Here is a 49,637-nt window from a genome sequence, read left to right on the forward strand (position 1 = left end):
GTCTGAAAATCACCCGTCACGCCCCTCTCCGCGGCCACCCCCTCCGCCACCCCCTCCCGCAGCGCACCCTCTCGCTGGGGTGGGTTCGGGGGAGGGGGGTGGTTGAGGTGGCTGGGAGGGGAGGGGAGGGGAGGTGTCCTGTGTTAAACGATCTTGATCGCATCAAAACGGTTAGCCGTGATCACGAGGTTCGGCGTCGCTGGAGCAGGTGGGGCTGACGCTCTGCTCGCCGGCCAAGGCGGCAGACTGCTGGCCCGAGATGCTCCAGCAGGCTGTGCTGGTCATGGAGATGCATGCCGACGTCATCGTCGATCGCCTGGCGGTCGGAGGGTGCGGTGCGGGGCGCGGCTGTCAGCCGAGGTAGATCGGGTCGGTGCCGAAGGTCCAGGAGCTTCCGGCCCTCGCGTAGACCTCTGCGGATTCGGGTCGGAAGCCGTGTCTGTCCGAGGGTGACGCGTGATCAACCGGTGCAAGGGCGTGGGACAGCGGAAACAGGGCCTACTGGCAGTTCCAGGTCTCGACGAAGACCCGAGCTCCACCAGAGGCCCTGTCTTACGGCTCCTTACGCCAGCTGCCAGCGGCGCGAGAGGTCGTTGTCGCACTTGTACTGGACGAGGGTGACGTTGTTGTCGGCGGAGACCCCTCCGGCGACGGTCGCGCACTTGCCCGTCTTCACGTTGACGAACTGGTAGGAGCTGCCGTTCCCGTTGCTGAGGCGCCAGCGGCGCGAGGAGTCGTTGTCGCAGTTGTACTGGACGAGGGGGACGTTGTTGTCGGCGGAGACCCCTCCGGCGACGGTCGCGCACTTGCCCGTCTTCACGTTGACGAGCTGGAAGGTGTTGTTGCTCCAGTTGCTGAGATACCAGTGCCGCGAGGAGTCGTTGTCGCAGTTGTACTGGACGAGGGGGACGTTGTTGTCGGCGGAGACCCCTCCGGCGACGGTCGCGCACTTGCCTGTCGCCATGTTGACGACGTGGAAGCCCGTCTGTGCAACCGCAGGGTCGGGGAGCAGCATCGCGCCCCCGGCCACAAGAGCCGATGCCGTCAGGAGACGTGCCAGAGTGTTCTTGATCATAAGAGTGCTCCTCTCGGATTCCGGGAGGGGGGAGACGGTCTCACGGGCAGCCTGTACTGCCGGTGTTGACCACGAAGGGTTGCCGGCGCAAGGCAGCAACGGACACTGCCGCGATCGGAGGGGATCCGCCGGCCGTCTTCGCCGGCTCGGTGGCGGGGCGACGTGGCTCCTTGTCAGGGGCCCTGTCCATTGTCGCCAGACCGGAACAACCAACGGCACGGGGCCGGCTGGTGGCTTGGCCCACACTCCGGCGAGCGCCATGCGGCCACCGTGTCCACTATCAATTGCCGCAACCGGGCCCGCAACCGGAACCATGACAGGGACCGGTCCTCGGGCTCCGGCCGCGGGGTGTCGACCGTGGGACAACGACTCCGTCCCGCCACAGCGGGGCGAAAACGTCTTGGTTGGAGAGCCTACGGCCGGCACACGCACCCGAGCGCCGGACTGCCCTGCCGCACGTCGTCCTCGATGGCGTCCTGGTTGGCGGCCCGAGGCGGTCGGCAATATGACCGCGACGGTGTGCACGCGCCGAGGGGGCCGGTCTTCACGGCTCGGCCGAGTCCCGTTCCCCGGGCAACGGCCCTTCGCGGCCGACGTCGTCGCGGACTTCGGCGATGCCGGGGATGACACCGCGTCAAAGTCCCGCTCTGCGCGCCGCGGGTGCCGGGCAGCAGGTTGCTGCGCTCGATGTCGATGCCGGCGTGGACGAACGTGGCGGGGACGCGCTCGGAGAAGTACAGGGAGATGTTGTGCAGTTCGTCGACCAGGACCAGGCCGGTGCGGGTGTCGGTGCAGACGCCGACGACGGCCTCGGTGATGTTCGCGCTCCGCGTGATCGGCAGGCCGAGGAAGCGGGCGAACTCGGCGGCGAGCATGCGGGGCGTCGCGGCGGGCGGGACGGTGATGTAGACGACCGGGATACGCTCGCCGCGGCCGGGGTGGCGGGCGCGGTCCCAGGCGAGTTCGCCGAAGGGGACCGGGGCCCGGTGCAGGTGCTTCCAGGTCGCTTCGATCCAGGGCCGGCCTTCGACGCGGTGGTCGCGTACCCGGATCACGACCACGGGCTCGCGGTCCAGCAGGATCGGCCGGTCCCGCTCCAGCCACGATTCGTAACCCGCGTGGTCGCCCACGGTGGCGGAGAAATACGAGCCCGCGAAGCCCTGTCCGCCCTTGGCCCATCGGAACTCACGCACCGGATCGACCGACTCGAACCGCCGGTTCCAGACCTGCCCGAGCGCCGGCCGGCAGCGCTCGCCGCCCTCGACGAAGTCCAGCTCGAACGCGGACAGCGCCGGGTCGGCGTACGCAAACGAGGCAACTGCCATCCGGACCCCCGCCACCGATCAAGATCGAATGAGGGGGAGGGGGTGGATTGGGTGGGTGCGTCGGTGCGGGGCGTGGGTCGGGTGGGTGATGGTTCGGTGGGGCACCGATAGGGTGGGGGTGTGCTTCCTGAGGTGACGGCGGTCCGGTATGTGACGCCACTGCGAGAAGGCGGTTCGATGCCGGGCCTGGTCGAGGCCGACGACCGGCGGCTGTACGCGCTGAAGTGGGTCGGTGCCGCGCAGGGGCGCAAGGCGCTGGTCGCGGAGGTGCTGGCCGGCGAGCTCGGGCGGCGGCTGGGGCTGCCGGTGCCGGAGCTGGTGACCGTCGACCTGGATCCGGTGCTCGCGCGCAGCGAGCCGGACCCGCAGGTCCAGGAGCAGATGCGGGCCAGCGGCGGGACCAACCTCGGCATGGCGTTCGTCAGCGGGGCGCTCAACTTCGACCCGCTGTGCTTCGAGGTCGACGCGGGCCTGGCCGGGCGGGTGCTCTGGTTCGACGCGCTCATCGGCAACGTCGACCGGTCGTGGCGGAATCCGAATCTGTTGGTCGCCACCGGCGGGCTGCGGCTGATCGACCACGGCGCGAGCCTGATCTTCCACCACAACTGGGCGGGTGCCGCCGCGTGGATCCGCCGTCCGTACGACGCCTCCGACCACGCGCTGCTGCGCTCCGGGCCGGACCTCGCCGCCGCGGACAAGGACCTCGCGCCGCTCGCCGAGGCGGCGGTCGAGCAGGCCGTGGCACGGATCCCGGACGTCTGGCTGGCGGACGAGCCGGGCTTCGACTCGCCGGACGCGGTGCGTGCCGCGTACCGCGCCCAGTTGACCGCTCGACTGGCCGGTCCGCGCGACTGGCTGCCGGAGGTGCCCGCATGACCGTCGAACTGCACGACTACGAGTACGCCGTGATCCGCGCGGTGCCGCGGGTCGAGCGCGGCGAGTGCGTCAACGTCGGCGTGCTGCTGTACTGCCGGCAGAACGCGCACCTGGCCGCGCGCACCCACCTGGACCAGGCCCGGCTGCTGGCGCTGGACCCGGTCGCCGACGTGCACGGGGTGCGGCGGGCGCTGTACGGGATCGAGGCGGTGTGCGCGGGCGGTTCGCAGGCCGGTCCGGCGGCGTCGGACAGTCCGGGGCAGCGGTTCCGCTGGCTGACGGCGCCGCGCAGCGCGGTCGTCCAGCCGGGTCCGGTGCACACCGGGCTGACCGCGGACCCGGAGGCGGAGCTGCGGCGGCTGTTCGACCAACTGGTGCTCTGAGGGCGTCTGGCGGGATCGGTGCAAGGGCGGCCGATGCGCCGAGCGGTTGATTCAGCGACGGTTGCCGTGGTCAAAGCTTGAGTTGCTGAAGCACTCGGCCGTACGCTGGTCCCATGGGTTCGACAGCGACGACGACCGTACCGACCAACGCCGAGCTGATGGAGGTGCTGGCCGCCGTCGGTGCCGCCTACTTCCAGGACTTCGCGGCGGCCGCGGCCCGGCACGGCCTCTCCTCCTCGCAGGCCAAGGCGCTCGGCGCGGTGCAGGAGCCGGTGCCGATGCGCGCGCTGGCCGGGCGGCTGGGCTGCGACGCCTCGAACGTCACCGGGATCGTCGACCGGCTGGAGTCGCTCGGGCTCGCCCATCGGGAGGCGGCGGCGGGCGACCGGCGGGTGAAGATCGTCGTGATCACCGGGCAAGGCCGGGACATCCTGACCCGCATCCGCGGCGAGATGGCGCGCACCCACCAGGCCTTCGAGGCGATGACGGACGAGCAGCGCGTCGCGCTGCACTCGATCTGCTCGCAGGTGCTGCCGGTGCTGTCCGGCCGGACGGGCGGCGCGCAGTAGCACCGCCGGTGGCGCGCGCCCGCGCCGGCGGGCGGGCGCCGACGTTCGGCGTGACCTCGGCTGTTAGGCTTGCGAAGCGTGAGCGCGAAGCCCCAGATCCCCAATGTCCTGGCCTCCCGGTACGCCTCGGCGACCCTGGCCCAGCTCTGGTCCCCCGAGCACAAGGTGGTCCTCGAGCGCCACCTGTGGCTCGCCGTCCTGAAGGCCCAGCAGGACCTCGGCGTCGAGGTGCCGGCGAACGCCGTCGCCGACTACGAGCGGGTGATCGACCAGGTCGACCTCGGCTCGATCGCCGCCCGTGAGAGGATCACCCGCCACGACGTGAAGGCCCGCATCGAGGAGTTCAGCGAGCTCGCCGGGCACGAGCAGATCCACAAGGGCATGACCTCGCGGGACCTGACCGAGAACGTCGAGCAGCTGCAGGTCCGCCAGTCGCTGGAGCACGTGCGCGACCGCACGGTGGCCGTGCTGGTGCGCCTGGCGAGTCTGGCCGCGCAGCACTCCGAGCTGGTCATGGCCGGCCGCTCGCACAACGTCGCCGCGCAGGCGACCACCCTGGGCAAGCGCTTCGCGTCGATCGCCGACGAGCTCCTGGTGGCCTTCCGCCGCCTGGAGGAGCTGATCGCCCGCTACCCGCTGCGCGGGATCAAGGGCCCGGTCGGCACGGCTCAGGACATGCTGGACCTGCTGGGCGGGGACACCGAGAAGCTGGCCGAGCTGGAGCGCCGGGTCGCCGGGCACCTCGGCTTCGAGAACGTGCTGACCAGCGTCGGCCAGGTCTACCCGCGCTCGCTGGACTTCGAGGTGCTCACCGCCCTCGTCCAGCTCGCCGCCGCGCCGTCCAGCCTGGCCAAGACCATCCGCCTGATGGCCGGCCACGAGCTCGTCACCGAGGGCTTCAAGGAGGGCCAGGTCGGCTCCTCCGCGATGCCGCACAAGATGAACACCCGCTCGTGCGAGCGCGTCAACGGCCTGGCCGTCATCCTGCGCGGCTACGCGTCGATGACCGGCGAGCTGGCCGGCGACCAGTGGAACGAGGGCGACGTCTCCTGCTCGGTGGTGCGCCGGGTCGCGCTGCCGGACGCGTTCTTCGCCTTCGACGGCCTGCTGGAGACCTTCCTGACCGTCCTCGACGAGTTCGGCGCCTTCCCGGCCGTCGTCGAGGCCGAGCTGGACCGCTACCTGCCGTTCCTCGCCACCACCAAGGTGCTGATGGGCGCGGTGCGCGCGGGCGTCGGCCGGGAGACCGGGCACGAGGTCATCAAGGAGCACGCCGTCGCCTCCGCGCTCGCGATGCGCGCCGGCGCCCGCGAGAACGAGCTGCTGGACCGGCTGGCCGCCGACGAGCGGATCCCGCTGGACCGGGCCGCGCTGGACGCCCTGCTGGCCGACCGGCTGTCGTTCACCGGCGCGGCCGGTGCGCAGGTGGCCGAGGTCGTCCGCCAGGTCGAGGCTGTCGCCGCGGCCTACCCGGAGGCGGCCAAGTACGCCCCGGCCGACATTCTCTGACGGAGAGTCAGTCTCCTCAGGCTTTCGAGGGCCCTGCCGCCGGACCGGTGGCAGGGCCCTCGTGCGTGTGGACGTGGCCGGGGTCGAGGGGCGGGGTCGTGCCGCAGCACCACTCGGTGTCCGGCTCCGCGACCGGGTGGTCCTCGGAGGCCAGCACGTTGCCGCGGATGGTCGCGAAGGCGGTGATCGCGCCGGCCGTCAGGAGCCCGGCACAGATCAGCATCGCGGTGTGGAAGGCGTCGTCGACCGCGGCCGGCACCCGGTAGGCGTCTCCGCTCAGGCCGGCCAGGGCCGGGAGGGCCGCGACCGCGAGCAGGCCGGCCGCGCGGGCGGCGGCGTTGTTGACCCCGCTCGCGATCCCCGCGTGCCGCACCTCGACGGCCGCGAGGACGGTCGCCGTCAGCGGTGCGACCAGCAGAGTCATGCCGCAGCCCATCACCGTGACGGCGGGCAGGACGTCCGTCCAGTAGGAGGAGCCGGCCCCGACGCGCAGCATCAGCAGCACCCCGGCGGCGCACAGCAGCGGGCCGACGGTGAGCGGGATCCGCGGGCCGATCCGCTTGCCGAGCCGCGCGGCGCGCGAGGACAGCGCGAGCATCAGCACGGTGATCGGGACCAGGGCCAGGCCGGACACCAGCGGCGAGAAGCCGGCGACGATCTGCAGCTGGACGACCAGCAGGAAGAAGACGCCGCTGAACGCCGCGTACACGCAGAGGGTGACGAGGTTCACGGCGGTGAACAGCCGTGAGGAGAACAGGCCGAGCGGCAGCATCGGTTCGGGGGCGCGGCGTTCGACGGCGATGAAGGCCGCGCCGAGGACGAGCCCGAGCACGCCGGTGAGCCAGACGGCGGGGGAGAGGCCCTCGCCGGCCGCCGTCAGCGCGTACGTGAAGGTGCCGAGCGCGAGGGCGGCGAGCGCCGAGCCGAGCACGTCGAAGCGGCCGGTGGCGCTCTCGTCCCGGCTCTCGGGGACGTAGCGGGTGGCGACCGCGATGACGGCGGCGGCGAGCGGCAGGTTGAGCAGGAAGATCCAGCGCCAGCCGGGGCCGTCCACCAGCCAGCCGCCGACGAACGGGCCGACGGCCGCCGACACCCCGCCGAGGCCGGACCACAGGCCGACCGCGGCCGAGCGGTCGTCCGGGTGGAAGACGGCCTGGAGCATGGCGAGCGAACCGGGCGTCAGCAGCGCCCCGCCGATGCCCTGGACGGCGCGTGCGGCGATCAGCACCTGGATGTTCGGCGCGGCGGCGCAGGCCGCGGAGGCGACGGCGAACCAGACCACGCCGAGCAGGAAGACCCGGCGCCGGCCGTAGCGGTCGCCGAGCGCGCCGCCGAGCAGGATGAGCCCGGCGAGCGTCAGCAGATAGGCGTTCAGCGTCCACTGCAGGGACGCGAGGGAGGCGCCGAGGTTGGTGCCGATGCGGGGCAGGGCGACGTTCACCACGGTGCCGTCGAGCAGCGCCATGCTGGAGCCGAGCACCGTTGCCAGGAGGACCCAGCGTCCCTGCGCGGTGCCCAGGCGCAGGGTGCCGGCGTTGGTTGTGGTCACGGCCCGATCCTCTGCCCGGTGGGGTGCACGTGACAAGGGTCACCGGCGGTGCGTCCGGGGGTGACGATGGGTGATCGATCGGCTGCGGAGAGGTCGGTTCGTCGGCGGAGGGTCGTCGATCCGCTGCGGGCGGTGAATGGATTGTGCACGCACCGTATTCCGGATCATTCGGAGCGTCATCGTGACGGGTGGGGTTGTTGCGGGTTCAAGAGATCGACATTGCTTCACCCGGACGGATGAGTTTTAGTTCAGCGACCGACCGGCCAGCCCGGACGGATCCACCGGGTGGAACGCCGAGTCCTGCCGCTGCCCGGTGGCTCGAACTGAACTCTGTACGGCAGGAGCGGGGGACCCACAGGTAAGTCGCCGGACCGGAATTCGCGCTGTTGGCGCGGAAGTCCAGGACCGGCTCGGGGTGAAGCCGCGCATGCGGCCGGGCAACTCCAGCCCGAACCCGACAGCTCACCTCGCAGGCGTCGGAGAGGAAACTTCCATGCCTGCTCAGGCTCGTCGTATCACCCTGCCCCGCGCCGCCCGCATCGGCATCGCGACCGCCGTCACCGGTGTCTCCTTCGCCCTCCCGCTCGTCACCGCGATGAGCGCCCAGGCCCACACCGCCCCCGCCGCTCCGGTCGCTCCGGTCGCCGCCGCCTCGGCTCCGGCCGCTCCGGCCGCTCCGGCCGCCGCCCAGGGCGACGCCTCCTACCGGGTCGTCAGCGGTGACACCCTTTCGAAGATCGCCGACGCCAAGCACGTCGAGGGCGGCTGGCAGGCGCTGTACGCGCACAACCGTTCCGTGGTCGGCGCCAACCCGAACCTGATCTTCCCGGGTCAGTCGCTCGCGATCGCGGCCCAGGCCGCCCCGGCCGCTCCCGTTCAGAAGCCCGCCGCCCCGGCCGCCAAGCCGCAGGCCGCGCCGGCTCCTCGGCAGCAGCTGCAGGTCCGGACCGAGGCCACCACCCCGGGTGCCCAGGTGCAGGTCCAGGCCGCCGTGGCCCAGCCCGCCCAGGCCCCGGCCGCGGCTCCGGTCGCCGCCGCCTCCGGCTACGTCGCCCCGCTCGCCAACCCGGTGCTCGGCGAGGCCTACGGCGTCGCCGGCACGATGTGGGCCTCCGGCCACCACACCGGCCAGGACTTCGTCGCCTCCACCGGCACCCCGGTGCGCGCCGTCGCCAACGGCGTCGTGGTGAAGGCCGACAACGGCGGCGCCTACGGCAACGAGGTCGAGATCCGGCTCGCCGACGGCAAGTACGCGCAGTACGCGCACCTGTCCTCGATCGGCGTGACGGTCGGCCAGTCCGTGACCGTCGGCCAGCAGCTCGGACTGTCCGGTGCGACCGGCAACGTGACCGGCCCGCACCTGCACTTCGAGATCCGCACCGGGCCGGAGTACGGCTCGGACATCGACCCGGTCGCCTACCTCCGGGCGCACGGCGTCGCGCTCTGAGTTCCCCCCTCCGGGGATGACGGACCACCGTAGGTGCGGGGCGAAACGATCGACCGGGATGGTCATGTCGGGTGACCGCTCGACCGGGTGATCGCCGCATCGGCGGACATGGGCGCGGGACACGCCCAGACCGGCCCGGCCCACGAGGACTCCTCGTGGGCCGGGCCGGTCGCTGTTCGTCCGGCCTTCCGTTGTTGTTGCCCGGCTCAGCTCCGGTCGGCGCCGGGCGGCGGGGGAGTCTCCGGCGGCGGCGTGGCCGCGCCCGGCAGCCGGACGGTCGCGACGGTGCCGCCGTCCGGGCCGGCCGGTGCGAGCGTGACCTCGCCGCCGGCCGCGCGGACCGTGCGGGCGACGATCGCCAGCCCCAGGCCGGATCCCGGCAGTTGGCGGGCGGACGGGGAGCGCCAGAAGCGGTCGAAGACGTGCGGGAGGTCCTCGGCGGCGATGCCGGGGCCCTCGTCGCGGACGGCGAGTTCGCCGGCCGCCAGCGAGACGTCGATCCGTCCGCCGGGCGGGCTGAACTTCACCGCGTTGTCCAGCAGGTTGATCACGGCGCGCTCCAGCGCGTGCGGATCGGCGCGGACATACCAGGGCGTCAGGTCGGCGCCGAGCACCAGGCCGGGGCCGCGCAGTTCGGCCCGTTCGACGGCCCGGGTGGCGATGTCGTGCAGGGCGACGACGGGCAGCGGCTTCGCGCCGCGGGCGTCGGCGGGTCGGGACAGTTCGAGCAGGTCGCCGATGAGGGTGGAGAGTTCCGCCATCTGCGCCTTCATGTTGCCGAGGATCCGGGTGAGCGTCGCCTCGGGCAGCGGCCGGCCGGACTCCTGGCTGCGGATGAGCAGGTCGACGTTGGTGCGCATGGAGGCCAGCGGGGTGCGCAGTTCGTGGCCGGCGTCGGCGATCAGCCGGGCCTGGCTGTCCAACGAGCCGGCGAGGGCGGTGCTCATCGCGTTGAAGGCCTCGCCGAACCGGGCGATCTCGTCGTGGCCGGTGACCTCGATCGTCACCACGCCCGGCTCCTGGGTGCGGGCGATGTGCTGGGCCGCGCGGGTGAGGCGGTCGATCGGGCGAAGGGCGGTGCGGGCGATCCACAGGGCGCCCGCGGCGGCGAGCGCGATGACGACGGCAGCGGCGCCGGCGGTGATCAGGGCGAGCTCGGTGAGCGCGTCCTGCACCGGTTCGAGCGGCTGGGCGAGTGCCACGGCGGCGGTGGAGGCGGCGTTGTCGAACATCACCGGACCGAAGCTGACCACGTAGACCCGCACCGGGGTGCCGTCCACGGTGCGGCCGTCGCGGAACAGCGAGGTGGCGTGCGGGCCGGTGCTCCCGCTCGCCGCGACGGGCAGGTCGTCCGGGATGACGACCACGGCGCGGGGGTCCTTCCGCGGGCAGGAGGTGCCGTCGGCGACGAGCACCGTGGGGACGGTGTCCCCCTTGGGCATCCAGGGCTGCCCGACCGCGCCGTTGCACCAGTCGTTCAGTGCCTTGATCTGCGCGCTGCTCGGCGGCCGGTTGCCCGGCATCCACGCGCGGGACAGCGTCTGGTCGACCTGGTTGACCATCTCGTCGCGCGCGACGAACCAGCCGGCCACCACGCAGGCCACGACCGACAGCGAGACCGCGGCCGCGGTGAACAGCGCGAGCCGGCCGCGGAGCGTCATCCGGCCGAACCAGCGGGCCGTGCCCGCTCTTTCCGTGCCCGGTCTTACCTTGCCCTCTGCCGTCATGGCTCCGATTCCCCCCGGGTGTTCGTCCATCGTCGGGCCACGATCCACCGCGACCGTGAGACGGCGATGAGAACCAGCTGACGTGAAGATCAAGAGAAGGCCCGGTGGATCGGTCGGAACGGTCGTTCGTTGACGGGGTGTTCGGTGGGCCGGCCTTCGGCGTACTGCGATCGCGCCGGTCGGGTGTGGCGGTCGGTGCGGCGGACGGGTGTCGGAGGATGCGGCGGAACGTGATCGGCGATCCGGCAGGTGTGCTTTCGGGCCGGGCTGTTCTCAGCTGCGGTGGACGGGCAGCGCGTGCTGGGCGGCGGCCAGCAGGTCGTGCATGCGGTGGCCGAAGTCCTCGGTGTCGGTGGCCGGTTCGGGGAAGACCAGGCGGACGTCGCGGTGGCCGTGCGGGTGGTCCAGGCGCAGCACCAGGCCGTAGCGGTCGAGGGCGAGCGGGCGCACGGCGGGGTGACCGGTGAGGAGCGCGGGGTCGAGCAGCCGGGTGAGGACGGCGAGCGCGTCGGCGTGGTCGTCGGCGAGGTGGGTCAGCAGGCCGGCCTCGGTGCGGGCGAGCGGGTCAGGGGTGACGAGGGCGAGTTCGGCGGCGGTGACGGCGCCGGTGCCGTAGGGGGTGGACAGGACGGCGTGGGCGGCGTCGACGAGCAGGTGGACGCCGAGGCCGTCGTCGGCGAGGTGGGCCGGGCGCAGCCGGCCGGCGAGCGAGAGGCGGCCGCGGACCCGGTCGCGGACGGCGACGGGGGAGACGTCGGTGACGTCGAGGACGACGGCGAGGCCGTCGGGGGCGTCGACGGCGGCGAGGGTCAGCGGGGCATCGATGGGGGCGCGCAGACGGAGGCGGGAGCCGTGGAGGGCGACCGGGGTGGCGAGGTCGTGGTGCTCGCCGAGGGCGCGGACGGTGAGCGACGCGGTTGCGGTGAGCAGGCTGTGCACCCGCTCGGCGGTGGTGGGCTCGGCGACCTCGTCGGCGGGGTGCTGGCGCGCGGTGGCCATGCGGACCTCCTGTTGGTTAGGTGAGCCTAACCTAAGGGAGGCGGGCGCCGGTGGCAAGCGGCGGGCCCGGACGGCGTGAGGCGTCCGGGCCCTGGCCGTTGGTGACCACGACCGTGGGGTGTCAGGAGACGACGGCCTGGGCGTCGATCTCGACCAGCATCGGCTCCTGCGGCAGCTCGACGAAGATCGTGGTGCGGCAGGGCTTCACGCCGCCCGGCTTGATGTTCTCCTCGATGAACTCCCCGTAGACCTCGTTCATCGGCGCGAAGTCGGCGCGCTTGGTGAGGTAGACGCGGAACATCACGACGTCCTCGATGCTCGCCCCGCCGGCCTCCACGATCGCCTTGACGTTCTCCAGCGTCCGCCGGGTCTGCGCCTTCACGTCCCCGTGGTGCAGGTACTCGCCGGTGGCCGGGTCCTGCGGGCCCTGGCCGGAGACCTGGAGGATCGGGCCCTTGCGCACGCCCTGGGAGAACAGCCAGGCCGGGGCGGGGGCGCCGTCGGTGCGGACCTCGGTCTTGTCGCTCATGCTCATCCTTTGACTGGGTGTCAGGTATGTTCCGGCCGACCGCAGTCGGCCGAGATCGTGCGGGTGGTGGCGAGCAACTTCGGTAGCAGTTCCAGCACTTGCTCGTACGGGAGGAGGACGTCCGGCACCGAGATCGACGCGGCGGCGACGACCCGGCCGCTCGCGTCCCGGATCGGCGCGGCCACGCAGTTGATGAAGGCTTCGTGCTCCGCGTGGTCCTGCGCCCAGCCCTGTGCGGCCACCCGCTCCAGCTCGGCGAGCAGCGCCTCGGGGGAGGTGAGGGTGTTGGCCGTGTGCGGGGTGAAGTCGATGCCCGCCACGACCCGGCGCCGCTCGGGCAGCGGCAGGTCGGCGAGCAGCACCTTGGAGACGGCGGCGCTGTGCAGCGCGGCGCGCAGGCCGATCCGGGAGTACATCCTGACCGGGTGGCGGGAGTCGAACTTGTCGATGTAGACGACCTCGCCGCCCTCGTACGCGGCCAGGTGCACGGTCTGGCCGGTGACGGCGTTCAGCTCGGCCAGGTGCGGGGCGGCGATGCGGCGGATGCCGCGCTGCTCCAGGGCGAGGCCGGACAGGGCGAACAGGCCGGCGCCCAGGTGGTAGCGGTAGCCGGCGTCGCGGTAGACGAACCGTTCCTCTTCGAGGCTCTGGAGCAGGCGCAGCACGGTCGTCTTGTGCACGCCGAGCACCTCGGCCAGCTGGTCGAGGGAGCGCTCGCCCTCGCCGAGCTCGGCGAGGATGCGCAGGGCGCGGCTGACGGTCTGGCTCATCGGGCTCCGCTCGGGGTCGTCCGGCTCGCCCGGGAGCCGAGCGCGGGGCTGGTGATGGCGGTAGCCGTGACGCGCGTGGCGGCCCAGGCGGCGGGGGCGGCGTCGAGCAGGGCGGCGACGACGGCCTCGGGCGGCAGTTCGGCCTGGTCGCCGTGGGCGGTGAGCGCGCAGGCCGCGCTCAGGTGGCCGAGACGCAGCCGGCGGCGCTGGTCCAGGCCGCGGAGCGCGCCGGCGAGGTAGCCGGCCGCGAAGGCGTCGCCCGCGCCCGTGGCCTCGACGACCTCGACGGCGAGGGCGGGTTCGGTGACGGCGGAGCCGTCCCGGTCGAGCGCGGTGACGGACCGGGCGGCGTCCTTGACGACGACGGTGGCGGGTGACGGGAAGCGGCGGCGCAGGTCGGCCGGGTCGCCGGTGCCGAACGCGGCCGCTGCCTCGTCGGCGCCGAGCAGCAGGACGTCGGCGGCGTCCAGCAGGGGTGGCAGGACGGCCGGGTCGCGGTCGCGCCAGAGCGCGGGGCGCCAGTTGAGGTCGAAGCTCACCAGGCGGTGGGGGCTCTTCGGGCTGTCCGGACCGTCCGGGTGGCTCGGGCGCGGGCCGGCGAGCAGGGCGTGCAGGAGGGCGAGGCAGTCGTCGGAGAGCGCGGCGGTGATGCCGGACAGGTGCAGCAGCCGGGCGCCGGCCAGCAGGCGGGCGGCCGTCGGATCGTCCAGCAGGGCGGGGGAGAGCGCGGCGGCGGCCGAGCCGCGGCGGTGGTAGTGCAGACGGCTGCGGCCGGGGCCGAGGTCGTGGTGGTGGCCGGTGGATCCGCCGACCTCTTTGAGGTAGAGGCCCGTCGGCCGGTGCGGGTCCACCGCGACGGCCGAGACGTCGACCCCGCGGGCGGCCACCTCGGCGAGCAGGCGGCGGCCGAAGCCGTCGTCGCCGACCCGGCTGATCCACGCGGTGGGCACGCCGAGCGCGGCGAGGGCCCCGGCGACGTTGGACTCCGCGCCGCCGACCGACAGCCGGAAGGTGTCCACCGCCTCCAGCGGGCCCGGGCGGTCCGGCAGCAGGACGGCCATCGACTCGCCCACGCAGACGGCGGCCGGCGGGCCGGGGCGTGCCGGGCCCGGGGTGTCCTGTGGCGACATCTGCTGGGCTCCTCGTCTGCGGCTGTGCCCGGGGCGGCGGCATCGGACCGGCTCCGACGGCCGAGGCCGGTTCCGTTGACCGTGGTCCGGCGCCGATGCTAGAACCGTGATGCCAGCATGTGCAACCCTCGTTGCGCATGTTGCAACCTGGCTGATGGAGGAAGACAGTGGGGCAGACCTTCGCACGCGGCGCATTCGCCTGTGCCGGCAGCGGTCCCGGCATCGACGCCGCCGCCGTCGCGGCGCTCGCCGACGAGGTGCTGGACTGGCGGTTCAAGGCCGTCCCGGCCGACGGGCACGGTCGCACCGTCCGGGACTGGCTGGCCGCCGGGCCCACCCTGAGCGGGCTCGGCACCCCGCTGCTCACCCTCGACGCCGCCGCGCTCGACCACAACCTGCGCACCATGGCCGACTGGTGCGCCGAGGCCGGCGTCGCCCTCGCCCCGCACGGCAAGACCACGATGGCGCCCGCCCTCTGGAAGGCGCAGCTGGACACCGGCAGCCACGGCATCACCCTCGCCAACCTGCCCCAGGTCCGCGTCGCCCGCGCCTTCGGCGTCCAGCGGATCCTGCTCGCCAACACCCTGCTCGACCCGGCCGGGCTGCGCTGGCTCGCCGCCGAACTCGACGCCGACCCCGAGTTCGGCTTCGTCTCCTGGGTGGACGGCGTCGAGAGCGTCCTGCTGATGGACGAGGCGCTGCGCGCCGCCGGGGCCGCGCGGCCCGTCGAGGTGCTCGTCGAACTCGGCGGCCCCGGCGGACGGACCGGCGCCCGCGGCGTCGACGCGGCCGTCGAGGTCGCCGCCGCCGTCCTGCGCGCCCCGACACTTCGGCTGGCGGGCGTCGGCGGGTACGAGGGAGCGCTCGCCCACGACGCGACGGCCGAGAAGCTCGCCACCGTCCGCGGCTACCTGAAGGCGCTCGCCGAACTGCACGGACGGCTCGCCCGTGCCTACCCCGACGACGCGCCGCCGATCGTCTCGGCCGGCGGCAGCGCCTACTTCGACCTGGTGGTCGAGGAGTTGGCCGCGCTGCCGGACGCGCTCACCGTGCTGCGCTCGGGTGCCTACCTCGCGCACGACGACGGCTTCTACCGCGGCATCTCGCCGCTCGTCCGGGGCGCCGGGGACGCGCCCTTCCGGGGTGCCCTGCACGGCTGGGCACGCGTGGTCTCCCGGCCCGAGCCGCAACTCGCCCTCCTGGACGCCGGAAAGCGCGACCTGCCCTTCGACGAGGGCATGCCGGAGCCGCAACTCGTACGCGGAGGCGCCGGGTTGACCGGCACGGCGGCCCGGATCACCGCGCTCAACGACCAGCACGCGTTCCTGCGGGACGCCGGCGACCTCGCACCCGTCGGTGCGGTGCTGCGCCTCGGGGTCTCGCACCCGTGCACCGCGTTCGACAAGTGGACCGCCATCCCCGTGCTGGACTCCGCGGACGCGGCCGAGCCCAAGGTCACCGGGCTGGTCAGGACGTTCTTCTGATGAGCCGGGGCGAGGGCGGCGATCCGGGCGGGGCGGTCGTCTTCCGGGGCGCGACCGTCGTCGACGGCACCGGCGCGGAGCGCTACCGGGCCGACGTCCGGATCGCCGGCGGGCTGATCACCGGGGTCGGGGCCGGGCCGGACGGCGGGATCGGGGCCGGGCCGGACGGCGGGCGCGCCGTGGACGCCGACGGGCTCGTCCTCGCCCCCGGGTTCATCGACATGCACGCCCACTCCGACCTCGCCCTGCTGCTCGAACCCGAGCACCCGGCCAAGGTCACCCAGGGCGTCACCTGCGAGGTCCTCGGCCAGGACGGACTGTCGTACGCCCCGGTGGACGACACCACCCTGCCCGCACTGCGCCGCCAACTCGCGGGCTGGAACGGCGATCCGGCGGACCTCGAGTGGGACTGGCGGGACATCGGCGGCTACCTGGACCGCCTCGACCGCACCCGGGTCGCCGTCAACGCCTGCTATCTCGTCCCGCACGGATCGCTGCGCATGCTCGCCATGGGCTGGGCCGATCGCAGGCCGACCCCGCTCGAACTCGACCGGATGCGCCAGGAGTTGGCGCGCGGGCTGCTGGCCGGGGCGGTCGGCATGTCCAGCGGGCTGAGCTACACGCCCGGGATGTACGCGGACACCGCCGAGCTGACCGACCTGTGCACGGTGGTCGCGGCCTACGGCGGTTTCCACGCGCCGCACCAACGCTCCTACGGCGCCGGTGCGTTGGAGGGGTACGCGGAGATGGTGGAGATCTCCCGGCGGAGCGGCTGCGGGCTGCACCTGACCCACGCGACGATGAACTTCGGCGTCAACGCGGGCCGGGCCGGGGAACTGCTGGACCTCCTGGACGCGGCGCTCGCCGACGGCGTGGACCTCACCCTGGACAGCTATCCGTACCTGCCGGGATCAACCACCCTGGCCGCCCTGCTGCCGAGTTGGGCCACCGAGGGCGGCCCGGCCGCGACCCTCGCCCGGCTTGCCGACCCGGCGGCGTGCGAGCGGATCCGGCACGCGGTGCAGGAGGCGGGCAGCGACGGCTGCCACGGGGTGGTCGCGGACTGGACGACGATCCAGGTCTCGGGCGTCCGCTCGGTCGAACTGGCGGGTGCGGTCGGGCGGACGGTCGCCGAGCTCGCCGCCGAACGGGGGAGCGGCGGCGCGGACGTCTTCCTCGACCTGCTGCGGCGGGACGAACTGGCCACGACGATCCTCCAGCACGTCGGCCACGAGGAGAACGTCCGGGCGATCATGAGCCACCCCGCGCACACCGCGGGCAGCGACGGGCTGCTCGTCGGCGCCCGTCCGCACCCGCGTGCCTGGGGTACGTTCCCGCGCTACCTCGGCCACTACAGCCGGGAGTTGGGCGTGCTCACGCTGGAGGAGGCGGTGGCCCGGATGACCGGGCGGCCCGCCGCCCGGCTCGGACTGCACCGGCGCGGCCGGATCGCGCCCGGGTACCACGCGGACCTGGTGCTCTTCGACCCCGGGCGGGTCCGCGACGCCGCCACCTTCGAGCGGCCCCGGCTGCGGGCCGAGGGCATCGAGCACGTCTACGTCAACGGCACCGCCGTCGTCCGGCAGGGCCGCACCACGGGCGCCAGGCCCGGGCGCGCCCTGCGCCGTACCGATCGAGGAACCCGAGCCCTGTGACGTCCTCCGTGCCATCCCCTGCCGGTCTGGCGGCCCTTGCCGCCCTCCAGGGCGACCGGGTCCTCGCCGTGGTCCGCGCGCCGCGGATCCCGGACGCCGCCGCACTGTGCGCCGCGCTGGCCGATGGTGGCATCACCTGGACCGAATTCACCTATACGACACCAGATGTGACGGAATGTCTGGCCACTGCCTCGAAGGCCGGGTGGCGGGTCGGAGTGGGGACCGTCCTGACCTCCGAGCAGGCCGAGCGCGGGGTCGCGGCCGGGGCGTCCTTCCTCGTCACCCCCGGCTGCCGGCCCGAGGTGGCCGCCGCCGCGCACGCCGCCGGGGTGCCGGTGGTGCTCGGCGCGCTCACCCCGACCGAGGTGGCCCGCGCGGTCGACCTGGGCGCGGCGGCCGTCAAGATCTTCCCGGCGAAGGCGTTCGGGCCCGGCTACTTCAAGGACCTGCACGGCCCCTACCCGGACGTCCCGCTGGTCGCCTCGGGCGGGGTGAACGCGGGCAACGCCGCCGCGTTCCTCGCCCACGGCGCGTTCGCGGTCTGCGCGGGCACGGACGTGGTGCCGCCGGACGCCGTCGCGGCGGGGGACTGGGCGGAGATCACACGCCGGGCCCGGGCGTTCACGCAGGCGTGCGGACGGTAGGGCGGGGCGCGCGTCGGCGTCGCCGCCGGAGGTCCCGCCGCGACGGCGGCGCGCTGGTGCGGCGCACTGTCGGGGCGGGCGGGATTGCGCGAGAATCGGTGGATCCGGCACCGGACCCGGCAGGAGGACCCAGCCCATGACCTCGACCCGCCCCGGCCCCGACTGGCTGGCCGACGCCGTCCTCTACCAGATCTACCCCCAGAGCTTCGCCGACTCCGACGGCGACGGCATCGGTGACTTCGGCGGCATCGCCGAGCACCTCGACCACCTCTCCTGGCTCGGCGTCGACACGGTCTGGCTCAACCCCTGCTTCGCCTCGCCGTTCCGCGACGCCGGCTACGACATCACCGACTACTTCACCCCCGCCCCGCGCTACGGCAGCACCGACGGACTGGTCGCGCTGGTCGAGGCCGCGCGCCGCAAGGGCATCCGGATCCTGTTCGACCTGGTCGCCGGCCACACCTCCGACCGCCACCCCTGGTTCCTGGCCGCCGCCGACGACCCGGCCGACCACCGCTACATCTGGTCCGACCGGCAGGCGGACGGCTTCGTCGCCTCGCCCGGCAGCCGTCCGGGCTTCTACCGGCCGAACTTCTTCGACTGCCAGCCAGCCCTCAACTTCGGCTACGCGCGCCCGAGTTCCGACGAACCCTGGCGCCAGCCGGTGGACGCGGACGGGCCCCGCGCCAACCGCGCGGCGCTGCGCGACATCATGTCCCACTGGCTCGGCCTCGGCGTGGCCGGTTTCCGCGTCGACATGGCGTACTCGCTCGTCAAGGACGACCCGGACCGGACCGAGACCGGGAAGCTCTGGACCGGCGTGCGCGACTGGCTCGACCGCACCCACCCGCAGGCCGCCCTGTTCGCCGAGTGGGGCGACCCGGCCGCCGCCCTCTCGGCCGGTTTCCACGCCGACTTCTTCCTCCACTTCGGCGGTGCCGACCGCGGCCTCCCGCTGCGTTCCCTCTGGAACAACAACGGCGGCACGGTCGAGGAGTTCTGGCACCAGGACGCGTGCTACTTCGAGGCCGACGGCCGCGGCACGCCGCAGGTCTTCCTCGACGCGTGGCGCTCGGCCGCCGAACTCACCGAGGACAGCGGCCACATCGTGCTGCCCACCGCCAACCACGACTTCTCCCGCCTCGCGGCCGGTCCGCGCACCGCCGAGGAACTGCCCGCCGCCTTCGCGTTCCTGCTCACCTGGCCGACCCTGCCCGCCGTCTACTACGGCGACGAGATCGGCATGCGGTACGTGCCGGGCCTGCCCGACACCGAGGGCAGCGTGCTCGGCCCGCGCTACAACCGGGCCGGCTCGCGCACCCCGATGCAGTGGGCGCCCGGCCCGACGGCCGGCTTCTCCGCCGCCGCGCCCGAGCGGCTCTACCTGCCCGTCGACCCGGACCCGCACCGGCCCGACGTGCTCACCCAGCGCGCCGACCCGACGTCGCTGCTGCACACCGTCCGGCGGCTGATAGCGCTGCGGCGGGCGCACCCGGGGCTGGGCGCGTCGGGCGGGGTGGACGTGCGGAGCGGCGGGTACCCGCTGGTGTACACGCGGTCGGAGCGGTACCTGGTGGCCGTCAATCCTCGGCGGGAGCCGGGGGCGGTGCCGCTGGGGGAGGCCGTCAGGGCGCTGGACGTCCAGGGCGTGCGGGTCGTGGACGGGGAACTGCGGGCGGACGGGTTCGGGTACGGGGTGTTCGAGCTGGTGTGAGGCCGGGCGAGGAGGCGCGGGCGAGGAGGGGGCGCTTCCGATCGGTGTCAGATGGTTGTAGGCTACATCCACAGATGGTTGCATTTACCACCTTCATTGGGTGTATTTGCCATCCATGCCCCAAGTGGCACAGCGCCACGGCGCCACGTTGTCGCGGCGCCACAGTGTCACCGCGTCATCGGAGGACGGTACGAACGCCATGAGCAGCACATCCCGGAACCCCGCCGCAGCGCCCGCCCTGGGGCACTCGCTCAAGCACCTCGCCGTCCACCTGATCACCCCGCTGCTGATGTGCCTCGGTATGGCGCTCGCCTATCAGGGTGCCTTCCACCAGCCCGAGCCGCACCACCTCAAGGTCGCCGTCGTCGGCACCACCCCGCAGACGCAGGGCCTCGCGCAGGCGATCCGCGCGAAGGCCGGAGACGCCCTCGACGTCCGCGCGCTGCCCGACCGCGCCACCGCCGAGCAGCAGCTCAGGGACCGCGACCTGGTCGGCGCGTTCGTGCCGGACGCCCGCAGCCCCGAACTGATCGTCGCCAAGGGCAACTCGGACACCTCGGTCGTCGCCGCCACGGCGGTCTTCACCGGCGTCACCGACCGGCAAGGCCTGCCGCTGCGCGTCACCGACCTCACGACGCCCGCCAAGGGCGACCCGACCGGCCAGGGACTGTTCTTCCTCCTGGTCGCGCTGAGCATCGGCTCGTACGCGAGCGTCGCCGTGATCGGCGCGGCTGGCGCGGCGCTGGGCATGCGGATCCGGGCGCTCGTCGGCCTCGCGGTCTCGCTCGTCGTGAGCGTGATCGGGATCGTCACCGCAGGCCCGGTGTTCCACGTCGTCGACCACGACGCGACGGCGGTGTGGGCGCTCGGCTGGCTCTACTCGGCGGGCGTGGTCTTCATCGGGACCGGTCTGCACACCTTCCTGAAGAAGTGGACCACGCTCACGATGATGGTCCTGTTCGTGATGCTCAACTTCACGACTTCCGGCGGCATCTACCGCCCCGAGCTGCAGAACGGCTTCTTCGGCACCCTGCACGGCTTCTGGACCGGAGCCGGCTTCCTGGAGGGGGCGCGCAGCATCCTCTACTTCGACGGCGGGGCCGGCCTCGGCGGGCACGTGCTGACCCTCGCGGTCTGGCTCCTGCTCGGCGGGGTGGTCATGGCGGCCGCGGCGGTGTACGAGCGGCGCGGGCGCCGTCCCCTGGAGGCCGCGCGGGGCGAGGCAGCGGACGTCGAGGCCGAGGAGGAGATGGAGGAGGCGGTCGCGGTCTGACCGCCGACGGATGAGGACTCCCCCGGCGCCAGGGCATCGGCACCGGGCGGGGGATCGACGGCCCGCGCCCGGCCCTGGACAAGCCGGACGCGGGTCGCTGCGCTCCGGCCGGAACGGGCGCGACCGTCTCAGGGCTCCGAGGGGCTTCCGGGGCTTCTCGGGGGCTTCGGGGGCTTGGGGGGCTTGGGGGTTCGGGCTTCCGGGCTTCCGGGCCTCAGGGCTTCCTGGCGGACGGCGGGCGGGTGAAGCAGCAGTCCCCGCACACGCCGGCGCCCGGGCCCACGCGGTAGTACAGGCAGCAGCTTCGGCGCCCGAACGCCGTGCCGTGCGGGCCCGTGCGGAGCGTGCCCGTTCCGGTGAGGGGCGGCTGGTCCAGCAGCTCGGCGACCAACGTGCGGGCGGCGTCCGGGGCGTGACCGTCCAGGACGCGCAGGGTGCCGGCGAGGGCGGACGCGGAATTGCCGAGCAGCAATCGGGCGGAGAGCGGGACGACGGCGCGGACGGCAGCGGCGAGGGGATCCAACTGGCCTGTGAGGACGGCCTTGTGAAGCTGCTCGACGAGGGGCCCGGTGACCGGCGGGCCCTGCGGTGTCCGTTGCGGCGTCCACAGGTCTATCGGGCCCTGGTCGGGGATCCGCATCCATGCCTCCTCCAGTGACGGCACCGCCCCGAGCAGGACGGCCGCGCCCACGCCCACCGACCAGAACCGCGCGGCCAGGCCCAGGTGCAGGATCGACGCGGCGACGCGGAGCTCGGCGGTGCCGAGCCGCTGCGCCACGACGTGCACCCGCGCCGCCAGCGGCCCGTCCGGCCCGCCGTCGTACAGCTCGCGAAGCGGCCGGTAGCCCGGCGGCGGGGTGTCGTCGGCGGAGCTGGCCGTGCCGAGGGCGAAGTACGGGCCGACGGCGGCGAGCCGGCGGAGGTCGGCGGCGGGCACGGGGTTCACCGGCCATCCCCTGCGTGGTCGGTGAACCCCGCGCCCTGGTCGGAGGGTTCGGGGTGTTCGGCGCGTGCGGCGTGCTCGGCGCGTACGGGGTGTGCGGCACGTTCGCCGTGCCGGTCGCCGGACGGGGTGGTGCGGGCGGTCATCGGGCGGGCCTCCGAGCTCGGTCGGGCGGCCCGGCGGGCTCAGCCCCGCACGGTGAAGCCGCCGCTGGTGGTGGGGAGGAACGCTACCGTGCCCCGGCGGTCGGACACCGGCGCGCCGAACATGCCCCACGCCCAGCCGACCCGGCCCGAGTGCCGCCCGTTCCCCTGTGCGGTGAGCGCCACCTTCGCGCCCACCGGCGTTCGGCCCGGGAACCAGGGCGCCTCACCGCTGGTCACCACACCGGTCGTGATCGCCTCGCGGCCGCGGACGCCCAGACAGGTGATGTCGCCCGAGAAGTCGGCGACCAGCCGGCCGTCGGTGTGGACGCGGGTGACGTGGAAGTGCCCGCGGGTGGTGCGAGGGTCGGTGTTGACGTCGGCGCGGGCGTCCACCTCGATCCGCCCGGCGTCGCCCTCGAAGCCGGTGAACGCGGTGGTCAGGACGGTCCCGGCGGCGCCGCGGACGCTGACCGGCCCGAATCCGTCGGAGCGGTCGTCGGAGCGGTCGTCGGAGGGCGCATCGGCGGTGGCGCTGGCGGGCACGGCGGCGGTGATCGTCGCGGCCAGGAGGCAGAAGGCGGCTGCGGCGGTGGCGAGGCGGCGGTTCATGCTCCGTCCTCCTGCGGGTGGGGTGCGGCGGCAGGTGCGTCGGGAACCACTCTGCTCGTGGCGGGCCCGCCAAACCTCCCGCTGTGGAGTGGAGTTGCCTCCTTCGGTAGGAGGAGGCCGTATCCCCGGGTATCCCCCGGGGGAGCTGCCCGTAGGCTCGCGTGTGTGCGTACCGATCTCCCAGCCGGCGTCGGCCGGTTCCGTCGTGTGCCGGCTCTGCTGGCCGGGGCGGCCCTGCTGCTGCCCGCCGTGCCGGCGCACCCGGGTGAGCACGGGGCGGCGCTGCTCGTCGCCCTGATGGCGGCGGTGGTGACGGTGACCGCGCTGCTTCCGTGGCCTGCCGGGCGGATCGCGCTCGCGGCCGGTGCGGGGGCCGCGGCCGGCCTGTCACTGCTGCTCGACGTCGGGTACTCCGGGCCGTACCGACTGCCCGCGTTCTGGCTGCCGTTCGAGTGGATCGCGCTGCTCGCGGTGCTGTTCCGGGTCGTGCGACGGGTGCCGGGGCGGCTGGTCGGCATGGTCGGTGCGGTGGTCGGGTGCGCGGCTGCGCTCCTGCCGCTGCGCTTCACCCTGCGGATGCCGCACGGAAGTTGGGCTGGGTCGCTGATCGCGCTTCTGCTGGCGCTGCTGCCCGCCCTCGGCGTGGCCGGGGCCGCCCTCTACCTGCGCGTGCTGGACGCCCGGCGTGAGCGCGCCGTCGGCCGGGCCCGCCGCGAGCAGCGGCTCGAAGTCGCCCGCGGGCTCCACGACTTCGTCGCCCACGAGATCACCGGGATCGTGTTGGAGGCGCAGGCGGGCCAACTCGGGCCGCAGGACGGGGAGGAGACGGCGGCCCTGCTGCGGCGCCTGGAGGAGGCGGGCCTGCGGGCCCTCGACTCGATGGACGAGATGGTCGGCGCGCTGCGCGACCCGCAGTCCGACGAGGCCGTCCGGGAAACGCGCCGGTACGGGCCGGCCGACCTGCCTGAACTGGTCGCGCGCTTCGAGGCGGCGGGGGGCACACGCGCCACCGTTCACCTGCCGCCGGACCCGGGTGCCCTGCTGGCGGCCGAGGCCGGGGCCACCGTGTATGCCGTCGTGCTGGAGGCGCTGACGAACGTCCGTCGGCACGCGCCGGAGGCGGGTGCGGTGGTGGTTCGGGTGAGTGCCGCGATGGGGGCGGAGGTCGAGGTCTCCGTGACGAATGACGGTGGCCCTCCTGCGCGGCGGGGTCGCAGGCTTCTGCGCCGCCGCCCCGGCGCGGGCGGCACCGGACTGGTCGGCCTCACGGCGCGGGTCGCCGCCCACGGCGGGACGCTCACGGCCGGGCCGCACGGCCCGGGTGGCTGGCGCGTCGTGTGCACGCTGCCGGGGCGGTAGCGGGGCGTCTGTTGCTGGTGGAAGGCGGCGACGGGCGACGACGGACAGCTGGTGGCGAACAGATGACAGATGATGAAAGTTGTCATCTGTCATCTGTTCGCCGCCAGTCGGTCGGCCTGGCCCCCGCCCCGGCTCCGTCAGAGCTCTCGCCCGCCGCCGCGGGAGCCACGCGGGCGGGTGAGCGTGAAGCGGTCGACGGGGACGAGGTCGCCGTACGGGCCGCTGACGGAGTAGTAGGTGACGTCGATGCTGGTGTCGCCGCCGCGCTCGCCCGGGTCGACCTCGAACGCCGCGAAGCCGTAGGGGTTGTCGGCGTCGCGGAAGGCGGACCACGGCGCGTCCTCGATCACGTACACCGGCGGGCGCTTGCCGGTGGCGGGGTCGACCGCGCCGACGCCGGTGATGACGCGGGCCTTGGCCGGGCTGAAGAACAGGTGGTTCGAGGGGGCGGAGGTGCCGCCGCCGCCGACGACCATGTGGACGGTGCCCCGGGTGGTGTCGATCGTCCCGGTGTCGGTCGACACCGGGATCGGCGTGCGGGTGTCGGTGGGCTGCTGGCCGCGGATCGGGTGCGAGCGCTCGTAGTGGTGCTCGTGGCCGCACACGACGAGGTCGACGCCGTACCGGTCGAACAGCGGTACCCAGGACTCGCGGATGCCGAGGTCGGCGCCGTTGAACTTGTCGGCGGTGGAGATCACCACCTGGTGCATGCAGACGACGATCCAGTCGATCTCCGGGTCGGCGTCGGCAGCGGCCAACTCCCTTTCCAGCCAGCGCTGCTGGGCTCCGCCGGAGTAGCCGTGGACGTAGGAGTTGCCGGCGTCCTGGTAGGCGACGTCGTCGTTGTTGAGGCTGATGACGCGCACCGCGCCCGCCGTGAACGCGTACCAGAGGCCGCGCAGTTCGTCGTCTGCGCCGGAGGACGGCAGGTCGAAGTAGGCCTGGTAGGCGCCGTAGCCGATCGGGCCGTTGCCCTTCTCGTTCTCGTGGTTGCCGGCCGCCGGCATCCAGGGGCGGTGGCGCGCGGAGCGGGAGTTGTTCTCGAACCAGTCGGACCACGTGCGGACGCGGTCGGTGGCCAGGTTGGCGTAGCAGAGGTCGCCGTTGACCAGGTGGAACAGCGGGGCGACGCGCTCGACCCCGGCGGTGGTGTCGCCGGCGGCGAGGCTGCCGAGGTTGTCGTTGGCCCAGCCGTTCGCGGTCCGCCTGCCGAGGGTGGGGGTGCCCTGGTCGCCGAAGCTGGTGAAGGTGAAGGCGGCCCGCCCGCGCGGTGCGGTGCGGACGGTGCCGAGCTCCGGGGTGGTGCCGTCGTGGACGGCCGCGTACACGTAGTCCGTGTCGGGGCGCAGGCCGCTCAGCCGGGCGTGGTGGACCTGGACCTCGGTGCCGGACTGGGCGTCGCGGTAGGCGGTGGTCGACGCGTCCTCGCTGCGCCCGAATTCACCGTGCGAAGTGCCGTACATGACGCGGGGGTTGGCGACGGACGTGGTGGTGTGCCAGGACACCACGACCTCGCGCGAGGCGTCCGCGCCGAACTGGAGGTGCAGGCCAGCGACGCGCGGCGCACCGGAGCGGTCCGGCCGTTCCCACAGCAGTGGGGAGGCCGCGGCCGGGGTCGCGGCCACGCCGGAGAGGGACACGGCGCCGCCGAGTCCGAGGCCGGTGGCGCCGGCCAGGAGACCGCGCCTGCTGACGGGGGGACGTCCACTGGATGCGTTCATGCCCGCCAGCCTGACGGTCCGCAGGTGAACCGCGCCGGGTTTCCGACGTGAACACTCCGGCCCGTCCGGGAACGGCACCCGCGTGGGAGACTGCCGGGCGTGACGAGTACGAACGGGGCTCCGGGGGAGCGGGTCATCCGGACGCTGATCGCGGACGACCAGGAGGCGGTCCGGCGCGGGGTGCGGCGGATCCTGGAGGCGCAGCCGGACATCGAGGTCGTGGGGGAGGCGGCGGACGGGGTCGCGGCCGTCGAACTGGCCGCGCGGCTGCGGCCGGACGTGGCGCTGGTGGACGTCCGGATGCCGCGCATGGACGGGCTGGAGGTGACCCGGCGGCTCGCGGGGTCCGTGCACGTCGTGGTGCTGACCACCTTCGACCTGGACGAATACGTCTACCCGGCGCTGCAGTTCGGCGCGTCCGGGTTCCTGCTGAAGCGCTCGGGGCCGGCGCTGCTCGCGGAGGCGGTGCGGGCGGCGGCCGGGGGCGAGAGCCTGATCAGTCCGTCGGTCACGGTGCGGCTGCTCAGGCACGTGACGGCGCCGCGCCGCGGTGCCGGCCGCCCGGCGCCCGTGGTGGCGCTGACGGAGCGCGAGGTGGAGATCGCCGGGCAGGTCGCGGCGGGGCGGACGAACGCGGACATCGCCGCGGAGCTGTTCATCTCGGCCGGGACGGTGAAGACGCACGTGGCCAGCATCCAGCGGAAGCTGGGGGTGCGGAACCGGGTGGGCATCGCGGTGCACGCCTGGGAGATGGGGTTCGCGGTGCCCGGCCGGTCGGGGTGAGTTGGCCTGGGTGAGCCAGCGGGGGTGAGTCAGCAGGGGTGAGCCAGCGGGGGTGAGCCAGCGGGGGTGAGTCAGCAGGGGTGAGCCAGCAGGGGTGAGTCAGCGGGCGTGAGCCAGCGGGCGTGAAAGATGCGGTCCACGGAGCCGAGGGGCTGCTCCGTGGACGCGCGGAACCTGCGAGGCGGAGGGGCGGCCTCCGGACGTGGTGTCCTCCGGCCGTGGAGTTCGATCGTCGACCGAGGTAGTTAACAGCGGCAGACCCTGATCCGTCTCGATCTGTCGCCACTGCCTCCTGCGGTCGAACTTCCTCGTCTACCTCGCAGGTCCATTTCTCATGATGCGCTTCTCCGGCGCCGTGCGCCAGGGTTTTTTCGCCCGAATTCGGACGATTTTCGCGGCGGGTGACCGCTACGACACGGGCCAGCCGTCCACTGTGGTGATCGTGCGCCGGTACGGCCCGTCGGGCCCGGTGCTGCGGTAGTCCTCGGTGCTGCCTCCGGTGCGGACGGTGCGGTCGCCGTCGTGGCGGTGGGCGGTCGGGCGCAGCGTGTGGTCGACCGTGGCGACCGAGGTGACGTGGCCGCCGGTGGCCGCGGTGGCGACGCGGTGGTAGCCGAGGTCCATCGAGGTCACCTGGTCGGTGGTGCCGGCCGCGTCGTGGGTGAGGCGGTAGGTGACGGCGAGCGGTTCGGACTCGTGGACGGTGGTGGTGCGGTGCGGGCCGCCGCCCCAGGTGGCGGTGGAGCGGGTGAGGTCGGTGCCGTTGTGCAGGGCCACGTCGTTGCCGCCGTCGCGCAGTCGCTGGGCCGAGCTGAAGGAGAGGTCGTCGCGGACCTCGGTGGTGACGCGCCCGTGCGAGGTCTGCACCCAGCCGCGCGCGAGGTCGTGGCGTCCGGCGCCGACCGTCCAGTCGCCGCTGCCGCCGCCGTGGTCGGCGAGGGCGGTGGTGACGGCGGCCTCGGGGGCGACGCGGTACTCGGTGAGCTGCCCGGTGGTGCGGTCGGTGCCGTGGTCGGTGTCGGCGAAGAGGTTGACCTGGCCGGTCCAGGCGTCGTTGCTCTGCGCCTCGGCGGTGTTGACGGTGATCCCGACGCTGTGCGGGCGGCCGTCGAGGAGCAGGCCGACGTACGGGGTGAGGTCGAGCCGGTAGGCGGGCAGGTCGAAGGCGAAGAGGCTCGGGACGGGCCGCCACAGCAGCGGGTCCCAGCCGCCGGTGTAGATCACCGGATAGGGCCAGACGGCGCCGGCGACCCGGCCGTCCACGGTGAGCCGCAGTTCGCGGAACGGGCCCCTGCCGCACGCGCCGAGGCCCGGGTTGGCGCTGACGAAGGCGTCGGGCGCGGAGGCGTACGCGAACTCCTCGCAGGCGCCGCCGCCGCGGGTGTAGACCTCGGCGGTGAGGCGTTCGAGGTTCTGCGGGAAGGTGACGTCCCCGGTGGCGGTGGGGGCGGCCTGGGTGAGCGAGAACGGGCCGGTGGTGAGGAGCCGGTCCGCGGTGTGCGGGGCGGGCCAGCGGTCGGAGGTGGTGTAGAAGGTGAGGCTCGCCGAGATCCTGTAGACGCCGGTGTAGGTGGCGTCCGTGACGTTGGCGAGGTCGAAGGAGAACGGCTGCGGGCCGCCCGCGAACAGCGGCGCGTAGCGGGTCACGTCGTGCTCGACGTTCCAGCGGATGCCGTCCTTCGACGGCTCCGGCGTGGAGGACAGCAGCACCTGGACGCCGCCGATCCGCACGCTGAAGATCCGGTCGAACTGCCGCCCGGCGACCTGGCCGTGGAGGTCCAGCACGACGGCGGACCACGGCCCTGCGCAGTCGGCGGGCGGGGTGAGGGCGGCGTCGTACGGGGTGTCCGGCGGGTTGCCGTATCCGTTGCGGAACTCGCGCTCGTGCATGACCTCGACGGTGCACGAGCGGGTGTCGGGCCGGGTGAGCGGTTTCTCGGCGGTGTACGGGTCGTGGTAGCCGGAGCCGAAGTCGGCGTGTGCGGGGCCGGCGGCGGTGACGGCCGCGGTGAGGGTCAGGACGGCGGCGCCGAGTAAGCGGGCGGCGCGGCGGAGCAGGGGGCGGACGGCCAACGGGTGTCCTCGGGGCTCGGGTCGGGCGGCCCACGGCGTGGTGCCCGCGGGCCGGGTGGACGATCCGCGCATCCTTCCGGCGGTGGCATGTGACCGTCAAGGTGCCCGCGGGGCCGTCAAGGCGCATTCCGGCAAGGTCGGCCCCAGCGGTCCGCCTCCAGCGCCGCCGCCTCCTGCCGGATCAGGTCGCGCAGCGCCGCGAGCCGGGGCCGGCGGTCCTCGAGGCGCCACTGCATCTCCAGCGGCAGGGTGGCCCGGCCCTCCAGGCGGACGGTGGCGACGTCGCCGGTGAGGTGGCCGGTCATCGAGCCGGGGACGAGGGAGAACGCGCGGTTGCGGGCGAGCAGGTAGAGCCGGGAGCCGACGATGCGCGGCGGGCTGACCAGCACCGGCGGGTCCACGCCGCGGTCGGCGCACAGGCCGAGGACGTGGTCGTAGTAGCGCGGGTGCTGTTCGCGCGGCCACAGCAGCAGGGGCAGGTCGCGCAGTTCGGCGAGCCGGACGGCGTCCCGCCCGGCGAGCGGGTGGTCGCGCCCGAGCGCCACCCGGACCGGCTCGTCGGCGATCCGTTCCAGCCGGTAGCCGGGCACCTCGGCGAGGAAGCGGCCGAGGCCGATGTCGGCGAGTTCGGCGGCCAGGGTGGCGGACACCTGCCCGGTGTCGACGGCGAGTTCGGCCGCCACCAGCGCGGGCAGCTCCTGTTCGGCCCGGCTGATCACGGCCGGCAGGAGCCGGTTGACCACGCTCGGCGAGGCGACGATCCGGGCGGTGCCCAGCCGGGACTCCTCGTGCAGCCGCACCCGGGCCAGCAGCGACCCGGCCTGTTCGAGCAGCCGGGCGCTCTCGGCGGCCATCACCTCGCCGGCCTCGGTCAGGCGGACCGACCGACGGCTGCGGTCGAACAGCTCGACGCCGACCGTCCGCTCCAGCCGGGCGACCTCCTGGCTGACCGTCGGCTGCGAGACGTGCAGCCGCTCGGCGGCCCGGCCGAAGTGCAGCGTGTCGGCGACGGCGAGGAAGACCTCCAGCTGACGCAAGGTGAGACCCATAGTTCAAAGCCTATGGGAAGGGGCAGTACTCATTCTGGATCCCGATCCGAGCCGTCCGTACGCTGATCATCACCTTGCCCCGCCGCAGTGGCATGTCACAGAGAGCGTCCACCATGACCGGACTCACCACCCCCAGCCCCGAGGCCATCCGGGTCTCCGACGAGGTCGCCCGGGCGGTCGCCGGGGGCACGCCCGTCGTCGCCCTCGAATCGACCATCTTCACCCACGGCCTGCCGCGCCCCCGCAACCTCGCCGTGGCACTGGAGGCCGAGGAGCGGCTGCGGGAGGCGGGCGTCGTCCCGGCGACCATCGGCGTCCACGCGGGCGTGCCGACGGTGGGCCTGAGCACCGAGCAGATCACCGAACTGTCCGCCACCGACGGCATCGACAAGGTCAGCCTGCGCGACCTCCCGGTGGTCGCGGCGTTCGGCCGGCACGGCGGCACCACCGTCGCCGCCACCGCCTTCCTCGCCCACCGCGCGGGCGTCCGGGTGTTCTCCACCGGCGGCCTCGGCGGCGTGCACTTCGGCGCCTCCGAGAGCTTCGACGAGTCGGCCGACATGACCACGCTGGCCGCCACCCCGGTCACCGTCATCAGCGCCGGAGTGAAGTCGATCCTCGACATCCGGGCCACCCTGGAGCGCTTCGAGACCTTCAACATCCCGGTCATCGGCTACCGCACCACCAGGTACCCCGGCTTCTACGTCACCGACTCCGGCCACGAGATCACCTTCCGCGTCGACTCGCCCGAGGAGGCCGCCCGCGTCATCGACGCGCGCGACGGCCTCGACCTCCCGCAGGCCGTCCTGATCGCCAACCCGGTCGACCCCGCCAAGCAGCTCCCGCCGCAGGAGCTCGACGGCATCCTCGCCCGCGCCTGGGCCGAGGCCGACCGCCGGGGCGTCACCGGCAACGCGTCCACGCCGTTCCTGCTCGACTTCATCCAGCGCGACACGCAGGGCCGCAGCCTGGAGGTCAACGTCGAGGTCTACCGCGGCAACGTCCGCCTCGGCGGCGAGATCGCGACCGCGCTCGCCGCCGCGCGAAAGGCCTGAGCCGTGCTGGGGGTGCTCGGCGACCTCGTCGAGGACGTCGTCGTGTGGGTCGACGGCCCGCTGCGCCACGGCACCGACTCCGCCGCGCGGGTGTTCCGCCGGCGCGGCGGTAGCGCCGCCAACGTCGCGTGCTTCGCGGCCGGGCAGGTCCCGGCCCGCTTCATCGGCTGCGTCGGGGACGACCCGGTCGGCGACGGCGTCGTCGCCGAACTGACCGGCCACGGCGTGGACGTGCGCGTCGAGCGGCGCGGCCGGACCGGCAGCGTCGTGGTGCTCATCGACCGCGACGGCGAGCGCACCATGCTGCCGGACCGGGGCGCCGCCACACTGCTGGACCGCGTGCCGGACGCGTGGCTGGCCGGCCTGACCCACCTGCACGTGCCCGCCTACTCCTTCGACGGCGAGCCGGTCGGCAGGAGCGCCGTCGACGCGCTCGCCCGGGTGCGGCGGGCGGGCGGCACCACCTCGGTGGACGCCTCGTCGACGGGCATGCTGGAACAGTTCGGGCGCGAGCGGTTCCTGGGCCTGCTGGCCGAGCTGGCGCCGACCTTCGTGTTCGCCAACCGCTCCGAGTCCGCCTACCTCGGGCTGCTGGCCGACGGGACACCCGGGCCGGAACGGGCGCGCCTCGCCGCCACCACGGTCGTGACCAAGGCGGGCGCCGACGCGACCACCGTCGACGTGCCGGGCGAGCCGCCGTTCGCGGTGCCGGTGCCGCCGGTGGCCGACGTGCGCGACCTGACCGGCGCGGGGGACGCGTTCGCGGCGGGGTTCCTCGCCGGCTTCCTGGACGCCGGTGACCTCCACCTGGCCGCCGGGCTCGGACACCGCAGCGCGGCGCGCGTGCTCGCCTCGCCGGGGGCGTCGTTCGGCTGACGTCCTCGGGCGGTCCTGAGGCGACATGGCCGCCCACGGCGTTCAGCGCAGCGCGTCCTTGCGGAGGAAGCGCTTCAGCCGTTGCCACGTCCAGGTGTTGACGACGTCCTCGGCGGTGAGCCACGCGCGCTGCGCCGTGCCGATGCCGAACCGCGGGTAGGCCAGGTGCGGCGTCGCGTGCGCGTCGCTGTCGATGCTGAAGCGCACGCCGTGCCTCTTCGCCCGCAGCACGTCCTCGTCGCGCAGGTCCAGGCGCTGCGGGGAGCTGTTGATCTCGATCGCCGTCCCGGTGCGCGCGGCGGCCTCGAACACCGCGTCCAGGTCGACGTCGATCGGGCCGCGCCGGCCGATCCTGCGGGTGGTGAGGTGGCCGATGACGTGCACGTACGGGTTCTCGCAGGCGCGGACCAGGCGGCGGGTCTGGGCGGCGCGGTCGAGGCCGAAGTGCGAGTGCACCGAGGCCACGCACACGTCGAAGCCGGCCAGGAACTCGGGCGGCCAGTCGACGCCGCCGTCCGGGCCGATGTTCAGCTCGGTGCCGTGCAGGAGGCGCAACGTCTTGTGGCGGCCCGCCAGTTGGCGCAGCTTCTCACGCTGGGCGAGCATCTTGTCGTCGGTCATCCGCTGCATGACGAGGTCGGGTGCGTGGTCGGTGACGGCGTAGTACGAGTAGCCGCGGGCGGCGGCGGTGTCGATCATCTCCTCCAGGGTGGCCAGCCCGTCGGTCAGGTCGGTGTGCGTGTGGAGGTCGCCGCGCAGGTCCGACTCCTGGACCAGGTCAGGGAGTTCGCCGCGCAGTGCCGCCTCGACCTCACCCCGGTCCTCGCGCAGCGGCGGCGCGATCCAGGGCAGGCCGAGCGCCGCGTACACCTCGTCCTCCGTCGCGGACACGACCTTGGCGCCCTCGACCGCTCTTCCCTTGGTCTTGCCGTCCGCCTTGCCGTCCGCCTTGCCGTCCGCGTCGCCGCGCATCTCGAAGAGGCCGTACTCGGACAGCTTCAGGCCGGCCCGGACGGCCATCGTGCGCAGCTTGATGTTGTGCGCCTTCGAACCGGTGAAGTAGACGAGCGCCGCCCCCCAGTCCTCCTCCGGCACCACGCGCAGGTCCACTTGCACGCCGCCGCTGGTGAGCACCGAGGTCTTGGTGGGCCCGCTCGCTATCACCTCGGCCACGTAGGGGAGTTCGGTGAGCGCGGCCATCAGGGGGGCGGAGTCCTCGGCGGTCGCGAGGACGTCGATGTCGCCGACCGTCTCCCGCATCCGGCGCAGCGAACCCGCGTACGCGCACCGGGTGCAGCCGGGCACCGCGGAGATCGCGGCCACGAGCTGCTCGGCGAGCTCGGTCGCGGTGTCCAGCAGGGTGCGCCCGCCGGACTGCCGCATCAACTCGATGCCGTGCAGGATCTTCTCGCCGCTGCGCTCGCCGAAACCGGCCACGCCGCCGAGCCTGTCGCCGCGGATCGCCTCGGCGAGCTCGTCGACGGACGCGATCCCGAGGTCGCGGTAGAGGGCGAGGGCGCGCTTCGGGCCGACGCTGGGGACGGCCATCATCTCCCTTACACCGGACGGGATTTCGGCGCGCAGCTGTTCCAGTGCGCCGATCCGGCCGGTGGAGAGGTACTCGGCGACCTTCTCCGCGGTGGACTTGCCCACGCCGGGGATCTGTTGGAGGCCTTTGGCGTCCAGCCCGGCGACGTCCTCCGGGTGACCGCCCACCGCACGCGCGGCCTTCTCGTAGGCGCGGGCCCGGAACGCGTCCCCGCCGGTGATGTTGATCAGGTCGGCGTACTCCTGGAGCAGCTCCCGCACCTGGTCGTTGAGCCGGGGCATGGGGCCAGTCTAGGGCGGGGGGCCGACGGCCCGCCTGTGCTGGATTCCTGTCGGGTTGCCGGTGCTCTCGCTGCTCCGTTCCCCTGGTTCTCCTGTCGCTACCTGCCCGTTCTCCGTTGGTTCGCCCGCTCCCCGCCGGTCGGGGGGTGTGTGACCGGCCGCTCGGCGGGGGGAGTACGCCTGTTTCGCGCCCCCTGGCCCGATTGTCACCCGGGCGGAGGGGGCGCAGGCTGGGCGGGAGGGTCGGGCAAGCGGCCCGCACCGGCCGGTCGCGGAGTTGACGACGGCCGCCGGTGACGTGCGAGGGGCAGGGTATGACACGCGGGAAGCTCTGGGGCTACGTCGCGTCGGGGGCGCGGGTGCTCGGTGCCTTGGGCGGTTCCGCCGGTCAGGGGCGGCCGGGGCCGTTCGGGCGGCCGGGTGGATTCGGGCGGCCGGGCGGCGCCCGGAGCGTGAGCGTGGGCGGCCGGGACGGTACCGCCGGAGCGTTCCACCAGGGGGTGATGGCCGGGCCGCAGACGCTGTCGCGGCCGGAGCTGGTGCGCCTGGGCTGGACGGACCGGAGGACCGGGTGCGAGCCGCGGGCGCGCCACGTCCAGGTCGCCGAGGTGGTGCGCCGGGTGGTCCGCGGCGGCGGGCGGGCGGCGGCGGTGACGGTCCGCGTCGCACCCGGGCTGCCGGTGGTGGCCGGGGACGCCCGGCGGCTCGAGGCGGCGCTCGGAGGGCTGGTCGACCACGCGGTCCGGCGCAGCCCGGTGGGCGCACGGGTGCTGGTGCGGGCCGACGCGGTGGCCGCGCCGGCGCTGCCGGGGCTGGGAGCGTTCGGCTCGGGCCTCGGGCCGGGCGCGGGCGCCGGCCCGGGTGGTTTCGGGTGGACGCGCGGGCGGGTGGAGATCCGGGTGGCGGACCGCGGCGCGTACGAGCTCCCGGAGGCGCGGGAGTGGCTGCTCGCGGGCGTGCGGCCCGACGGTCCGGTCGGGCCCGCCCTGCACGGTCTGGTGCTGTCGTCCGGCGGGCGGGTCGCGGTGGAGGCGACGCCCGGCGGCGGGCTGACGGTGGTCCTGATCCTGGCGGTCGCCCACGAGTGACGCGTCCGGTGGAGTCCGGTCCGTGGCGGCCGCGCGGACCGCAAAGAGTTCTTCGCAAAAAATCCTTTGCAAAGAACTCTTTGTGTTCCTACGCTCATGCCATGACCGATGACCGTGGCTGGATGCACAGTGACGATCCACATGCAGTACTCACCGCCAAGGGCATGCGCGCGATGGCCCACCCCGTGCGCATGCAACTGGTCGGGCTGCTGCGCAAGCAGGGCCCGTCGACGGCGACGAGGCTCGCCGAGCAGCTGGGGCTGAACTCGGGGGCCACGAGCTACCACCTCCGCCAGCTCGCCGCCGCGGGCTTCGTCGAGGAGGACCCCGGGCGCGGCAACGCGCGCGAGCGGTGGTGGCGTTCGGTGCACATGCTCACGGTCTGGACGGGGGAGGACCAGGCCGACGAGGAGCTGGAGACGGTCGTCGGGTACCTGCGGTCCGTCCTCGCCGCGCACACGCTGACCGGGCAGCGGGCGCTCAACGCCTTCGAGACGATGCCGCGCGAGTGGCGCAAGGCGGTCGACCTGAGCGACCTGGTGCTCCGGCTCACGCCGGAGGAGGCCGGGCAACTGGCCGACGACCTGGCCGCCGTGGTCGCGCGCTACCGGCGGCTGGACGCCGAGGGCCCGGTGCCCGGGGGCGCCGAGCCGGTGGCCGTCGTCGTCCACGTGCTGCCCGAGCCGAAGGCCACGGCGGAGGCCGACCAGGAGGGGGATCAAGGATGACCACCACCCCCGCCCCCGCCCCCGCGCGGAACCTCCGGCCGCTGGTCGGGGTGCTGGCCTCCTCGGCCGTCTCGCTGACGGGCACCCGGGTCTCGGCCGTCGCGCTGCCCTGGTTCGTCCTCGCGACGACCGGCAGCGCCACCATGACGGGCCTGGTCGCCTTCGCCGAGATGACGCCGTACGTGCTGGTCAAGGCGCTGACCGGGCCCCTGGTCGACCGCCTCGGCCCGCGCGTCGTCTCCTGGACGACGGACGCCGTGAGTGCCGTCGCGGCCGGACTGGTTCCGCTGCTGCACGGGCTGGGGCTGCTGCCGTTCGGGCTGCTGCTCGGCATGGTCGCGGTGATCGGCGCGATGCGGGGCCCGGGGGACCTCGCCAAGTCCGTCATGGTGCCGGAGGCGGCGGACCGCGCGCGGGTGCCGCTGGAGCGCGCCACCGGGCTCTCCGGCGTCACCGAGCGGCTCGCCTCCACGCTCGGCCCGGCGGTCGGCGGCGGGCTCGTCGCGATGGCGGGCCCGATGGCCGGCCTGGTGGTCAACGCGGCGGCGTTCGCGCTGGGTTCGCTGATCATCGCCCTCGCGCTGCCGCGCGGGATGGGGCGGACGGCGGCCCCGGCCGCCGTGGCCGGACCGGGTGCGGTCGAACCGGGCGCGGCGGCACAGGGCGGCGGCGGGTACTGGCGGATGTTCCGCGAGGGCTACACCTTCCTGCGCGCCGAACCGCTGCTGCTCACCGTGATCGTGATGATCGGCATCACCAACCTGCTGGACGCCGGCTTCGCGACCGTGCTGGTCCCGGTCTGGGCACAGGACTCCGGCCGCGGCCCGGCGGCGATCGGCCTCACCGGCAGTGCCATGGGGATCGCGGCCGTGGCCGGCAGCCTGATCGCGGCGGGCGTCGCCCACCGGCTGCCGCGCCGCGTGGTCTTCTTCGCCGGCTTCCTGCTCGCCGGGGCACCGCGTTTCCTCGTGCTCGCGTCCGGCGCCCCGCTGTGGACGGTGGCGACGGTGTTCGCGGTGGCCGGTTTCGGCTCGGGCTTCCTCAACCCGATCCTCGGCGCGGTGCTCTTCGAGCGGGTGCCGCGCCCGCTCCTGGGCCGCGTCCACGCCCTCGGCGACTCCCTCGCCTGGGCCGGGATCCCCCTCGGCGGCCTCCTCGCCGGCGCGGCGGTGGCGCTGGTCGGGCTGATACCCGTGCTGGTCGCGTCCGGGGTCCTGTACTTCGTGACCACGGGCGCGGCCGGTCTCCGCCGGGAGTGGCGCGAGATGGACCGCCTGCGCGGCCACGCCCCGGCGGTGGCGGAAGAACCGGACCGGGCTCCGGAACCTGCACGGGGGTAGGCGGCGCCGGGCGGCGGGGGAGTTGCAGCTGGTGGTGGGGCTGTCGGCGGGGCGGCGCAGAATGCGGCGCGTACGAGTCGGAAGGGGTGCGGTGATGGCTGACGGAGCACTCGGCCGGTTGAGGCAACTGCTGCGCGAGCCCGTGCCGTGGGGGTCGGCGCAGGCCGAGCTGTGGGCGCCTCCGGAAGCCTGGCTCGGGCTCCGACTGCCGACGGATGACAAGGCGTTCCTGGACCTCTACGGCTCGGGCACGGTCGACGAGTAGGTGCAGTCGGAGCTGCCGATGGAGGGGAGTGCAGAGGAGGTCGAGCGGTTCTGGGAGCACGGGTGGCCACGCGGGCCGGAGGACTGCCAGCGCTTCCCGTGGCCGTTCCGCCCCGAGGCGGGCGGGCTCGTCCTGTGGGGCACCGACGAACAGGCCAACACGTACGGGTTCCTCGCCGAGGAACCGGCCCGGACGACTGGCGGATCATCGTGCGGAGCGAGTGCGGCGAGTGGTTCGAGACCACGGGGACGTTCACCGAGTTCCTGGTGCGGTGCTTCGACCGGGTGGACCGGCCGCCGTTCCTCGCGCACGACTGGCCCCGGAAGGACGCCCGGTACCACCCGGCGTCGGTGCGTACGGAGGGCGGCCCGCCCAGTGCACGAGTAGCACGCTGACCAGCGCCGCGAGGGCGCACCACGTGGAGAGGAAGGCGATCCGCCAGAGCAGGGCGCAAAGGCCGGCGGCCAGGCCGGTCAGGATTCCGAGGCGGCGCAGGTCGCGGTCGCCGCCCGTGACGAGGGAACCGATGGTGGCGAGGAGGTAACCGGCCAGGAGGACGGCCGGGTGCGGCACGCCGATCCCGTACGACAGGGTGTGGCCGTGCTCGGTGGCCATGACCGGGTGGGCGGCGACGGCGATGGCGAGCGGGACGGTGACGACCGTGCCGAGCAGCGTGAGGCCCGCCGACACGCGGCGGCGGTCCGCCGGCCCGGTCGGGTGGCCCGGTTCGGTGCTCGCGCACCACACGGCGGCCGGGACGTACAGGGGCAGGAGCGGCAGGGCGATCGCCGCCCAGGCGGTGCGCGCCCAGTCGGCGAGTGCGGCGGGCAGATCGCCGTCCGTGCCGAGCCAGACGACCGCCTCGATCAGCTGGTGCGCGCCCAGCACGAGCGGGAGCGCGGCGAGCGGCAACCGCTGCGGGCGGCCGGAACGGCGGGCGCGGACCAGGCACACGACGCCGAGGCCCACGACCACGCCACCGGCCACCGCGTCCGCTTGCGCGCTCCAGCACATCCGGCCGCCTAACCTTTCGCGGCGCCGTCGGGTGGGCTGTTGGACGGGCCCTCGGGTGGGCCGCCCGCCGGGTCGTCGGACGGGTCGTCGGACGGGCCATCGTCCGTCCGGTCGTCCGCTGGGCCGTTCACGTCGCGGTCGGTCGGGCCGACCGTCGGGCTGCCGGGGGTGCTGCTCTCCGGCGTGCCCTCGTCGGCGCCGTCGTCCGGGGGCGCGCCGATGCTCTCCAGGGTGTCGTGGACGGTGCCGGGCATCGCCGGGTGGCGGCCGATCACGATCACCCCGATCACGATCGCGAGCAGCCCCAGGGACTCCCAGACGAGTGCGCCCGGGGTCACCCGCAGCCGGTCGCCGAGGAAGCCGACCGCGCAGGCGATTCCGGCGATCGGCTGGGCGGCGGTGAGCGCGGGCAGGGACATCCGCAGCGGCGCGGCCTCGAAGGCGCTCTGCACGAGCAGCAGTCCGACGACGCCCGCCACGATCACGGCGTACGGCTGCCAGGTGTGCAGCACGGTGGAGAGCCCGTCGTGGTCGAGCCGTTGGGTGGTGGTGCGGGTCAGTGCGTCCTGCAGTCCGTACAGGAGGCCGGCGGCGAGGGCCAGCAGCGTCGCCTCCTCGAAGAGCGGCAGTTTCCGGGCCGTCGACACCAGCAGCAGGACGAGTCCGACGACGGTGCCGACCACCAGCCAGTGCCTCAGTTCCCCGGCGGGCGCTCCGCCCCCGGAGGGCCGTCCGGCCACAATGAACGCCGTCACCCCGAGTCCCAGCAGCAGGACCCCGGCCCAGCCGGAGCGGCCGAGGGTCTGATGGGTCAGCACCCGGGAGAGGGCCATGGCGAACAGGAGGTTGGTCGCGAGCAGCGGTTCGACGAGCGACACCTCGCCGTTGTTGAGCGCGAGCGCGGAGAGGATCAGTCCGCTGACCATGAACCCGGTGCCCAACAGCCATTCGGGCATCCGCATCAGGTCCAGCAGCAGTCGCCAGTGCAGCATGTCGGCACGTGGGGCCCGCTGCGCGGCGTGCTGCTGGAGGACGAACCCGAGGCCCAGGCAGCAGGCGGCGCTCAGAGCGAGGAGGAAGACCGCCACGGAGGGACCACCCGGTGTGTCGCTGCCCCGACGTCGCCGATCGCCGGTTGCCGGTCGCCGTCGGCGGATCGCTGCCCGCGCCGCGTCGGCGGTCCTGGGTCGGGCAGCGGTCGCGGCGCCTTCCGTCAGCGTACCGCCGGGGCGCCGACGGGGCCGTTCGACGTCGGGCCGGCTCAACGCGGAGCGCGGGGCCGGGCAGCGCGGGGCCGCCGGAGCCGGGCGAACCCGCAGCCGGCGCCCGCGCTTGCCGGGGTGGGCGCGGCGGGCGCACGCTGGTGTGAGCGGCCGTCCGCGGTTCACCATCCGTGCCGGCCGGGACACGCGCGACGGGGGTCGGCGCCAGGAGGTGTGGCATGCACAACCAGTGGGACGTGGAGCTGAGCTTCGACGAAGACGGCGTGCACACGACGTGCGAGGCGAGGCTGACCGGCGCGAGGGCACCGGGCCTCAATGCGCACGGCGAGTCGGTGAAGAGCGCGGACGACCGTCCGCTCGCCCGGATCGGCGAGGAGGTCGCGGCCTCGCGCGCCCTGGAGGAGCTGTCCCGCAAGCTGCGGGTCCAGGCCACCGGGGAGATCGAGGACGAGGGGCACCGCCCCGGTTACCTGATCTACTGAACCGATCCGCTGCATCGGTGGCTGAACCCGCCCCCGGCACAGCCGGGTTGGGCCGCCGCAGCGCCCGGGTGGGTGCCGCGGCGGCCAGGGGAGTCACCCGCCCGCCGCCTTCCGCCGCGGCCGGGACGAACACGACCGTGATCAGCGCCGCCACGGCCGGCAGCACGGCGCCGCCGCGGCGGACAGGCCCGGATCGCCAACGCGCAACGGGGCACGCCCGCAGCGGGTGCTGGCGGGGAGGGTGCCGGAGGCCCGGAAGAACCAGCCGTCGCCGTCGTGGAGCTCGGCGCCACGGCTGGACGCTCGCCCTGGTGGCGACGGATGGACCGCCGTCCGGCGGCTCCTGTGCGCCGCGCCGCGCGGCCCGGCCGACGTCTGAAGCGGTCCACGTGTTCGTACGTTGCTCGCGCACCCGATCGGGCGTCAGTGGTTCCTCCGTGAAAGGAACTCCGTCAGCCGCCGGTTGACCTCCTCCGCCCCGGCCACCGGCATGTTGTGGTGGGCCAGGCCCGGGAGGACGGCGACGGTGGCGTCGGGCAGGGCACGACGGGTGGCGTCCGCGACGCGGTGGGCGTCGTGGGCGCGGCTGCGTTCGGCGAACAGGGCGAGCGTCGGGGCGGTGAGCGTGCGCAGGCGGTCGGCGGTCGGGCGGGGGCCGGTGACGGTGCGGGAGGCGGGGAAGTCGGCGTACCCGAGCGCGTACACCTCGCGACAGCCGGCGTCGAGTCGGGGCGTGTCGCCGCTCTCCCAGGCGAGGTAGGAGCGGGCGCGGTCGGCGGTGCGGCGGGGGAGGAAGAGCGGCAGGGCGCGAAGCAGGTAGCCGGGGCGGAAGCCGGTGAAGACGTTGTTGGGGTCGAGCAGGGCGACGCGTCCGACCCGTCGGGGCGCGTGGAGCGCGTACTCGACGGCGGTCCAGGCGCCGTAGGAGTGGCCGCAGAGGTCGGCCTCCTGGACGCCGAGCCTGTCGAGGACGGCGTCCAGCCACGCCATGAGCCCGGGGACGGTGCCGAGCGCGGCGCCGTCGTGGACGCTGCGGCCCGGGTCGCCGACGAGGTCGACGGCGAGGACGCGGTGCCCGGCGGCGGCCAGGGCGGGGGCGACGGCGAACCACATGGCGGACGTGGCGCCGCCGCCGTGGAGCAGGACGAGGGGGCGGCCGTCGCGCGGGCCGCAGGCGTTGACCCGGGTGGTGCCGTGGGCGGTGCGGACCTCGACCGGCTCGACCGGGAGGGGCCAGCGGGCGAGGAGCGCGTCGTACGCGGCGAAGAAGGGCGCGGTGCGCGCGGCCGGCGCGGACGGTGAGGCAGGTGCGGTCGCAGACATGGCGGGCCTCCGCTGGAATGATGGAATCACTCGCTGCACAAGTATCTCGCTCAACGAGAGAATATGGCACCAGGGGGTGCCGAGGAAGGAGGCCGGGGTTGTCCGATGTCGAGGAGCCGATGCGGCTGGTCCACCTGCTGCGCGGACTGACCGTCGAACTCGACCTGTTCGGGGCCGAGTTCGCGGCAAGCAACGGGCTGCACCCGACCGATCTGCGGGCGCTGATCCACCTGCTGGACGCCGCCAGGGCCGGGGAGGTGGTCACCCCGGGCCGGCTCGGTGAGGCGCTGCGGCTCAACTCGGCGGGCACCACCGGGCTGGTGGACCGGCTGGAGGGGCTCGGCCTGATCCGGCGCGAACGGGACCCGGGGGACCGGCGCAAGGTGCGGCTGGTGGTCGAGGAGCGTGCGATGGAACTCGGGGAGGGCTTCTTCGGCGGGCTGATCGGCGATCTGGTGGGTGCCATGGGCCGGTTCGACGCGGCGGAGCTGGCGACGGCCCGGCGCTTCCTGCTGGCGATGACGGAGGTGGTGGCGGCGGCCCGCGGGATGTGAGCCCGGGGCCGCCGGCGGGAGAGTCGGAACCCGACCGGAACGGGGGGCCGGCCCCGGTCGGAACCGGGTTCGGAACCAGGTGTCGCCGTAGTGCGGGTGGCGGTGTTCGGCGAGGCCCGGGGGTGCGGCGAGGGCGGCGGGTCCGGCGCATGAGGCCAGGGGTCACGCGGACCCGAGCGACCAGCTGATCACCGACAGCGTCGCCATCGACACCAGCGTCGACCACAGCACCGCGTCCCGGGCGAGCGACGTGCCCTGCCCGTACTCGCGGGAGTAGACGTAGACGTTCTGCGCGGTCGGCAGTGCGGAGAACAGCACGACGGTCAGCAGTTGGTGCGGCGGCAGGTGGAGGACGAAGGCGGCGACGGCGTACGCGGCCAGCGGCTGGACGAGCGTCTTGACCAGCACGGTCAGCCCGACCTCGGCGCGGCGCGAGCCGGCGTCCGCGGGCGGGCGGTTGTGCAGCGAGATGCCGAGGGCGACGAGCGCGGTCGGGACGCCGGCGCCGCCGAGCAGTTCGCAGGAGTGGTTCAGCTCTGCGGGCAGGTGCAGGCCGGTCGCGGAGGCGACGGCGCCGAGCGCGGTCGCCAGCAGGATGGGGTTGCGCAGCGGGAGGGTGAGCAGGGCGCGGAGCCCGGCGCCGCGGCCGTCGAGGACGGCGAGCACGGCGGGGGTGACGAACAGGATCTGGAGGAGGACGACCGCCGCGACGAACGAGGCGTCGCCGAGGACCTGCATCGCCACGGGTATGCCGAGGTTGGCCGAGTTGACGTAGCCGGCGGCCATGCCGCCGATCGCGAGCTCGCCGGGCTTGCGGTGGAACAGGAACTGCCCGGCGAGCAGTCCGAGGCCGGTCGCGAAGGCGGTGCCGGCGGCGAAGGCCAGCATCGAGGCGTTCGCGAACCGCTCCAGCGGGGTGCGGGCGATCATCAGGAACAGCGCGGCGGGCATCGCCACGTGGAAGACGAAGCGGCTGAGCACCGCCTCCGCCTGCGGGCCGAGCAGTCCGGACCGGCCGACGAGGTAGCCGACCCCGGTCAGGGCCCAGATGGGCGCGAATCCGGAGAGCAAGGGGTGCAGGGCGTGCATGGTTCCTCGGATCGCTCGGGTCGCCCGGGCCGGCGGGGGGCGCCTGGTACGGCGCGGGCTGCCTGGTTCGGCGTGGGACGCCTGGTCCGGCGGGGGTCGCCCGCCCGGGGCAGTAAACCAGCCGCGTCAAGCGGTCGATCATGGACCCGGGTCGTTCGCGGCCCGGCCCGGCGGTGTCCCGGCCCGGCTCCGCGGTGTCGCGTCCCGGCCCGGCGGTGTCACGGCCGGCCCTGCGGTGTTGCTCCCGGACCGGCGGTGTCGCGCGGGCCCTACGATGAGCCGATGGACTATCTGAGCCTGGCCGAGGTGGAGACGATCGCACGGCGCGCGCACGAGGGGCAGGTCGACAAGAACGGCCACCCCTACAGCGAGCACATCGCCGCGGTGGCGCGGGGGACGGCGGAGCGCGGTGGCAGCGAGGCGCAGGTCGCGGCGGGCTGGCTGCACGACACCGTCGAGGACGACCGGCTGAGCCGCGAGTGGCTGGAGGGCGCCGCGCTGCCGGAGTCCACCAAGGCGATCGTGGACGCGCTGACCAAGCGGCCGGGCGAGCCGGTCGAGGAGTACACCGCCCGGATCCTGGCCACTCCGGGGGCGCTGCTGGTCAAGCGCGCCGATCTGGCCCACAACTCCGACCCCGCGCGGCTCGCGGTGCTGGACGAGGCGACGGCCGAGCGGCTGCGCGCCAAGTACGCGCGGATGCGAGAGTTGCTGGGGCTCACGGGCGAGCTCTGACGGCGGCGCCCGGAGGCCGGTGCGGGGGCTGACCGGCGGGAGCGCGGAAAGCACGGAAGCACGGAAGCGCGGAAACCACGGAAGGGCCCGTGCCACGCGGATCGCGCGGGCACGGGCCCTTCCGTGGTCACCCTGGTGGCCCCTGTCCGGCCCCCGGGGTGAGGGGGAGTGGTGCAGGAGGCGGGTATGCGTCGGTGCTGCCGAGGGGGTCGGCTTAGTACCAGTGGTGACCCTGCCAGAAGGCCCAGGCGGCGTTCGGGCTGCCGTAGCGGGTGTTCATGTAGTTCAGCGCCCACTTGATCTGGGTGGCCGGGTTGGTCTTCCAGTCCGGGCCCGCCGAGGCCATCTTCGAGGCCGGCAGGGCCTGGCCCAGGCCGTAGGAGCCCGAGGTCGGGTTGGTCGCGGTCACGTTCCAGCCGGACTCGTGGGAGATGATCTGGCTGAAGGAGGCCAGCTGGTTCGCCGGGACGATCTGGGCGGCGATGGCCTGCGGGGAGGCGGTCGCGGCGTTGGCGGCGGCGGGCATCACGCCGGCGGCCAGGGCGGTCAGACCGGCGGTGCCGGCGAGAACGGCGGCAGAGGTACGCATACGGAGCTTGAAAGCGGGCATGAAGAACAAGACCTCAATCAGGTTAGGCCGGGTCGCGCCTCGCCCAGGACCACGGCCGGACAGGGGCCGACGGTTGCGGGGCGCGACTCGGCGGTAAGCCGTTCACCGGCGGGACAGGAGCCGGTGCGGCTGACGACGAGAGCCATTGTTGCCAGACCGGATCGGCCGCCGCCAAGACCCCCTCGATACGATCCGCGGTCGTACATCGGCCGACCGCCATCGATTCGCAGGAATGATCGCCGGGGTCGTTCGGATGCGCTCCGACCTGGCCGGATGTCCGACCGCGGGCGAATCGTCGCAAACGGCGGTTACGCCGCGTCGGCACTACTACGGCCTGTCGTTGGCTGGGATTCCCTGTGAGCGCACTCACCGTTTAGGGGCCCGGTGGTGTCACCCGGCGACCCGCGACCGCCACTTTGCGTACAGACGATCTAGCCTCCGGTGAGACCGGGGCCACACGCCTTCGGTCACCGAGAGCGAGGATCGCCCAGCCGGCGGTGCCGGTCGGCCCGCGCGGCGAAGCGTTCCGCCTCCGGAACCGCCGCGAGCAGGCCGAGGGCCGCCGCGGCGGCGGCCCCGAGCCGCTCACAGAACGTGTCCGGCTCGTCGGCGGCATCCGGCCGTTCCGGGACCACCTCGTCCACCAGGCCCACCCGCGCGAGGTCGCCCGCGCCGATGCCCTGCGCCCGGGCCAGCTCGGCCGCGTGTGCGCCGTCGCGGTGGACGATCGCGGAGGCGCCCTCGGGTGGCAGCGGTGCGAGCCAGGCGTGCTCGGCGGCGATCACGCGGTCCGCCGGGAGCAGGGCCAGCGCCCCGCCGCCCGAGCCCTGGCCGAGCAGGACCGCGAGGACGGGGGTGCGCAGCGCGAGCAGGGTGGTCAGGCAGTGCGCGATCTCGACGGCGACGCCGTCCAGTTCGGCCTGCGCGGACAGTTCGGCGCCGGCCGTGTCCACCACCGTGAGCAACGGCAGGCCCAGTTGCTCGGCCAGGCGGGCGCTGCGGCGGACGGCCCGCAGGTCGGCCGCGGTGAAGGGGCGTTCGTGGTCGGGCGTCCCGCGCTCCTGGCCGACGACGAGCACGGGCTGCCCGCCGAGGATCGCGAGGGCGCGGACCAGTGCTCCGGCTCGGCCGCCGGGGGCGTCCAGCAGGACGAGTTCCGTGGCGGTGCGGCGCAGCAGTTCGCGCGTGCCGGGGCGGTCGGGGCGGCGGGTGCGGCGGACGGAGTCCCAGGCGTCCGTGGGGGCATGCGGTTCGGGGGCGGTCTCCCCGGATGTGTACGTGCTCACGTTCTCGCCCGCGTTCCCCCCTGCGTTGTCTCCCGGGTTCTCCCCATATAGGGGAGTCGTGGAAGCCGTAGAGAGAGGAGAGGGGGCGGACGTCAGGACCGCGAGGGAGCGGCGCACCACTTCGCGCAGTTCCTCCGGCGGTACGACGGCGTCCACGAGCCCGCGCTCCGCCAGTGTCTCGGCGCGCTGGACGTCGGCCGGCAGCTCGACGCCGCGCAGTTCCTCGTAGACGCGCGGGCCGAGGAAGCCGAGGCGGGCACCGGGCTCGGCGAACACCAGCTGGCCGAGCGTGCCCCAGGAGGCGAAGACGCCGCCCATGGTCGGGTTCCGCAGGTAGGTGAGGTAGGGGAGGCCGGCGGCCCGGTGCGCCTGGACGGCGGCGGTGATGCGCAGCATGCAGAGGAAGGCGGCGGATCCCTCCTGCATGCGGGTGCCGCCGGATACCGGCAGGGCGAGCAGCGGCAGCCGCTCGGCGGTGGCCCGCTCGACGGCCCGGGTGATCCGCTCGGCGGTGCCGACGCCGATCGAGCCGCCGAGGAAGCCGAACTCGGAGGCGACGAGCGCCACCGGCCGCCCGCCGATCAGGCCGGTGCCGGTGAGGACGGCCTCGTCCAGGCCGGTGCGGGCGCGGGCGCGGGCGAGCGAGGCGCGGTAGCCGGGGTCGGCGGGGTGGGGGTCGGCGGGCTCGTCCCAGGTGCGGAAGCTCCCGGGGTCGACGAGCAGCCCGATCAGCTGGTGCGCCGTCAGTGCTGTTCCCGTACCCATGCCCGCCCCCACTGGTGATCGTCCTGCGCTCTGAGTCCTGCGTCCTGGGTCCTGCGCTCTGCGTCCTGGGTCCTGCGCTCTGCGTCCTAGGTCCTGGGTCCTGAGCCCGCCGGTGGGCCCGTCCATGATCGGGATCCCGGAGCCGTCGACACTCTATGCGGCCCGACCGGGCCGGGGCGGGAGCGTCACGAAGGTGTGAGCAAGTCGGGATGCCGGTCGGGGGCGCATGTCGGGGACACACGTCGGGGAGGCGCGGCAGGGACGCATGCCGGAGATGCATGGGGAACGTACGGTTCCGGTGGGGTGAGGGTGGTTCGTGGACGGTCTCGCGGAGGGTGCTCGCGGTGTCACGGAAACGGTCGGAGTATCCGTCAAGTCGCCTGCTGGGCAAGCAAGTTACCGGTGGGTAAAAAGTTGGCTCAGGCCTTCCGGATGGGCCGGTGGCTCGCCAGACTGTTTGTCATGACCCGCACTCTACGCGCGTGGAAGACCCGCGCTGCCGCCGTCACCGCCGTCGCCCTGATGACCCTCGCGCCCGTCGCCGTCGCCACCGAGGCGCACGCCGACGTGAGCGGCACGGTCTGCCTCTCCGCGCTGCCGCCGGAGGCCACCGACACCCTCAACCTGATCGCCACCGACGGTCCGTTCCCGTACTCCCAGGACGGCGTGGTGTTCCAGAACAGAGAGCAGGTGCTCCCGGGCCAGTCCTACGGCTACTACCACGAGTACACCGTCATCACGCCGGGAGCCCCGACCCGCGGCGCCCGCCGGATCATCACCGGTCAGGCGACCCAGGAGGACTACTACACGGGCGACCACTACGCCACGTTCTCGCTGATCGACCAGACCTGCTGAGACCCTTCCCCGCCCGACCCGGGCCCCGGCGGTGCGCCTGCCGCCGGGGCCACCGGCCGTGCCGGGTACCGGAGTTCGGCGTCGGTCGGGTCAGCGCTCGGACGGTCCCCAGTCGGCCACCGCGAGCTCGTCGCCGACGCGCAGCGTGCCCGGGCGCAGCACGGCGAACTTGGCGCCGAACACGACCCCGCCGCCCGCCGCCCGTCGGTAGCGGGCCAGGGTGCGCAGCGGTTCCGGGCCGGCCTTGGCGCCGGTCGACTGGTCGACGAGCGTCACGGCGCACCGCACGGCGAGCTTGGCGTAGGCAAGTTCGGCCCCGCCGATCGTGAGCCGGCGGGCGAGGTCCTCGGTGTGCGGCTCGGTCCAGCCGGTCACGACGATGTTGGGGCGGAACCGGTCCGCCGCGAGCGGGGGTTCGCCGGTGCGCGCGTTGTAGTCGTCCAGCGACTCCCGGGACAGCAGGTGGACGGCGCAGCTGTCGGCGTACCCGGAGGTGCCGGGGACGAGCCCGTCGGTGACCCGGTCGTGCTCCGGCGGCACGCGCACCAGCCGGCCGGGTGCGCCGAGCACGTCGGACAGCCAGGCGGCGGCGTCGTCGCCCTGGTCGATGCCGCGCAACGGTGCGCCGAAGAGCTCGACCTGGCGCCGCGGCCCTTCGGTGTCCACCGGCACGGTGAGCGCCTCGACGCCCGGCGCCTCGAGCGTGAGCCGGCCGCCGTCGGCGGAGACGGACGGGCGGACGGTGGCGAGGGCCCGGTCCCGTCGCTGGGAGCGGAAGATTCCGTCCTCGTCCACGACTATGAACTCCCGGTCGTGCGTCAGCCCGGCGGTCGTCAGCTCGGCCTGCTCGACCGCGATCCCCGCGCATCCCTTGATCGGGTAGTACCTCAACTCCGTCACAGCGGCCACGACTTCCCCCGTCGTCTGTTGTTTCCGTCCAGCGTAGTTGATCACCGGGGGCGGTTCGGGACGGCCCGGTGCAGGTGAGGGGTGCTCCCGGCGGCGGTTTCCCGGCGGTGCACCCGGCGGCCCCGGCATCAGGAGCGCGTACGGAACGTCCGCCGGCGCGTCAGGGCTCCGTCAACGGGGATCCCTTCGGCCCCTCCGGCCGTTTTGCATGTGACGACACGGGCGGCACTCGTACCAAGCGGCGCGGGCCGCCCCCGAGCGGAAGGCGGACGGGCCATGGCGGACAGCGGCGAATCCGGGGCGGCGGCCTTCGGCGACGGCGACCGTGCCAACGACCGGATCGTCGTCGGCCTCAGCGGATCCCTCGGCAGCCTCGCCGCCCTCCACCACGCCGTCGCCGAGGCCCGCCGCACCGGCGCCGAGGTCCTCGCCGTCCTCTGCTGGACCCCGGCCGGCGGCGAGTCCGCCTACCGCCGCACCCCCTGCCCGCCCATGCTCACCGCCGGCCGCGACGCCGCCGTCGCCCGCCTCCGCCAGGCCCTCGACGAGGCCTTCGGCGGCGGCTACGCCGGAGTGCGGCTGCGCTGCCTGGCCGTCCGCGGCGAAACCGGCCACACCTTGGTGCGCTGCGCCGACCGTCCCGGCGACCTCCTCGTCCTCGGCGCGGGCAGTCGAGGCCGGCTCGGCCGCCTGCTGCGCCCGTCCGTCACCGCCTACTGCGTGCGGCACGCGACGTGCCCGGTGCTGGCCGTGCCCAAGCCGCCGCTCCAGCGGGAGCTGGAGGCGCTGGAGCGCAGCCACGGCGTGAGCCTCGCGCCGGCCGGGCAGTAGGCCGGTCGTCGAGTCAGGGTGCGGCGATCCGGGCGGCGGCGTCCGGCCAGCGCGGGAGCATCTCGCCGTCCCGCTCGTCCATCATCACGTGCTCCTCCCACCACGCGCGCCCGTCGAGCCAGTCGGCCAGCCACCGGGCGAGCGACGGGCGGTCCTCGAACCAGGTGTCCGCCGGGTCCTGCGGCTCGGCGTTCGGCTCGTGGAGGAGGACGGGGGCGTCGGGGCGCAGGCAGTCCACCACGGCCGACATCGCGCAGCCCCAGTCGAGTACCGACACGACGCCGACCGGTCGGCCCCCGGGCGCGGTGCGGCGCGGGTTGGCGGCCACGATCCGGCGCAGCGGCCAGAGCAGGTGGCCGTCCGGGCCGTAGCCGCCGTCGCCCACCTCTCGGTAGAGCCGGACGAGCAGTGGCGGGAGGGCGAGGCCCAGGGCCGCCTCCGCCGCCACGACTTCCTCGGCGGTGGCGGGCGCGGCCGGCGGGGTGGCGTCCGCGGCCGCCCGCCGGCGAACGCGCGCGATCAACTCGTCCTCGTCGATCGGCATTCCGTCCATGGTGAGGATCGTGGCACGGCCCTACGACAGCCCGGCCGCCTCGGCGAGCACGGCGGCGACGCGGCGGCCCGCGTCCAGTGCGCTCCCGGCGGTGGCGGGCAGGCATCGCTGCGCCTCGGGGCTGTACTCCGTCATCACCGTGCCCGCGTGGTCGGTGGGGAGTTCGAGCAGCTCGGCCGAGGCGGCCACACCGGCCAGCAGTCGGCTGTGCTCGGGCCCGAGCACGTCGTCCTCCGTGCCGTGCACCAGCCAGAGCGGGACGGGCGAGGGCGCCTCCGCCAGGAGCTCGACCGGCACGACGCCGTTCGTGACGGCCGGGCGGGCGTAGCTGGAGGAGATGCCCACCGCCGCGATCGGCCGCGGTCCGGCGGGAGTGCGGGGGCCGATCGCCACGGCGACGGCCTCCCGGCCGCCCATCGACCAGCCGGCGAGGACGAGCCGGTCCGGGTCTGCGCCGAATTGCGCGGCCGTGCCGTGGGCGTGCGCGAGGGAGGCGAGCAACTCGGCCCGCCCTCCGTCCTCCCGGTCCGACCGCCAGTCGGGCACGAGCACGAGCAGCCCGTGCCCGGCGGCCTCCCGCGCGAGCGGACGCAGGACGTCCCGCTCGTCCGGCCCGCGGCCGTGCCACAGCAGGACGACCGGCACCGGTCCGGCCGTCCCGGCGGGCGGCTGGTGGACGTCCATCGGCCGCCCGCCGGCGTACTCGACGACATCGGGGCGATTGAATTCCATGCTGGTCATGCGGTGTTCCCCTCCGGTTCGGGCCATGGCCGCCGACCTGGTACTGTACTTCTCGTCGCGAGGGAGATGATCTCTCGTCAGGCGTCAGTGGTGCTACCAGAGCACGTCCTACTTTCAGTAGGGAGAGTCCGTGCGACCCGGGCC

General features: G+C 74.1%; 46 protein-coding genes, 1 pseudogene and 1 riboswitch. Of the genes and pseudogenes, 23 read left to right on the plus strand and 24 right to left on the minus strand.

Annotated features, from left to right (window positions below; all coding sequences use genetic code 11):
- Positions 1 to 562: 562 nt before the first annotated feature.
- Both AB0C76_RS03360 and AB0C76_RS03365 read right to left on the minus strand, forming a co-directional pair.
- The gene (locus AB0C76_RS03360; protein WP_359958932.1) at positions 563 to 1,075 is read right to left on the minus strand and encodes an RICIN domain-containing protein; all 513 of its coding nucleotides are present in this window, start codon (positions 1,073 to 1,075) and stop codon (positions 563 to 565) included.
- A 413-nt stretch (positions 1,076 to 1,488) separates the two neighbouring features.
- Positions 1,489 to 2,400, minus strand: a complete 912-nt coding sequence (locus AB0C76_RS03365) for a hypothetical protein (protein ID WP_359958935.1) — start codon at positions 2,398 to 2,400, stop codon at positions 1,489 to 1,491.
- 120 nt (positions 2,401 to 2,520) lie between these two features.
- On the opposite strand from AB0C76_RS03365, the gene AB0C76_RS03370 reads away from it, so the two are divergent.
- From AB0C76_RS03370 to purB, 4 genes are all read left to right on the plus strand, one after another.
- Positions 2,521 to 3,276 (plus strand): HipA family kinase, encoded by a 756-nt coding sequence (locus AB0C76_RS03370; protein WP_359958938.1) that lies wholly within the window; start codon positions 2,521 to 2,523, stop codon positions 3,274 to 3,276.
- Positions 3,273 to 3,659, plus strand: coding sequence for a DUF3037 domain-containing protein (locus tag AB0C76_RS03375; RefSeq protein ID WP_359958941.1), 387 nt, complete (start codon positions 3,273 to 3,275; stop codon positions 3,657 to 3,659). The genes AB0C76_RS03370 and AB0C76_RS03375 overlap by 4 nt, the downstream gene beginning before the upstream one ends.
- Positions 3,660 to 3,772: 113 nt before the next feature.
- Positions 3,773 to 4,228, plus strand: a complete 456-nt coding sequence (locus tag AB0C76_RS03380) for a MarR family transcriptional regulator (protein WP_359958944.1) — start codon at positions 3,773 to 3,775, stop codon at positions 4,226 to 4,228.
- Positions 4,229 to 4,306: 78 nt separating this feature from the next.
- Entirely contained in the window at positions 4,307 to 5,737 is a 1,431-nt protein-coding gene (purB, locus tag AB0C76_RS03385) for an adenylosuccinate lyase (RefSeq protein WP_359958947.1), read from the plus strand.
- A gap of 16 nt (positions 5,738 to 5,753) precedes the next feature.
- Here the strand turns inward: purB and AB0C76_RS03390 are convergent, their stop codons facing one another.
- A complete protein-coding gene (locus AB0C76_RS03390) occupies positions 5,754 to 7,286 on the minus strand; it encodes an MFS transporter (RefSeq protein ID WP_359958950.1) in 1,533 nt (510 codons plus the stop codon).
- Between the two features lie 311 nt (positions 7,287 to 7,597).
- Positions 7,598 to 7,777: riboswitch (cyclic di-AMP (ydaO/yuaA leader) on the plus strand.
- Positions 7,778 to 7,779: 2 nt separating this feature from the next.
- Between AB0C76_RS03390 and AB0C76_RS03395 the strand changes: the two genes are divergently transcribed.
- Complete coding sequence (locus AB0C76_RS03395) at positions 7,780 to 8,733, plus strand: LysM peptidoglycan-binding domain-containing M23 family metallopeptidase (RefSeq protein ID WP_359958953.1); 954 nt, start codon at positions 7,780 to 7,782, stop codon at positions 8,731 to 8,733.
- A gap of 206 nt (positions 8,734 to 8,939) precedes the next feature.
- On the opposite strand, the gene AB0C76_RS03400 is transcribed toward AB0C76_RS03395, so the two are convergent.
- The 5 genes from AB0C76_RS03400 to AB0C76_RS03420 all read right to left on the minus strand — a co-directional run bounded on the left by AB0C76_RS03400 (position 8,940) and on the right by AB0C76_RS03420 (position 13,888).
- A complete protein-coding gene (locus AB0C76_RS03400) occupies positions 8,940 to 10,460 on the minus strand; it encodes a HAMP domain-containing sensor histidine kinase (RefSeq protein WP_359958956.1) in 1,521 nt (506 codons plus the stop codon).
- Positions 10,461 to 10,733: 273 nt separating this feature from the next.
- Entirely contained in the window at positions 10,734 to 11,459 is a 726-nt protein-coding gene (locus AB0C76_RS03405) for a DUF2470 domain-containing protein (RefSeq protein WP_359958959.1), read from the minus strand.
- A 121-nt stretch (positions 11,460 to 11,580) separates the two neighbouring features.
- Positions 11,581 to 11,988, minus strand: coding sequence for a RidA family protein (locus AB0C76_RS03410; RefSeq protein WP_359958962.1), 408 nt, complete (start codon positions 11,986 to 11,988; stop codon positions 11,581 to 11,583).
- Between the two features lie 20 nt (positions 11,989 to 12,008).
- Positions 12,009 to 12,758 carry an IclR family transcriptional regulator gene (locus AB0C76_RS03415; RefSeq protein WP_359958965.1) on the minus strand — a complete coding sequence of 250 codons (750 nt, stop codon included), beginning with the start codon at positions 12,756 to 12,758 and terminating at the stop codon, positions 12,009 to 12,011.
- A complete protein-coding gene (locus AB0C76_RS03420; RefSeq protein WP_359958968.1) occupies positions 12,755 to 13,888 on the minus strand; it encodes a sugar kinase in 1,134 nt (377 codons plus the stop codon). The genes AB0C76_RS03415 and AB0C76_RS03420 overlap by 4 nt, the downstream gene beginning before the upstream one ends.
- A 167-nt stretch (positions 13,889 to 14,055) precedes the next feature.
- Here AB0C76_RS03420 and AB0C76_RS03425 point away from each other — a divergent pair, with 167 nt between their 5' ends.
- From AB0C76_RS03425 to AB0C76_RS03445, 5 genes are all read left to right on the plus strand, one after another.
- Positions 14,056 to 15,372, plus strand: a complete 1,317-nt coding sequence (locus AB0C76_RS03425) for an alanine racemase (RefSeq protein ID WP_359958971.1) — start codon at positions 14,056 to 14,058, stop codon at positions 15,370 to 15,372.
- Positions 15,372 to 17,027 carry a D-aminoacylase gene (locus AB0C76_RS03430; protein WP_359958974.1) on the plus strand — a complete coding sequence of 552 codons (1,656 nt, stop codon included), beginning with the start codon at positions 15,372 to 15,374 and terminating at the stop codon, positions 17,025 to 17,027. Before AB0C76_RS03425 ends, AB0C76_RS03430 begins: the two co-directional genes overlap by 1 nt.
- 8 nt (positions 17,028 to 17,035) lie before the next feature.
- Entirely contained in the window at positions 17,036 to 17,671 is a 636-nt protein-coding gene (locus tag AB0C76_RS03435) for a bifunctional 4-hydroxy-2-oxoglutarate aldolase/2-dehydro-3-deoxy-phosphogluconate aldolase (protein WP_359958977.1), read from the plus strand.
- 136 nt (positions 17,672 to 17,807) lie between these two features.
- A complete protein-coding gene (locus AB0C76_RS03440; RefSeq protein ID WP_359958980.1) occupies positions 17,808 to 19,385 on the plus strand; it encodes an alpha-amylase family glycosyl hydrolase in 1,578 nt (525 codons plus the stop codon).
- Positions 19,386 to 19,584: 199 nt separating this feature from the next.
- Positions 19,585 to 20,658 (plus strand): hypothetical protein, encoded by a 1,074-nt coding sequence (locus tag AB0C76_RS03445; protein ID WP_359958983.1) that lies wholly within the window; start codon positions 19,585 to 19,587, stop codon positions 20,656 to 20,658.
- A gap of 214 nt (positions 20,659 to 20,872) precedes the next feature.
- Here AB0C76_RS03445 and AB0C76_RS03450 read toward each other — a convergent pair whose 3' ends face one another.
- Genes AB0C76_RS03450 through AB0C76_RS03460 form a run of 3 tightly spaced genes read right to left on the minus strand, consistent with a single transcriptional unit; the run spans position 20,873 to position 22,356 of the window.
- The gene (locus tag AB0C76_RS03450; protein ID WP_359958986.1) at positions 20,873 to 21,604 is read right to left on the minus strand and encodes a (2Fe-2S)-binding protein; all 732 of its coding nucleotides are present in this window, start codon (positions 21,602 to 21,604) and stop codon (positions 20,873 to 20,875) included.
- Positions 21,601 to 21,747 carry a hypothetical protein gene (locus tag AB0C76_RS03455; protein ID WP_359958988.1) on the minus strand — a complete coding sequence of 49 codons (147 nt, stop codon included), beginning with the start codon at positions 21,745 to 21,747 and terminating at the stop codon, positions 21,601 to 21,603. Before AB0C76_RS03455 ends, AB0C76_RS03450 begins: the two co-directional genes overlap by 4 nt.
- A gap of 39 nt (positions 21,748 to 21,786) precedes the next feature.
- Positions 21,787 to 22,356, minus strand: coding sequence for a hypothetical protein (locus tag AB0C76_RS03460; protein ID WP_359958991.1), 570 nt, complete (start codon positions 22,354 to 22,356; stop codon positions 21,787 to 21,789).
- 165 nt (positions 22,357 to 22,521) lie between these two features.
- On the opposite strand from AB0C76_RS03460, the gene AB0C76_RS03465 reads away from it, so the two are divergent.
- Positions 22,522 to 23,715 (plus strand): ATP-binding protein, encoded by a 1,194-nt coding sequence (locus tag AB0C76_RS03465; RefSeq protein ID WP_359958994.1) that lies wholly within the window; start codon positions 22,522 to 22,524, stop codon positions 23,713 to 23,715.
- Positions 23,716 to 23,852: 137 nt separating this feature from the next.
- On the opposite strand, the gene AB0C76_RS03470 is transcribed toward AB0C76_RS03465, so the two are convergent.
- Complete coding sequence (locus AB0C76_RS03470; RefSeq protein WP_359958997.1) at positions 23,853 to 25,436, minus strand: metallophosphoesterase family protein; 1,584 nt, start codon at positions 25,434 to 25,436, stop codon at positions 23,853 to 23,855.
- A gap of 99 nt (positions 25,437 to 25,535) precedes the next feature.
- Here AB0C76_RS03470 and AB0C76_RS03475 point away from each other — a divergent pair, with 99 nt between their 5' ends.
- Positions 25,536 to 26,219 carry a response regulator transcription factor gene (locus AB0C76_RS03475; protein WP_359959000.1) on the plus strand — a complete coding sequence of 228 codons (684 nt, stop codon included), beginning with the start codon at positions 25,536 to 25,538 and terminating at the stop codon, positions 26,217 to 26,219.
- A 408-nt stretch (positions 26,220 to 26,627) separates the two neighbouring features.
- Here AB0C76_RS03475 and AB0C76_RS03480 read toward each other — a convergent pair whose 3' ends face one another.
- Complete coding sequence (locus AB0C76_RS03480; RefSeq protein ID WP_359959003.1) at positions 26,628 to 28,292, minus strand: peptide-N4-asparagine amidase; 1,665 nt, start codon at positions 28,290 to 28,292, stop codon at positions 26,628 to 26,630.
- Between the two features lie 116 nt (positions 28,293 to 28,408).
- Positions 28,409 to 29,341 (minus strand): LysR family transcriptional regulator, encoded by a 933-nt coding sequence (locus AB0C76_RS03485; protein WP_359959006.1) that lies wholly within the window; start codon positions 29,339 to 29,341, stop codon positions 28,409 to 28,411.
- 113 nt (positions 29,342 to 29,454) lie between these two features.
- Between AB0C76_RS03485 and AB0C76_RS03490 the strand changes: the two genes are divergently transcribed.
- Together AB0C76_RS03490 and AB0C76_RS03495 are read left to right on the plus strand one after the other, a co-directional pair.
- Positions 29,455 to 30,396 carry a pseudouridine-5'-phosphate glycosidase gene (locus tag AB0C76_RS03490; RefSeq protein ID WP_359959009.1) on the plus strand — a complete coding sequence of 314 codons (942 nt, stop codon included), beginning with the start codon at positions 29,455 to 29,457 and terminating at the stop codon, positions 30,394 to 30,396.
- Between the two features lie 3 nt (positions 30,397 to 30,399).
- Positions 30,400 to 31,272, plus strand: a complete 873-nt coding sequence (locus tag AB0C76_RS03495) for a PfkB family carbohydrate kinase (RefSeq protein WP_359959012.1) — start codon at positions 30,400 to 30,402, stop codon at positions 31,270 to 31,272.
- A 42-nt stretch (positions 31,273 to 31,314) separates the two neighbouring features.
- On the opposite strand, the gene polX is transcribed toward AB0C76_RS03495, so the two are convergent.
- Entirely contained in the window at positions 31,315 to 33,102 is a 1,788-nt protein-coding gene (gene polX / locus AB0C76_RS03500) for a DNA polymerase/3'-5' exonuclease PolX (protein WP_359959015.1), read from the minus strand.
- 458 nt (positions 33,103 to 33,560) lie between these two features.
- Between polX and AB0C76_RS03505 the strand changes: the two genes are divergently transcribed.
- The 4 genes from AB0C76_RS03505 to AB0C76_RS03520 all read left to right on the plus strand — a co-directional run bounded on the left by AB0C76_RS03505 (position 33,561) and on the right by AB0C76_RS03520 (position 36,523).
- Positions 33,561 to 34,190 carry a hypothetical protein gene (locus AB0C76_RS03505; RefSeq protein ID WP_359959018.1) on the plus strand — a complete coding sequence of 210 codons (630 nt, stop codon included), beginning with the start codon at positions 33,561 to 33,563 and terminating at the stop codon, positions 34,188 to 34,190.
- A gap of 101 nt (positions 34,191 to 34,291) precedes the next feature.
- The gene (locus AB0C76_RS03510; RefSeq protein ID WP_359959021.1) at positions 34,292 to 34,918 is read left to right on the plus strand and encodes a helix-turn-helix domain-containing protein; all 627 of its coding nucleotides are present in this window, start codon (positions 34,292 to 34,294) and stop codon (positions 34,916 to 34,918) included.
- Positions 34,915 to 36,258, plus strand: coding sequence for an MFS transporter (locus tag AB0C76_RS03515; protein WP_359959024.1), 1,344 nt, complete (start codon positions 34,915 to 34,917; stop codon positions 36,256 to 36,258). The genes AB0C76_RS03510 and AB0C76_RS03515 overlap by 4 nt, the downstream gene beginning before the upstream one ends.
- A gap of 94 nt (positions 36,259 to 36,352) precedes the next feature.
- On the plus strand, positions 36,353 to 36,523 hold the full coding sequence (locus AB0C76_RS03520) for a hypothetical protein (protein WP_359959027.1): 171 nt from the start codon (positions 36,353 to 36,355) through the stop codon (positions 36,521 to 36,523).
- Positions 36,524 to 36,775: 252 nt separating this feature from the next.
- Here the strand turns inward: AB0C76_RS03520 and AB0C76_RS03525 are convergent, their stop codons facing one another.
- Together AB0C76_RS03525 and AB0C76_RS03530 are read right to left on the minus strand one after the other, a co-directional pair.
- Positions 36,776 to 37,537 carry a DUF6629 family protein gene (locus AB0C76_RS03525; protein WP_359959030.1) on the minus strand — a complete coding sequence of 254 codons (762 nt, stop codon included), beginning with the start codon at positions 37,535 to 37,537 and terminating at the stop codon, positions 36,776 to 36,778.
- A 248-nt stretch (positions 37,538 to 37,785) separates the two neighbouring features.
- Positions 37,786 to 38,625 (minus strand): annotated as a pseudogene (locus AB0C76_RS03530) (DMT family transporter); the annotation flags it as partial.
- A gap of 353 nt (positions 38,626 to 38,978) precedes the next feature.
- Here AB0C76_RS03530 and AB0C76_RS03535 point away from each other — a divergent pair.
- Entirely contained in the window at positions 38,979 to 39,242 is a 264-nt protein-coding gene (locus AB0C76_RS03535) for a dsRBD fold-containing protein (protein WP_359959033.1), read from the plus strand.
- Positions 39,243 to 39,665: 423 nt separating this feature from the next.
- Here the strand turns inward: AB0C76_RS03535 and AB0C76_RS03540 are convergent, their stop codons facing one another.
- Positions 39,666 to 40,565 (minus strand): alpha/beta hydrolase, encoded by a 900-nt coding sequence (locus tag AB0C76_RS03540; protein ID WP_359959036.1) that lies wholly within the window; start codon positions 40,563 to 40,565, stop codon positions 39,666 to 39,668.
- Between the two features lie 119 nt (positions 40,566 to 40,684).
- Between AB0C76_RS03540 and AB0C76_RS03545 the strand changes: the two genes are divergently transcribed.
- On the plus strand, positions 40,685 to 41,119 hold the full coding sequence (locus AB0C76_RS03545; protein WP_359959637.1) for a MarR family transcriptional regulator: 435 nt from the start codon (positions 40,685 to 40,687) through the stop codon (positions 41,117 to 41,119).
- 162 nt (positions 41,120 to 41,281) lie between these two features.
- Here the strand turns inward: AB0C76_RS03545 and AB0C76_RS03550 are convergent, their stop codons facing one another.
- A complete protein-coding gene (locus AB0C76_RS03550; RefSeq protein ID WP_359959038.1) occupies positions 41,282 to 42,208 on the minus strand; it encodes an AEC family transporter in 927 nt (308 codons plus the stop codon).
- Positions 42,209 to 42,490: 282 nt separating this feature from the next.
- Between AB0C76_RS03550 and AB0C76_RS03555 the strand changes: the two genes are divergently transcribed.
- Positions 42,491 to 42,943, plus strand: a complete 453-nt coding sequence (locus AB0C76_RS03555) for an HD domain-containing protein (protein WP_359959041.1) — start codon at positions 42,491 to 42,493, stop codon at positions 42,941 to 42,943.
- 214 nt (positions 42,944 to 43,157) lie between these two features.
- On the opposite strand, the gene AB0C76_RS03560 is transcribed toward AB0C76_RS03555, so the two are convergent.
- Positions 43,158 to 43,532, minus strand: coding sequence for a transglycosylase SLT domain-containing protein (locus AB0C76_RS03560; protein ID WP_359959044.1), 375 nt, complete (start codon positions 43,530 to 43,532; stop codon positions 43,158 to 43,160).
- Between the two features lie 488 nt (positions 43,533 to 44,020).
- The gene (locus tag AB0C76_RS03565; protein WP_359959046.1) at positions 44,021 to 45,604 is read right to left on the minus strand and encodes a carboxyl transferase domain-containing protein; all 1,584 of its coding nucleotides are present in this window, start codon (positions 45,602 to 45,604) and stop codon (positions 44,021 to 44,023) included.
- Between the two features lie 522 nt (positions 45,605 to 46,126).
- On the opposite strand from AB0C76_RS03565, the gene AB0C76_RS03570 reads away from it, so the two are divergent.
- Complete coding sequence (locus AB0C76_RS03570; RefSeq protein ID WP_359959640.1) at positions 46,127 to 46,459, plus strand: ribonuclease; 333 nt, start codon at positions 46,127 to 46,129, stop codon at positions 46,457 to 46,459.
- A 90-nt stretch (positions 46,460 to 46,549) separates the two neighbouring features.
- Here the strand turns inward: AB0C76_RS03570 and AB0C76_RS03575 are convergent, their stop codons facing one another.
- On the minus strand, positions 46,550 to 47,368 hold the full coding sequence (locus AB0C76_RS03575; RefSeq protein WP_359959049.1) for an MOSC N-terminal beta barrel domain-containing protein: 819 nt from the start codon (positions 47,366 to 47,368) through the stop codon (positions 46,550 to 46,552).
- 276 nt (positions 47,369 to 47,644) lie between these two features.
- Here AB0C76_RS03575 and AB0C76_RS03580 point away from each other — a divergent pair, with 276 nt between their 5' ends.
- On the plus strand, positions 47,645 to 48,199 hold the full coding sequence (locus AB0C76_RS03580; protein ID WP_359959052.1) for a universal stress protein: 555 nt from the start codon (positions 47,645 to 47,647) through the stop codon (positions 48,197 to 48,199).
- Between the two features lie 13 nt (positions 48,200 to 48,212).
- On the opposite strand, the gene AB0C76_RS03585 is transcribed toward AB0C76_RS03580, so the two are convergent.
- Entirely contained in the window at positions 48,213 to 48,752 is a 540-nt protein-coding gene (locus AB0C76_RS03585) for an SMI1/KNR4 family protein (RefSeq protein WP_359959055.1), read from the minus strand.
- A 21-nt stretch (positions 48,753 to 48,773) separates the two neighbouring features.
- On the minus strand, positions 48,774 to 49,493 hold the full coding sequence (locus tag AB0C76_RS03590; protein ID WP_359959058.1) for an alpha/beta hydrolase: 720 nt from the start codon (positions 49,491 to 49,493) through the stop codon (positions 48,774 to 48,776).
- Positions 49,494 to 49,637 lie beyond the last annotated feature (144 nt).

This window comes from Kitasatospora sp. NPDC048722, assembly GCF_040650235.1.
In the GTDB taxonomy this organism is placed as follows: Bacteria; Actinomycetota; Actinomycetes; order Streptomycetales; family Streptomycetaceae; genus Kitasatospora.

Coding starts and splice junctions, on each gene's coding strand:
- AB0C76_RS03360 (WP_359958932.1), bottom strand. CDS start 1,075: ATGATCAAGAACACTCTGGCACGTCTCCTGACGGCATCGGCTCTTGTG.
- AB0C76_RS03365 (WP_359958935.1), bottom strand. CDS start 2,400: ATGGCAGTTGCCTCGTTTGCGTACGCCGACCCGGCGCTGTCCGCGTTC.
- AB0C76_RS03375 (WP_359958941.1), top strand. CDS start 3,273: ATGACCGTCGAACTGCACGACTACGAGTACGCCGTGATCCGCGCGGTG.
- AB0C76_RS03380 (WP_359958944.1), top strand. CDS start 3,773: ATGGGTTCGACAGCGACGACGACCGTACCGACCAACGCCGAGCTGATG.
- AB0C76_RS03395 (WP_359958953.1), top strand. CDS start 7,780: ATGCCTGCTCAGGCTCGTCGTATCACCCTGCCCCGCGCCGCCCGCATC.
- AB0C76_RS03400 (WP_359958956.1), bottom strand. CDS start 10,460: ATGACGGCAGAGGGCAAGGTAAGACCGGGCACGGAAAGAGCGGGCACG.
- AB0C76_RS03405 (WP_359958959.1), bottom strand. CDS start 11,459: ATGGCCACCGCGCGCCAGCACCCCGCCGACGAGGTCGCCGAGCCCACC.
- AB0C76_RS03410 (WP_359958962.1), bottom strand. CDS start 11,988: ATGAGCGACAAGACCGAGGTCCGCACCGACGGCGCCCCCGCCCCGGCC.
- AB0C76_RS03415 (WP_359958965.1), bottom strand. CDS start 12,758: ATGAGCCAGACCGTCAGCCGCGCCCTGCGCATCCTCGCCGAGCTCGGC.
- AB0C76_RS03420 (WP_359958968.1), bottom strand. CDS start 13,888: ATGTCGCCACAGGACACCCCGGGCCCGGCACGCCCCGGCCCGCCGGCC.
- AB0C76_RS03430 (WP_359958974.1), top strand. CDS start 15,372: ATGAGCCGGGGCGAGGGCGGCGATCCGGGCGGGGCGGTCGTCTTCCGG.
- AB0C76_RS03440 (WP_359958980.1), top strand. CDS start 17,808: ATGACCTCGACCCGCCCCGGCCCCGACTGGCTGGCCGACGCCGTCCTC.
- AB0C76_RS03445 (WP_359958983.1), top strand. CDS start 19,585: ATGAGCAGCACATCCCGGAACCCCGCCGCAGCGCCCGCCCTGGGGCAC.
- AB0C76_RS03455 (WP_359958988.1), bottom strand. CDS start 21,747: ATGACCGCCCGCACCACCCCGTCCGGCGACCGGCACGGCGAACGTGCC.
- AB0C76_RS03460 (WP_359958991.1), bottom strand. CDS start 22,356: ATGAACCGCCGCCTCGCCACCGCCGCAGCCGCCTTCTGCCTCCTGGCC.
- AB0C76_RS03470 (WP_359958997.1), bottom strand. CDS start 25,436: ATGAACGCATCCAGTGGACGTCCCCCCGTCAGCAGGCGCGGTCTCCTG.
- AB0C76_RS03485 (WP_359959006.1), bottom strand. CDS start 29,341: ATGGGTCTCACCTTGCGTCAGCTGGAGGTCTTCCTCGCCGTCGCCGAC.
- AB0C76_RS03490 (WP_359959009.1), top strand. CDS start 29,455: ATGACCGGACTCACCACCCCCAGCCCCGAGGCCATCCGGGTCTCCGAC.
- polX (WP_359959015.1), bottom strand. CDS start 33,102: ATGCCCCGGCTCAACGACCAGGTGCGGGAGCTGCTCCAGGAGTACGCC.
- AB0C76_RS03510 (WP_359959021.1), top strand. CDS start 34,292: ATGACCGATGACCGTGGCTGGATGCACAGTGACGATCCACATGCAGTA.
- AB0C76_RS03515 (WP_359959024.1), top strand. CDS start 34,915: ATGACCACCACCCCCGCCCCCGCCCCCGCGCGGAACCTCCGGCCGCTG.
- AB0C76_RS03520 (WP_359959027.1), top strand. CDS start 36,353: ATGGCTGACGGAGCACTCGGCCGGTTGAGGCAACTGCTGCGCGAGCCC.
- AB0C76_RS03525 (WP_359959030.1), bottom strand. CDS start 37,537: ATGTGCTGGAGCGCGCAAGCGGACGCGGTGGCCGGTGGCGTGGTCGTG.
- AB0C76_RS03535 (WP_359959033.1), top strand. CDS start 38,979: ATGCACAACCAGTGGGACGTGGAGCTGAGCTTCGACGAAGACGGCGTG.
- AB0C76_RS03540 (WP_359959036.1), bottom strand. CDS start 40,565: ATGTCTGCGACCGCACCTGCCTCACCGTCCGCGCCGGCCGCGCGCACC.
- AB0C76_RS03545 (WP_359959637.1), top strand. CDS start 40,685: ATGCGGCTGGTCCACCTGCTGCGCGGACTGACCGTCGAACTCGACCTG.
- AB0C76_RS03550 (WP_359959038.1), bottom strand. CDS start 42,208: ATGCACGCCCTGCACCCCTTGCTCTCCGGATTCGCGCCCATCTGGGCC.
- AB0C76_RS03555 (WP_359959041.1), top strand. CDS start 42,491: ATGGACTATCTGAGCCTGGCCGAGGTGGAGACGATCGCACGGCGCGCG.
- AB0C76_RS03560 (WP_359959044.1), bottom strand. CDS start 43,532: ATGCGTACCTCTGCCGCCGTTCTCGCCGGCACCGCCGGTCTGACCGCC.
- AB0C76_RS03565 (WP_359959046.1), bottom strand. CDS start 45,604: ATGGGTACGGGAACAGCACTGACGGCGCACCAGCTGATCGGGCTGCTC.
- AB0C76_RS03570 (WP_359959640.1), top strand. CDS start 46,127: ATGACCCTCGCGCCCGTCGCCGTCGCCACCGAGGCGCACGCCGACGTG.
- AB0C76_RS03580 (WP_359959052.1), top strand. CDS start 47,645: ATGGCGGACAGCGGCGAATCCGGGGCGGCGGCCTTCGGCGACGGCGAC.
- AB0C76_RS03585 (WP_359959055.1), bottom strand. CDS start 48,752: ATGGACGGAATGCCGATCGACGAGGACGAGTTGATCGCGCGCGTTCGC.
- AB0C76_RS03590 (WP_359959058.1), bottom strand. CDS start 49,493: ATGACCAGCATGGAATTCAATCGCCCCGATGTCGTCGAGTACGCCGGC.